General features: G+C 50.5%; 48 protein-coding genes and 1 other RNA gene (2 of these 49 cut by a window edge). 41 read left to right on the top strand and 8 right to left on the bottom strand.

All coding sequences use genetic code 11. The features are described 5' to 3' along the window. The 20 genes from rnr to RSX24_RS25180 form a co-directional block, all read left to right on the top strand. Positions 1–461 carry the end of a ribonuclease R gene (gene rnr, locus RSX24_RS25275; RefSeq protein WP_343262110.1) on the top strand. Its footprint begins 2,266 nt before the window's first position, so only the last 461 of its 2,727 coding nucleotides appear in the window; its start codon lies off the left edge, out of view; it ends in the stop codon at positions 459–461. A gap of 285 nt (positions 462–746) precedes the next feature. After that, positions 747–1,229, top strand: a complete 483-nt coding sequence (gene smpB / locus RSX24_RS25270) for an SsrA-binding protein SmpB (protein WP_236420370.1) — start codon at positions 747–749, stop codon at positions 1,227–1,229. A 292-nt stretch (positions 1,230–1,521) separates the two neighbouring features. After that, positions 1,522–1,886, top strand: a transfer-messenger RNA (tmRNA) gene (gene ssrA / locus RSX24_RS25265). 286 nt (positions 1,887–2,172) lie between these two features. Next, the gene (locus RSX24_RS25260) at positions 2,173–3,078 is read left to right on the top strand and encodes an ABC transporter ATP-binding protein (protein WP_236420369.1); all 906 of its coding nucleotides are present in this window, start codon (positions 2,173–2,175) and stop codon (positions 3,076–3,078) included. Positions 3,079–3,104: 26 nt separating this feature from the next. Then, positions 3,105–3,848 carry an ABC transporter permease gene (locus tag RSX24_RS25255; protein WP_343262109.1) on the top strand — a complete coding sequence of 248 codons (744 nt, stop codon included), beginning with the start codon at positions 3,105–3,107 and terminating at the stop codon, positions 3,846–3,848. Further along, positions 3,849–5,021 carry a sensor histidine kinase gene (locus tag RSX24_RS25250; protein WP_343262108.1) on the top strand — a complete coding sequence of 391 codons (1,173 nt, stop codon included), beginning with the start codon at positions 3,849–3,851 and terminating at the stop codon, positions 5,019–5,021. After that, positions 5,022–5,627 carry a response regulator transcription factor gene (locus RSX24_RS25245; protein WP_343262107.1) on the top strand — a complete coding sequence of 202 codons (606 nt, stop codon included), beginning with the start codon at positions 5,022–5,024 and terminating at the stop codon, positions 5,625–5,627. Positions 5,628–6,026: 399 nt separating this feature from the next. Further along, on the top strand, positions 6,027–6,227 hold the full coding sequence (locus RSX24_RS25240; protein ID WP_236420365.1) for a cold-shock protein: 201 nt from the start codon (positions 6,027–6,029) through the stop codon (positions 6,225–6,227). 79 nt (positions 6,228–6,306) lie between these two features. Beyond that, on the top strand, positions 6,307–6,519 hold the full coding sequence (locus RSX24_RS25235) for a cold-shock protein (RefSeq protein WP_236420364.1): 213 nt from the start codon (positions 6,307–6,309) through the stop codon (positions 6,517–6,519). Positions 6,520–6,547: 28 nt separating this feature from the next. Beyond that, entirely contained in the window at positions 6,548–6,625 is a 78-nt protein-coding gene (locus RSX24_RS25230) for a YjcZ family sporulation protein (protein WP_343262127.1), read from the top strand. 397 nt (positions 6,626–7,022) lie between these two features. After that, positions 7,023–7,751, top strand: coding sequence for a YheC/YheD family protein (locus RSX24_RS25225; RefSeq protein ID WP_343262106.1), 729 nt, complete (start codon positions 7,023–7,025; stop codon positions 7,749–7,751). Between the two features lie 42 nt (positions 7,752–7,793). Beyond that, positions 7,794–8,693: a phosphoenolpyruvate mutase gene (aepX, locus tag RSX24_RS25220; RefSeq protein ID WP_343262105.1), complete on the top strand. Its 900-nt coding sequence runs from the start codon at positions 7,794–7,796 to the stop codon at positions 8,691–8,693. Then, a complete protein-coding gene (gene aepY, locus RSX24_RS25215; RefSeq protein WP_343262104.1) occupies positions 8,690–9,853 on the top strand; it encodes a phosphonopyruvate decarboxylase in 1,164 nt (387 codons plus the stop codon). The genes aepX and aepY overlap by 4 nt, the downstream gene beginning before the upstream one ends. Continuing rightward, entirely contained in the window at positions 9,850–10,950 is a 1,101-nt protein-coding gene (locus tag RSX24_RS25210; protein WP_343262103.1) for a 2-aminoethylphosphonate aminotransferase, read from the top strand. Before aepY ends, RSX24_RS25210 begins: the two co-directional genes overlap by 4 nt. 25 nt (positions 10,951–10,975) lie before the next feature. Continuing rightward, positions 10,976–11,716 carry a YheC/YheD family protein gene (locus tag RSX24_RS25205; RefSeq protein ID WP_236420357.1) on the top strand — a complete coding sequence of 247 codons (741 nt, stop codon included), beginning with the start codon at positions 10,976–10,978 and terminating at the stop codon, positions 11,714–11,716. Positions 11,717–12,651: 935 nt separating this feature from the next. Continuing rightward, a complete protein-coding gene (locus tag RSX24_RS25200) occupies positions 12,652–13,578 on the top strand; it encodes a metal-dependent hydrolase (RefSeq protein ID WP_343262102.1) in 927 nt (308 codons plus the stop codon). A 216-nt stretch (positions 13,579–13,794) separates the two neighbouring features. Beyond that, positions 13,795–14,157 carry a hypothetical protein gene (locus RSX24_RS25195; protein ID WP_343262101.1) on the top strand — a complete coding sequence of 121 codons (363 nt, stop codon included), beginning with the start codon at positions 13,795–13,797 and terminating at the stop codon, positions 14,155–14,157. A gap of 59 nt (positions 14,158–14,216) precedes the next feature. Beyond that, positions 14,217–14,843 carry a polysaccharide deacetylase family protein gene (locus RSX24_RS25190; protein WP_343262100.1) on the top strand — a complete coding sequence of 209 codons (627 nt, stop codon included), beginning with the start codon at positions 14,217–14,219 and terminating at the stop codon, positions 14,841–14,843. Between the two features lie 153 nt (positions 14,844–14,996). Continuing rightward, the gene (locus tag RSX24_RS25185) at positions 14,997–16,253 is read left to right on the top strand and encodes a mechanosensitive ion channel family protein (protein ID WP_343262099.1); all 1,257 of its coding nucleotides are present in this window, start codon (positions 14,997–14,999) and stop codon (positions 16,251–16,253) included. 214 nt (positions 16,254–16,467) lie between these two features. Beyond that, positions 16,468–17,322, top strand: coding sequence for an aldo/keto reductase (locus RSX24_RS25180; RefSeq protein WP_236420352.1), 855 nt, complete (start codon positions 16,468–16,470; stop codon positions 17,320–17,322). A gap of 128 nt (positions 17,323–17,450) precedes the next feature. Here RSX24_RS25180 and pdxA read toward each other — a convergent pair whose 3' ends face one another. The 4 genes from pdxA to RSX24_RS25160 form a co-directional block, all read right to left on the bottom strand. After that, the gene (gene pdxA, locus RSX24_RS25175; RefSeq protein ID WP_339275562.1) at positions 17,451–18,452 is read right to left on the bottom strand and encodes a 4-hydroxythreonine-4-phosphate dehydrogenase PdxA; all 1,002 of its coding nucleotides are present in this window, start codon (positions 18,450–18,452) and stop codon (positions 17,451–17,453) included. Next, positions 18,449–19,744, bottom strand: coding sequence for a four-carbon acid sugar kinase family protein (locus tag RSX24_RS25170; protein ID WP_343262098.1), 1,296 nt, complete (start codon positions 19,742–19,744; stop codon positions 18,449–18,451). The genes pdxA and RSX24_RS25170 overlap by 4 nt, the downstream gene beginning before the upstream one ends. Before the next feature lie 63 nt (positions 19,745–19,807). Beyond that, positions 19,808–20,797 (bottom strand): 2-keto-3-deoxygluconate permease, encoded by a 990-nt coding sequence (locus RSX24_RS25165; RefSeq protein ID WP_236420349.1) that lies wholly within the window; start codon positions 20,795–20,797, stop codon positions 19,808–19,810. Positions 20,798–20,960: 163 nt separating this feature from the next. After that, complete coding sequence (locus RSX24_RS25160; protein ID WP_343262097.1) at positions 20,961–22,643, bottom strand: PrpR N-terminal domain-containing protein; 1,683 nt, start codon at positions 22,641–22,643, stop codon at positions 20,961–20,963. A 516-nt stretch (positions 22,644–23,159) separates the two neighbouring features. Between RSX24_RS25160 and RSX24_RS25155 the strand changes: the two genes are divergently transcribed. Further along, the gene (locus RSX24_RS25155; RefSeq protein ID WP_343262096.1) at positions 23,160–25,268 is read left to right on the top strand and encodes an RICIN domain-containing protein; all 2,109 of its coding nucleotides are present in this window, start codon (positions 23,160–23,162) and stop codon (positions 25,266–25,268) included. 136 nt (positions 25,269–25,404) lie between these two features. Beyond that, positions 25,405–25,623: a hypothetical protein gene (locus RSX24_RS25150; protein ID WP_236420346.1), complete on the top strand. Its 219-nt coding sequence runs from the start codon at positions 25,405–25,407 to the stop codon at positions 25,621–25,623. Positions 25,624–25,775: 152 nt separating this feature from the next. On the opposite strand, the gene RSX24_RS25145 is transcribed toward RSX24_RS25150, so the two are convergent. Continuing rightward, positions 25,776–27,536 carry a methyl-accepting chemotaxis protein gene (locus tag RSX24_RS25145; protein ID WP_343262095.1) on the bottom strand — a complete coding sequence of 587 codons (1,761 nt, stop codon included), beginning with the start codon at positions 27,534–27,536 and terminating at the stop codon, positions 25,776–25,778. A 274-nt stretch (positions 27,537–27,810) separates the two neighbouring features. On the opposite strand from RSX24_RS25145, the gene RSX24_RS25140 reads away from it, so the two are divergent. The 7 genes from RSX24_RS25140 (at position 27,811) to RSX24_RS25110 (ending at position 34,122) form a co-directional block, all read left to right on the top strand. Next, positions 27,811–28,509, top strand: coding sequence for a PspA/IM30 family protein (locus RSX24_RS25140; protein ID WP_236420344.1), 699 nt, complete (start codon positions 27,811–27,813; stop codon positions 28,507–28,509). A 72-nt stretch (positions 28,510–28,581) separates the two neighbouring features. Beyond that, positions 28,582–29,613, top strand: a complete 1,032-nt coding sequence (locus RSX24_RS25135; RefSeq protein WP_343262094.1) for a TFIIB-type zinc ribbon-containing protein — start codon at positions 28,582–28,584, stop codon at positions 29,611–29,613. Between the two features lie 41 nt (positions 29,614–29,654). Further along, positions 29,655–30,413, top strand: coding sequence for a TPM domain-containing protein (locus RSX24_RS25130; RefSeq protein ID WP_343262126.1), 759 nt, complete (start codon positions 29,655–29,657; stop codon positions 30,411–30,413). 42 nt (positions 30,414–30,455) lie between these two features. Then, positions 30,456–31,466, top strand: a complete 1,011-nt coding sequence (locus RSX24_RS25125) for an SPFH domain-containing protein (RefSeq protein WP_343262093.1) — start codon at positions 30,456–30,458, stop codon at positions 31,464–31,466. 235 nt (positions 31,467–31,701) lie between these two features. Further along, complete coding sequence (locus RSX24_RS25120) at positions 31,702–31,938, top strand: DUF896 domain-containing protein (protein WP_438286885.1); 237 nt, start codon at positions 31,702–31,704, stop codon at positions 31,936–31,938. Positions 31,939–32,032: 94 nt separating this feature from the next. Next, positions 32,033–32,998 (top strand): ring-cleaving dioxygenase, encoded by a 966-nt coding sequence (locus RSX24_RS25115; RefSeq protein WP_236420341.1) that lies wholly within the window; start codon positions 32,033–32,035, stop codon positions 32,996–32,998. Between the two features lie 35 nt (positions 32,999–33,033). Then, positions 33,034–34,122 carry a low temperature requirement protein A gene (locus RSX24_RS25110; RefSeq protein WP_339275574.1) on the top strand — a complete coding sequence of 363 codons (1,089 nt, stop codon included), beginning with the start codon at positions 33,034–33,036 and terminating at the stop codon, positions 34,120–34,122. 187 nt (positions 34,123–34,309) lie between these two features. Here RSX24_RS25110 and RSX24_RS25105 read toward each other — a convergent pair whose 3' ends face one another. Continuing rightward, positions 34,310–34,984 (bottom strand): class D sortase, encoded by a 675-nt coding sequence (locus RSX24_RS25105; RefSeq protein ID WP_236420339.1) that lies wholly within the window; start codon positions 34,982–34,984, stop codon positions 34,310–34,312. Between the two features lie 86 nt (positions 34,985–35,070). Next, positions 35,071–36,252: a response regulator gene (locus RSX24_RS25100; protein ID WP_236420338.1), complete on the bottom strand. Its 1,182-nt coding sequence runs from the start codon at positions 36,250–36,252 to the stop codon at positions 35,071–35,073. 529 nt (positions 36,253–36,781) lie between these two features. Between RSX24_RS25100 and RSX24_RS25095 the strand changes: the two genes are divergently transcribed. Together RSX24_RS25095 and RSX24_RS25090 are read left to right on the top strand one after the other, a co-directional pair. Then, the gene (locus RSX24_RS25095) at positions 36,782–39,568 is read left to right on the top strand and encodes a glycoside hydrolase family 3 C-terminal domain-containing protein (protein WP_343262092.1); all 2,787 of its coding nucleotides are present in this window, start codon (positions 36,782–36,784) and stop codon (positions 39,566–39,568) included. A gap of 106 nt (positions 39,569–39,674) precedes the next feature. Further along, on the top strand, positions 39,675–39,866 hold the full coding sequence (locus RSX24_RS25090) for a hypothetical protein (protein ID WP_236420336.1): 192 nt from the start codon (positions 39,675–39,677) through the stop codon (positions 39,864–39,866). Positions 39,867–40,038: 172 nt separating this feature from the next. On the opposite strand, the gene RSX24_RS25085 is transcribed toward RSX24_RS25090, so the two are convergent. Beyond that, a complete protein-coding gene (locus RSX24_RS25085) occupies positions 40,039–40,944 on the bottom strand; it encodes an AraC family transcriptional regulator (RefSeq protein WP_343262091.1) in 906 nt (301 codons plus the stop codon). Between the two features lie 231 nt (positions 40,945–41,175). On the opposite strand from RSX24_RS25085, the gene RSX24_RS25080 reads away from it, so the two are divergent. From RSX24_RS25080 to RSX24_RS25035, 10 genes are all read left to right on the top strand, one after another. Continuing rightward, complete coding sequence (locus RSX24_RS25080; protein WP_343262090.1) at positions 41,176–42,642, top strand: alpha-L-fucosidase; 1,467 nt, start codon at positions 41,176–41,178, stop codon at positions 42,640–42,642. Beyond that, positions 42,639–44,402 carry a glycoside hydrolase family 35 protein gene (locus tag RSX24_RS25075; protein ID WP_343262089.1) on the top strand — a complete coding sequence of 588 codons (1,764 nt, stop codon included), beginning with the start codon at positions 42,639–42,641 and terminating at the stop codon, positions 44,400–44,402. Before RSX24_RS25080 ends, RSX24_RS25075 begins: the two co-directional genes overlap by 4 nt. A 112-nt stretch (positions 44,403–44,514) precedes the next feature. Continuing rightward, on the top strand, positions 44,515–45,381 hold the full coding sequence (locus RSX24_RS25070) for a sugar phosphate isomerase/epimerase family protein (protein WP_343262125.1): 867 nt from the start codon (positions 44,515–44,517) through the stop codon (positions 45,379–45,381). Positions 45,382–45,858: 477 nt separating this feature from the next. Next, complete coding sequence (locus RSX24_RS25065) at positions 45,859–46,917, top strand: Gfo/Idh/MocA family protein (protein ID WP_343262088.1); 1,059 nt, start codon at positions 45,859–45,861, stop codon at positions 46,915–46,917. A 217-nt stretch (positions 46,918–47,134) separates the two neighbouring features. Further along, positions 47,135–48,550: an alpha-L-fucosidase gene (locus RSX24_RS25060; protein ID WP_343262087.1), complete on the top strand. Its 1,416-nt coding sequence runs from the start codon at positions 47,135–47,137 to the stop codon at positions 48,548–48,550. A 359-nt stretch (positions 48,551–48,909) separates the two neighbouring features. Then, on the top strand, positions 48,910–49,890 hold the full coding sequence (locus RSX24_RS25055; RefSeq protein ID WP_339275589.1) for an ABC transporter permease: 981 nt from the start codon (positions 48,910–48,912) through the stop codon (positions 49,888–49,890). A gap of 15 nt (positions 49,891–49,905) precedes the next feature. After that, positions 49,906–50,814, top strand: a complete 909-nt coding sequence (locus RSX24_RS25050; RefSeq protein WP_236420328.1) for a carbohydrate ABC transporter permease — start codon at positions 49,906–49,908, stop codon at positions 50,812–50,814. A gap of 171 nt (positions 50,815–50,985) precedes the next feature. Then, positions 50,986–52,623 (top strand): type 2 periplasmic-binding domain-containing protein, encoded by a 1,638-nt coding sequence (locus RSX24_RS25045; RefSeq protein ID WP_343262086.1) that lies wholly within the window; start codon positions 50,986–50,988, stop codon positions 52,621–52,623. A 196-nt stretch (positions 52,624–52,819) separates the two neighbouring features. Next, positions 52,820–55,039, top strand: coding sequence for a helix-turn-helix domain-containing protein (locus RSX24_RS25040; protein WP_236420326.1), 2,220 nt, complete (start codon positions 52,820–52,822; stop codon positions 55,037–55,039). Between the two features lie 327 nt (positions 55,040–55,366). Beyond that, positions 55,367–57,671: the 5' portion of a glycoside hydrolase family 3 N-terminal domain-containing protein gene (locus RSX24_RS25035; RefSeq protein WP_343262085.1), read on the top strand. The gene runs 17 nt beyond the window's last position; 2,305 of the gene's 2,322 nt are visible here — the first part of the coding sequence; it begins with the start codon at positions 55,367–55,369; its stop codon lies beyond the right edge, outside the window.

The raw sequence follows: 57,671 nt of genomic DNA, 5'->3' as shown, positions 1-57,671 counted from the left end.
ACGGCGGCAAGCGGCGTGGCGGTTCCAAATCGGCAGAGTCCGGCCGGAAGGGTGGCGGCGTAGAGGCTGGCGGTGTTTCCGGCAAAGGCGGCGGTAAGCCGAGAGGAGAGCGTCATTCTACAGCGGAAACGAACGGTGGAGCAGCCCGGAGCGCGAATGCCGGAGCGGTAAGTTTCAGTTTTGGTTCGGGTAAAGGCGGATACAGCTCACCTTCGCTGACGACGGAAGGTGGCAGCGGTTCAAGCGAACGCAGCTTCAAGAAATCCGGCAAAGCCGGCGGCAAGAACGGCAAAGCAAGCGGCGGCCGCAAGAAGAAAACGTCGCCGAGCGGCATCTTCATCGGTGAAGCGGCAACGCCGGGAAGCGTGCAGGAAGGTGACGCGCCGCGTCGCAAGCGCAAGAAAAACAAAGGGGCAGCGAACAACGGAACGGCTGCGTTTGTACGCAAAAAGAAAAAGTAATAAGTGAGCCGGGTTAATTCTGCTTTGAGTGGGTCGGTAATGCTTAAGAATGCTTGGTGAGACTGAGAGATCGATGCGGTTGTTGACAGCTTGTTGTTGGGTAGAGAGAAACGGCTGTCCAATCGTGAAAGTCCAGGTTAAGGGGGGGCAGTTAAAGCCTCCCTTTTCTTGATTTTAACCGTCATACTTGCTAAAATTAAGGTCTGACCCGTGGTTTTTAGGCGTAATTGGACGCATTGATCCTGGTTGGATACCGGGGTATTTTTATGAAGAAGGAGTGAGTACATGGGCAAGAATGACGGACAGAACAAAGTGCTTGCACAGAACAAAAAGGCTTCCCATGACTACTTCATTGAAGATACGTATGAAGCGGGCATGGTACTCACCGGAACGGAGATCAAATCTATTCGCAACGGACGTTCCAACATTAGCGATGCATTTGCCACAATCCGTAACGGCGAAATCCACATTCATAACATGCACATCAGCCCATTTGAACAAGGCAATCGGCATAACCCATCCGATCCGACGCGCACGCGCAAGCTATTGCTGCACAAATCGCAGATTCATAAGCTGCTCGGTTTGTCGAAACAGGAAGGATACAGCATCGTGCCTTTGAAGATCTACATCCGTAACGGCTATGCAAAGCTGCTGCTTGGATTGGGTAAAGGGAAGAAGCAATACGACAAACGCGAATCGGCTGCCAAACGGGATGCTCAACGCGATATTCAACGGGCATTGCGCGAGAAGCAGAAGGTGGCTCGTTAACGGGTTAAGCGCTCTGCCCGCTGGCAAACTTTACTTCTTTTTTCGGAAGCGGTATAATAATGAAACGAGTTTCTTGCACTGGTGAGATTGGATAAGCCTGCACATGGTGCAGCCAGATGGATCGCTTTCCAGCAATCTGCACTAGAGCGGTGCTCACTGCTGTGGTAACATAATAAATGTAGCCAGCAGGAATGCCGAGATTCAAAGAGCATGCTTCTCACCTTGGAGGGAAAAGACATGCAGCACCTTTGCTCCGTATTCACGGATTAATCCAGGAGCCCTTCTTTATTGAGGGGGCGTTTATGGATTCGACGGGGATAGTTCGAGCATGGGTAGCGGGTAGTGGGGACGCGTCCGCTTCATCAACGCTAAAGCCAATTAACTGGCAAACAACAAAACAACTACGCTTTCGCAGCTTAATAACCTGTGAGCGTGCTCTCGCTCTGTATCGCCCATGTACCGGGATGAGGGCTCAACTTTAGTGGGATACGCTGTCACATCTCCGCCTGGGGTGTGCTGAAGAAGACAATCAGGCTGACCTTTGACGAAGCCGGTTACGGGGCGTCGGCTTAGGTGACATCAAAACTGTGACTACACCCGTAGAAGCTTATGTGGCGTTATCTTCGGACAGGGGTTCGACTCCCCTCGCCTCCATACAAAAAAACCACAATCGCATGCGATTGTGGTTTTTTGCTGTGTTCGATTAAAAGTATAAAATCCTTAGCTATAAGTTTGCAAAGCAAGACACCTCACTCAAAGAGTGTCAAATGCACGTTATGCATAAGAAGGGCCTTAGAGGTCCTTCTTTTTTGCTCTCGCTCTTTATTTTCTGACATTTGTCATAACCGGCTTGTGACAACCCACACTAATTGAATCTCGCGCTTTTTCAATATAATGAGGACATCAGGTAACGAAAGAAAAAATTAGCGGAGGTCAGGACAAAATGACAAAAGCCATTGAATGTATAAATCTAGTAAAGAAATTCGGCGATTACTGCGCTGTTGATCATATGAATCTGTCGTTTGAGAAAGGTCAAATAACCGCATTGCTCGGACCGAATGGGGCGGGTAAGACAACAACCATTTCTATGATCCTCGGAATGATCAAGCCAACATCAGGAGAAGTCAGGGTCTTGGGGGTTCCGTCTGGAACAAAGGAATTACGGCAGCGCGTCGGAGCGCTTATGCAGGATGTTAAAGCAGCAGATGGACTTACGGTGAAAGAAGTGCTTCAATTGTTCCGCAGTTATTATCGTAATCCGATGTCGCTCGAGCGATTGTTAGATATTTCGGGTCTCCACGCGGATCAGAAACGACGCGCATCCTCGCTGTCTGGAGGACAACGCCGTAGATTAGCTTTCGCCCAAAGCTTGGCGGGAAATCCAGAGCTTCTCCTGCTTGATGAACCAACCGTCGGAATGGATATCGAGGCTCGTGGCCGCTTTTGGGACACTATCCAAGCGCTGGCAAGTGACGGACGTACGGTGCTCTTAACTACACATCATTTAGATGAAGCGGATGCTGTCGCAGATCACATCGCAGTCATCGCCAGTGGACAGGTTGTTGCGGAAGGGACTCCAGCACGTTTAAAGGCTCAAACAGCACTTAGAACCGTTTCATTTCGAGCGGCGAACGCGCCAGCTGAGCAGGAATGGCTCACATTACCTGGTGTAGAAAAGGCAGAATGCAACGGCGAGCGAATTCGCCTATATGCTCAAGAGACCGATGTATTGTTACTTAAACTGATGCAGTCTGAATGGGGAATTTCCGATATTGATATACAATCGGCCAGCTTAGAAGATACATTCCGAAGTCTTACAGGCTCAAATAAACAAGCGATTATACGATAAAAAAACATTTTTAGGAGGAGACAGCTATGTTACATATGTTTGTTGCCCAGACCAAAGCAGAAAGTTTGCGAATTATCCGCAGTCCATTTTTCTTACTTTTCTCCATTGCGATGCCGCTTGCTTTCTACTTTTTATTTGCGAGTATGAATGGGGTAGATAAATCGATTCAATCCACAACTTGGGGCGTCTTTTCATTAATGTCAATGACTGCATTCAGTTTGATTGGTACAGCCGTATCTCAATTCGGTATCCGTCTATCGTTCGAGCATCAAGACGGGTGGGTACGCCTGTTGAAGCTGACTCCACTATCTCCTGCAGTCTGGATTGGGAGCAAAATTGTATCGCAAATGGCAGTTCACTTGATCGTTATTGTGGTTATATTTTTATCTGCTGGTCTTGTTCATGATATACAATTGACAGCCGGGCAATGGATTTTATGCGGATTATGGTTATGGATTGGAAGCATATCTTTTCTGGCGCTTGGTGCATTGTTAGGAACGCTTAAAAATGCGAATACCTCCGTTGCCATCGGAAATGTATTACAGATGGGACTTGCCATTGTGGGAGGGCTTTGGATGCCGCTTAGTACTTTGCCAAGTTGGATGGGCTCGGTCGGGGAATGGCTTCCATCTCACCGTTACGCCAATGGGGCATGGAATATGATCGCCGGGGAAAATCCAGCAAGTATTGATTTCATAATCTTGACAGGATGCGGTCTCTTCTTTATGCTACTATCAATCTATATATATAATCGACGGGATGCGGTCTAATTGAATAGAGAAAAGTGGCGTCTCTTTCCAAAATCGGAAGGGGTCGCTCCTTATATTTTGTTAACAAATTTAATGATACCCATGTACTTTTTACTTTATGAGCCATCAAGTATACAGTGGCTTGGCTTTGTTCTGTTAGGCATATTCGTTCTATCGTTTCGACAATCCTACTTTTATACAAAGTGGGCCACGCCAATATTGATCGTTCAGGTGGGAATACTTCTAATTTTAGCAGGTGTATTTCACCCTATGTATACGTTTATAGGTTTTATGATAGCTGCTCCGCTGAGCAAACAAAAGCTGCCGATATTACTCCCCATAACGATCGTTTTCACTGTAGCTATGGGATTTATCGCTGTTCCTTACTTGGAACGGATGGGCAGCCTAATATGGATAGGGCTGGTGCCTATGTTTGGCATCTGTATTCTGCCATATATTATTCGAACATCGACTCGCTTTCAACAGAAGTCTGCGCGGCTGCGGGCAGAAACGGCTGAACGAATGGCACAGCAGGAGGAGCGCCAGCGGATCGCGCGTGAATTACATGATACGTTGGGACATACGCTGTCATTAATCGCACTAAAAGGGGAGGTCGTTGAGAAGTTGGTCAATCGTAATCCCGAGAGAGCGATTGAAGAGGCTCGTGAAATACGAGAAACGGCACGCGCAGCCTTGAAACAAATGCGTGAATTGGTTACGGAGATGAAAGTTACTTACTTCGCTGACGAATATAAGCATGCTGTATCGTTATGTTCAGCTGCAGGCATACCGCTTTTATTTCAATATCAATCGATTTCAGATCCCGGACCTTCTAATGTAGGGCCGGAGGACGCTTTAGTAAACAGTCAGCTTCCTTTAACACCCTTGCAGGAGACGATTTTGGCGATGTGTTTTCGCGAGACGATTACAAATGTGGTTCGACATAGCCGAGCAACAAGTTGCAACGTTCTTCTCGACATTCAGGAAGGGGAGGTTCGTGTATCTGTACGTGATGACGGTATTGGGGCAGATACGGAACAATTCTATACTAGCAGTAATGGCCTCGCCGGATTACGGCAACGGTTGGTTATGATCGACGGACGTATGTCGCTGTCTTCGTCCCCAGGCAAGGGGACGGAAGTCACCTTACATATACCTAGGGTAATACGAAATGAAAAGGTAGGTAGAGCTTAGATGATTCGTATTGTTTTGGCAGAAGATCAAAAGTTATTAAGGGGAGCGCTGGCAACGTTACTCTCGTTAGAAGATGATATTGAAGTAGTCGGTCAAGCTGAAAATGGGGAAGAAGTGATGTCCATGATCCAGCAATATGAACCAGATGTAGCTGTTCTGGATATTGAGATGCCACTGAAAACCGGGTTAGATATTGCGGAATTGATTCAAAAAAATAAGTCCGCTTGTCGTGTCATCATCTTGACGACATTCGCGCGTCCCGGATATTTCCAGCGGGCGATGCAGGCAGGAGTTTATGGATATCTACTTAAAGATACGGGCAGCGATGAGCTGGCTGATGCGATTCGTCGGGTCCATGATGGGAAACGTGTCATCAATTCGGAATTATCCCTCGCGGTATGGGATGATCCATGTCCATTATCACCCAGGGAGCGTGAAGTCATGAAGTTGGCTGCCCAAGGCTTAGTTCTTCAAGATATTGGAGCACAGCTGTTTCTATCCTATGGAACGGTACGGAACTACATGTCCGACGCGATTGGGAAGCTCGGGGCAAATACACGGATCGAGGCAATAGATATCGCGCGCAGCAAAGGATGGCTGGATTGAGGAGAACTGCGAGGTATGGAGGTAAGCGGATCGCCCCACTCAAGGGATGATGCGGCCAGCCCATAGAGAGCTTTAGAAGCTCTCCTTTTTTATGACCGCAACTTAGCATACCGTAACCTAATCCATACACTCCGGCGAATTGTGGTTTTACATAGCCAAGGTTTGCCTCCATATGTAGTCAGTGTCGTACTGCAAGATAGGTGAGGAGCAATTAAACGAAAGCAAAGACAAAACAAACTTGTAAATCAGCTCCAGTTGTGTTAGAGTTAGTTCATTGGAATTTCGACCTAAGATCACATATTGTAGAGGGTTAGATTTTGATTATGTAGCCTTGTACAATATGTGATTTTTTTTGAATTCGAAGATCATGTAAAAATAAAAATATGGAGGTAATGGATCATGGCACAAGGAACAGTAAAGTGGTTTAATGCAGACAAAGGCTTTGGTTTTATCGAGGTTGAAGGCGGAGACGACGTATTTGTACACTTCAGTGCAATTGTTAGTGACGGCTTCAAATCTTTGGATGAAGGTCAAAGAGTTGAATTTAGTGTAGTACAAGGCAATCGAGGCCCACAGGCCGAGAATGTTGTTAAACTGTAAAGCTGTAGTAGAAGGTCCCGGCACTTAGTGTTGGGACTTTTTTTTCGCCATTATTCCAGAAGAGAAAGAGGGATGCTGTTTGTACTATTCAAGGAAAAGACTGATGATTGATCTTCCAGAGGAAATGACAACGATATGGTCATGCACCAATGAAAAGTGCAACGGATGGATGAGGGATAACTTTGTCTTTTCGATTCAACCCGTTTGTGGCCAGTGTAATTCCTTCATGGAGAAGAGTGAGAAAATGCTGTCTATTTTAGCTAATACAAGTCCTAATCAGACGAAGCACTAATAGTGAGGACCAGTGACATCACAATGGAATGTTTACCAGTGTTGGTGTCATTCTCGTGCTCTTTATTCTGCTTGTTATTGTAAGCCGTACTTGGGGCGTTTACTGATTTATTTACATTGTATGCGTAGTCAAATTATTGCGAAACAATGTAAGGCTTTATACAAACAAATGCTCTTTTTGTTGGGGGATGAACATGCCCTATTGCCTCCATATGTAGTATTAGAAAAAGCGACCGTCACTGGTTGCTTTTTTTGCATCTTCGGATGATCAAGTAGGTACGCAATGTTCCTTAGTCATTTCGACCAATTCCTCAAATGCGTATTGTGGTTTGCCATCGGATATGATTTCTCCCATGTCTCGTTGTTTGGTTTTTATCGACAACCGTTAGTAAACCTCTGCGAACACCCATTTAATTTTTTCCCCCACTGGTATTCGTCTATACAGCAGTGAAGTTTGATGAATATGCTCTTGTATCTGAAACCCAAGGGAAGAGGTGAATATCAATGGCAATTGGGAAAATGAAGAAGTACAGGGAAATGTTAAGGAATCCTGTCTTGCGTCCACATTTGCCTGAAACTCATCGGATGACGAAATCAAGGACCTTAAGGATGCTGAAAACCCATTCATCCCTCTTTATAAAACCTAATCACGGGAGCGGCGGTAGCGGAATCATCCGAGTCAAGAGACTAAGAAGGGGATTTGAGGTACGGTGCGGCTCAAGTCGGAAAATGGTTCGACGTTCCTCAGTCCTCAAAGCGATTCATTCTTACCGGAAATCAAAGCATCGGTATTTGGTGCAGAAAGGCCTGCGATTAGCGAAGTATCATGGGGTGATCTTTGATATCCGTGTATACCTGCAGAAGCCAAAGAATCATTGGATGATTGCGGGTATGGTCGCCCGTGTTGCCGCACCTCATAAGTTTGTGACCAATTATCATAAAGGGGGGCATGCCAAATCTTTGCGAAGGGTCCTCTTAAGTATTTTCAAGCATAACCATACCAAAGCGAATGCCTATTATCGCAGAATAAAAAAACTATCCATTTCCATCGCCAAAACAGTGAATAAACGGCATTCTACTCATGAATTAGGGGTAGATATTGCCATAGATAGGAAGGGCCGGCTTTGGATCATTGAAGCTAATTCTCATCCGGGCCATATGTTGTTTACTCAACTCTCCGATCGCAGAATGATCAGGACGATTATGGCAAACAAACGATCCATGAGGATATAAGCTCCATATTGATGATTGCAATGGGAAGGGGAAAAGTTTCAAATGAAAAAAACAAAGGAGCTTAGAAACCTGATCAACTCCGATAAGCTGGGGTTTATTATGGAGGCTCATAATGGCCTGTCTGCCAAAATTGTTGAGGAGGCAGGTTTTAAAGGGATTTGGGCCAGCGGTTTATCGATCTCTGCGGCGATGGGAGTAAGGGATAATAACGAAGCCTCCTGGACTCAGGTGCTGGATGTTCTGGAATTCATGAGCGACGCAACGTCCATTCCGATTCTAATGGATGGGGATACAGGATACGGTAACTTCAATAATGCAAGACGCCTGGTCAAAAAGCTGGAGCAGCGGGATATTGCAGGGGTATGTATTGAAGATAAGCAATTTCCGAAAATGAACTCTTTCATAAACGGCCAATTGCAGCCAATGGCCGATATCGATGAATTTTGCGGCAAAATCAAGGCGATGAAAGATACGCAAATGGACGATGATTTTTTGGTTGTAGCCAGAGTAGAGGCATTTATTACGGGCAGAGGGCTTGACGAGGCGCTGCGGCGGGCTGAAGCATACCGGAAGGCAGGTGCCGATGCGGTGCTCATCCACAGCAAACGGCCGGATATTATGGAGATTGAGGCGTTCATGAAGGAATGGGCGGGAAGATTACCCGTAGTCATCGTGCCTACGAAGTATTACTTGACTCCAACCGACAAGTTTCGGGAACTGGGGATTAGCCTTGTCATTTGGGCCAACCATAATTTGAGATCATCCATCAAAGTCATGAAACAAGTATCCCGCAAAATTTATCAGGAAGAGAGCCTTGCCCATATCGAAAAAGATGTTGCAACACTGGAAGAAGTATTCGGGCTTCAAGGGGCAGAGGAACTGCAAGCCGCGGAACAAAAATATCTCCCGGCGCCGAACTCCGGCTCGAATGAGGGAATATGATGGACACGAGAATTTTTGGAGAAGAGCTCCGTAATTTAGGATTTACCTTTTTCAGCGGTGTACCCTGCTCCTACCTGAAAAATTTAATCAATTATGCCATCAACGAAACCGATTACGTTGCAGCGGCCAATGAAGCGGATGCGGTTGCCATCGCATCCGCTGCTTCTCTAGGAGGGCAGAAATCCGTTGTACTTATGCAAAACTCAGGGTTAACCAACGCTGTTTCGCCGCTATCTTCCTTGATCCACCCCTTTCGAATTCCACTGCTTGGGTTTGTCAGCCTTCGCGGAGAGCCGGGTGTTCCCGACGAGCCTCAACATGAACTTATGGGCAGGATCACGACACAGCTGCTGGAATTGATGGAGGTGGAGTGGCAGTATCTCTCCAAAGATTTGGAGGAGGCCCGGAAGCAGCTGATTCACGCCAATGAGCAAATTGCCCGGAATCGACCGTTCTTCTTTGTAGTCAAGAAAGGGACCTTTGACGTAGAGCCTTTGAAAAAGCTACAAAACGCCACTCATTCCAACCAGATCATACGTCATGCCCATAAAGACAATCAGATGCCGGCACGATATGAGGCATTAGCCGTAATCAATGCGGTGAAAGACAGGGACACGGTACAGCTTGCTACCACAGGCAAGACAGGACGGGAATTATATGAAATTGAAGATGCAGGCAACAATCTGTATATGGTGGGCTCTATGGGGTGTATCGGTTCTTTTGGACTTGGGCTCGCCCTGAGTCAGCCTGGCAAAAATATCGTCGTGATTGACGGAGACGGTTCTTTATTGATGCGTATGGGAAGCTTGGCGACAAATGGGTACTACAACCCGAGCAATATGATTCATATTCTTCTCGATAATAACGCTCACGAATCGACAGGCGGACAGAGCACGGTATCCCATAATGTTGATTTCGTAAACATTGCTGCTTCCTGCGGTTATACGAAGTCGATCCATGTCCACAACCTCGAAGAACTGAAAGCTTGTTTGCAACAATGGAAAGAGTCTAAAGGACTTACTTTCCTGTATTTAAAAATATCCAAGCAGTCCAAGGCACAGCTCGCTCGCCCGAGCATAAAGCCTCACGAAGTAAGAGAACGCCTACAGCGATTTATCCAGAACGATTCCGTAAAGATCAAGGAAGTGGATGGCTCATGAGTTCTGCCGTAAAGAGAAACATTTTGCTGACCCCCGGTCCGGCAACGACTACAGAAAGTGTGAAATGGTCACAGGTCGTTCCGGACATATGCCCTCGCGAGGCTGAATTTGGCGAGGTGATGGAGCATATTTCCATCGAGCTCACCCGCTTGGTTGCGGATCCGGACCATTATCAAACCGTATTGTTTGGCGGGTCGGGCACGGCAGCCGTTGAATCCATGATCAGCTCCGTCCCGGATAACGAAGCCATGATCATTGTCAATAATGGCGCTTATGGGAAACGGATGTGCGAGATCGCCAAGGTCTATGGAATCGATTATTTAGAATTCAGGAGTCCCTTTGATGATGCTATTAATATAGATGCATTAGAGGAGTGCATCCGCTCCTCCGACCGCATGATTTCTCATCTCGCTGTAGTCCATCATGAGACCACAACCGGCCTTCTGAACAAGGTGAAGGATATTGGCTTGTTATGCCAAAAGTATCATATCAACATGATGGTGGACGCGATGAGTTCATTTGCTGCGATCCCGATTCAAATGAAAGAAATGAACATTTCGTTTCTCGCATCAAGTTCCAATAAGAATTTGCAGGGAATGCCCGGGGTTTCGTTCGTGATTGCAGAAAAAAGCAAATTGGATCATTTGAAAGGCAGGAAACCACGAAATTATTATTTGAATTTGTACGCCCAATATCAATATTTCGCTGAAAATGCGCAAATGCGGTTTACACCGCCGGTACAGACTTTGTATGCGCTCAGGCAAGCCATTCAGGAATTAAAGCAGGAAGGCGTGGCACAGCGTTACGATCGATACAAGGCATCCTGGAAAACCTTAATCACTGGTCTGAACAGGCTGGGATTAACCTATCTCGTTCCAGAAGAGCATCATTCCAAGATCATAACCTCCATTCATGAACCTTATGCAGGTTATGATTTTCAATCCATGCATGATTATTTCTACAGCAAAGGCATTATGATTTATCCCGGCAAACTAGATGAACTGAAGACGTTCCGGATTGCCAATATCGGGGATATTACGTCCAAGGATATCGAGGTGTTTTTGGAATTGCTTGAAAATTATTTAGGCAGCATTTAAGTGAACATGAGAAAGGCGGAGTCCCATGGGATCGGTGACAAAAAATAAATGGTTGAAATATTTGCTTTTGAAGAAGTATGGCCCCCTTGCTCCTTACGTACCCACAACGAAAAGGATGAGCCGACATTCCTTCTGGGCTCTTCTGCGAAAATACCGGCATGTCATTGTTAAACCGGTATGGGGGAGTCGCGGTCGGGGAGTCATTCAAGTCTCGTATTTGGGTAATGACAAGTTTGCCATACACTACGAGAACGTGAGAAAAGTGATTCGAGGAAAAAAGAATATTTATCGTTATATCCGAAAAAAAATAGGGTCTGCCGATTACATGGTTCAACGGAGAATTACTCGCCCGACCATCAACAAACGTCCCTTTGATATGAGAGTCATCGTTCAACGGAAACACCACTCATCCCGATGGGTAGTTACGGGAAAGGTGATCAAGGTTGCGGGCAAAGGTTATATTGTGTCCAATAATACCCGGAGTAAGGGGAAATTGCTTAGGTTTAGGTCGGGTATTCGGAGGTCATCCATTAGGCGTTTGTCTGTCTCCGGTTTGGAATCCAAAATCGATGGAGTTTCAATTCTTTCCGCTAGGAGATTAGGGGCTTTTTTTCCGGGGCACCGCATTTATGGCCTCGACATTGCAACAGATCAGCGAGGGCATGTATCCATTATTGAAGCCAACCTTTATCCGGCCATGTCTCATTTCCGTAAGCTAAAGGATAGAAGGGTGTATCGGCGAATACTCTCATATAAGAGAGGTTGATATACTGCCAATGCATTAGGATTGGAAGTCGCAGAAGGTACTGGGCTAAGCCGAGAATTTGTATGTTAAAGCAAAGAAAAAGGAGAACTGTCATTGCAGTCCTCCTTTTTTACGATTCATTTCTTTTTGGTAGGCATTTTTATTACAAAGAATAAGATCGATAAGGCAAACAGAGCATGTGAGGTTGTAACCAATAATCTATAACCCTCACCTAGGTCTTTTATACCGAAGAGAATATTAATTAAGGATACCAAACCTGTAATTATAAGTATCACCAGTGCGAGTAGGTACATGTTTAGTCCCCCTTGAAGATTGACAGCTTGGTTTTCCAACCTTGGGTAGTAACATCCGCCTAACATGAGAGCTAGTAAAAGCCGGTAAAGAGAATGAGGACAACAAGAGTGTGGATAGTTGTTACAGGAATATAATAGCATTCAGCGTTTTATTTGTATATATATGTAAAAATAAACGAGTTCGTTGAGTTCTCGCAGCTTGAAAAGGATTCTGGGGATGTGGAAACAATGCATTAGGACTAGCATTCAAAAATCAAGGAGCAGATGAATGCTCACTCTGTATACGGAGCACAAGGTATAAAATTGCATTTGTTGAATCGGAAGAATCCCATGAGTCTATCCCCTGCAAATCATTGATACATTTATGGGAATTTCAACACGACTATACAAGGCTCAGCTTCTTCCTGAACATTTCGACTAGAACATTAGGTACCCATTTTCCGCTTTGTGATATAATATCCGTAAATTACTAATTAGAGGACGAAGATGCTTTTAAATAATGACTGTTTTAAGAAAATCCAAAGAAAGCAAATCTTTAGTATGCTCTCAGGAATTTTAGTACCGTGAGTGAACCCAAGCCATGTGTCCTGTATATCCGGATAGAGAATTGACTCACGAACAGACTAAAAAGGAGTACTTCCATTGGATCCTTATCTATATTTGTTTTTTCATGTCTTATCACATGCAGTTCTTGGGGCAGCAATTGCATGCTGCTTTTTGCCAAAGAATAGTTGGAAGGACCGTATGATCGGCCTATGTTCAGGTGCATTGTGTGGTGTAATTCCTGATATTTTTGGGGACAGAAGTATAGCCCCATGGTCGCATTCTGTATTAATTGCTCCATTTTTAGCTTTAGGTGTAGCATATTTGACAAAACTGTTCTATAAAAAGACATATTTCAAATTAATTTGGGGATCATCTACTTTGTCTGTTTTGTTTGGACACTTGCTTCTTGACTATATGGGGCATGATCTACCAGCATTTTATCCAGTTAACGACAAGTCCTATATTATGGGGGCTATTACATTGGGAGACCCATGGATATGGTTTCCGTTAGTTGTCGGTCTTGGATGGAGCTTTTTCTTAAAAAACAAGCCTAGATTACCTGTAATAACCTCAATAATATTCGTAGTGATATATTTAATTTTCCGAGTAATGGCAAAAGAGATAATCGAACATAAAGTGCAAGTTCAGTATCCTGTTTCCGAAAAGTCATATATAACAGTAGAGCCTGATAGTCATTATGAGTTTCCGTTAAACCCCAGCGAATGGTTAAAGTTCAGGTTTGAAATTATTAGTTCTCATTATTCAAGAGGTGGGGATGCAGGTTTTTTTGGGGAGAAATCGGATGTGCTACTTTGGTACGATTTTTATCCAGTTGCGCGTGATATTACCATAATGAATGGAAAATATAGTTTGATGTATTCGGCCGAGTCTAAAGTTAGTCTTTCCGTTACTGACGAATGGACAGAAGCTGGTCTCAACTTTATTAGGGGAGAGTATGAGGGTAATCAGCTTACCTTCAAACAAACGGAAAACGGTCAGTGGGAGGAAGTCCTATTGAAATAGTTTGACGACTGATCCTGACCTGACGATATTTTAAAACGCAGCGGGTAGCAAAGGGCATCCACCATGACATGAATCTTGGTGATTACTCCGTTGTGCTACGTCTGACGGCTTTCTGCTCATACCTATGTTCGATTATGGCATTTTTCTTGAAGGCCAGATCTTCTCCTCACGCAATTCTAGTGAAGTATATAATTGTAGATTGGCTGGTGAATCTCAATGAGTGAAAAATTCTGGCTAGTGGTGCAATATCCATTGAAAAGTGCAAAAGGCAACCAGCGTGACCAATGGTTAAAAGAGAAGGTAACGGAATGTTTGGAGAGCTCCCTCGCCAATGCTGATCTGGGCTATGTCGATGGTTCAGATATGGGAAAGTGCGTTTCCGCCCCCCAAAAGTATGCACTTAATATATTTTGTGTAGTTACAGAGGAGGAACAGAGCATAGCTTTGGTGAAGAGAGTTTTAAGGAAGAGCAGGCTCGACCATACCCGAATCAAAATAGCCACCATGTCCTATGGAGAAGAAGAAGTCTATACGCTGAAATATGCTTATAAAAAAGGGGTTACCGATTTTTCTCTTTAGCGTAATTTGGAGAAGTGAAAGAGCGTTGGCAGGATGTATAAGAGAGGAGACACTCATAAATGGAGAAATTATCGTTGGTAGAACGAGTTAATGTGCAGGAAAAGGTAGTCGCCTTTACATTTGACGATGGACCGCACCCGGTATATACGCATCAGTTGCTTGAGATCTTCCGCGGTGCGGACGGACGGGCGACCTTTTTTATGATCGGTCAGGAAATGGAAGCGCATCCAGGGGTTGCAGCGGCTGTGCACCGTGAAGGGCACGAGATCGCCAACCACACCTATTCGCATCCCGATCTGACCAAACTGACGCTGGAGACAGCCAGAGAGGAGCTATTGCGGACAGAGGAGCTCATCCGAGAGGTCACGGGGGAAACGGCACGGATCTTCAGGCCGCCTTATTTCGGGGTGAATGATGACATTCTGTCCCTGGCTGCGGAGCGTGGATACCAGACGATCGGAGCGGTCAATGGCGGGGCAAAGGATTGGGAGAATCCTGGCATCGAGTATATTGTCGAGCACACAAGGCCAACCGTCAGGCCGGGCAGCATCTTGATCTTCCATGACGGATACGGGGAGCGCACCCAGACGGTGGAGGCTGTGCGTGTGCTGGTCGAGGAACTGACGGCAGAGGGGTATCGCTTTGTCACGGTCAGTGAACTGCTGGACATGGCAGCTTGTACGTGAAGCGGCGAACAAGCGACGAACAAGCGACGAATGGACACCATCTTAGGTGTCCGTTTTTGTATTTGCGAATATCGTCCATGGCATTTACTCGCAAACTTTGCCCGGCACCGCTCTCAGATGATAAGCTGATACAAACTGCATTAGGAGGAGACAATGGACTTTATCAGAAATCAACTAGACGGATTTGGCATCAACGAACCTGCCATTGGATATCTCTCGAATATGATCATGGTCGTTTTTATCGCCGTGGTCTCGGTACTGGCTAATTTTATCGCAAAGAGAATCGTGCTGCGGACGATCCTTCATATCGTCAATAACCATCGATTCAAATGGGGCCATATCATTGTGGAGAAAAAGCTGTTCCACAAGCTGTCGCATCTCGTACCGGCCATTATTATTTATTATTCTGCTTATGTCTTTCCATCCTATCAGGTCCTGATTGAAAAGGCTGCAATGACGTACATGATTGTGGTGACGATCACTGTATTTAATGCGCTGCTCAATGTGTTTGATGACATATATCGTTCCTATGAAGTATCCAAGATCAGGCCGATCAAAGGATATATCCAGGTTGCCAAGATTATTCTTTTCATCATCGGCGGCATTATCGTCATTTCGAGCCTGATCGGTCAGAATCCGTTGATCATTCTCAGCGGGCTTGGCGCGTTATCGGCCGTATTGATGCTGGTCTTTAAAGACTCCATCCTAGGCCTTGTGGCTGGCGTTCAGCTATCGTCGAATGATATGGTGCGCGTAGGCGATTGGATTGAGATGCCGAAATATAATGCGGACGGCGACGTGATCGATATTACCCTTAACACGGTAAAGGTGATGAATTTCGATAAAACGATTACGATGATTCCGAGCTACGCTTTGATTTCGGATTCGTTCAGGAATTGGAGAGGCATGCAGGTATCCGGCGGACGAAGGATTAAGCGAAGCTTTTATATCGATATCAGCAGCATCCGTTTTTGCACCGAGGAAATGATCAGCGAATTTCAGAAGATCCACTACCTTACGGATTATATAACGACAAAATTAAATGAGATCCAAGCGTACAACCTTGAACATGAAATCAATACGGAAAGCAATGTGAACGGCAGGCAACTTACGAATGTGGGCGTATTCAGAGAGTACATCCATCAGTATCTTCGGAATCATCCCAAAATCAATCAGAACATGACGATGATCGTCAGACAGTTGGCGCCGGGAGACACGGGACTGCCGCTTGAAGTATACGCATTTAGCAATGATACCAACTGGGGAGTATATGAATCGATTCAAGCCGATATCTTTGACCATATTTTCGCCGTTGCGCCGACGTTCGGGCTGCGTGCGTTCCAAAACCCAACGGGGCACGATATTGCGCAGCTTAAGGAAAGCAGGGAATTTTCACGAGGGTACTCATAAATTCATTCAATTCATACCATCGCATATGGCGTGGACTGTTGAACGAAGCGATAAGCCGTTGACCAACTTTTGGTTGATGGCTTTTTTTCGATAAAAGTACTCCGGAATCGCTTCTGTCCCATGCCGAATTGATTCACTCCCGCGTACAGGGGTAGAATAGACAAGTAGGCGAGTAAATTTTTCCATTATCCCCCCAGCAAAGGAGAGATTTCAGATGAACCATCGCATTCCGGAGCATACGTTGAATGATGGCTTAAAGGTGCCTGCTATCGGGCTTGGTACCTACAGCCTGAAAGGGGAAGCCGGCGTCAAATCAATCGCGGGCGCAATAGATGCGGGTTACCGCCTGATCGATACGGCGTATAACTACGAGAATGAGGGAACAGTCGGCAAAGCCATCCGGCAGAGTTCCGCATCCAGGGAAGAGCTCGTCATTTGCTCCAAGCTGCCAGGGCGTTACCATAGCTATGATAAAGCCATCGTGGCTGTAGAGGAATCGCTGTATCGGGCAGGGCTCGATTACTACGATCTGTATTTGATCCACTGGCCGAATCCCAAACAAGATCTGTACGTGGAGGCATGGCAGGCCCTGATTGAGGCCAAAAACCGCGGTTATATCCGCTCGATCGGGGTTAGCAATTTCCTGCCTGAGCATAATGATCGTCTGGTGAAGGAAACCGGCGTAGCACCGAGCTTGAACCAAATCGAGCTCCATCCGTTCTTTAACCAGGGCGATCAGCGGCAAAAGGATGCCGAGTACGGCATCATTGCGGAATCCTGGAGCCCGCTCGGACGCGGCAACGATATCGTGCAGGACATCGTGAATGATGAAAAGATCCTCCAGATTGCAGAAACGTATGGCAAAACGGGGACGCAGGTCATTTTGCGCTGGCATACCCAGCTCGGTGCCATTCCGATTCCGAAAGCAAGCTCTCTCCAGCATCAGAAAGAGAACATCGATATTTTCGATTTTGAGCTGACCGCGGAAGAGATGGGAGTCATCTCTTCGTTCAGCCGTGAGGACGGACGGTTGTGGGGACAAGATCCGAGCGAATACGAAGAGTTTTAAATGAACATATGATGCAATGATGAGTATCACCGAAAACGAGACGGCAAGATATGCGCATGAACCAAAAAGCAGCGATTCTCCATCCCAAAGAGAATCGCTGCTTTATTTATGCTTCTAGCACAAGCTTATTAAGCCTGCGTTTTCGGTGCCAGCTCAATCGCCGAACGGATGGCGGCCAGCATGCTTTTGTCGTCAGCAATATTTTTACCGGCGATGTCGAAAGCCGTGCCGTGGTCAACCGATGTGCGGATGATGCCGCCTTTGAGGCCAACCGTGATGTTCACGCCTTCCTCGATGCCCATGACTTTGATCGGGGCGTGCCCCTGGTCATGGTAGCAGGCAACGACGATGTCGAAATCGCCGCGGCCCGCACGGAAAAAGAGCGTATCGGCAGGCAGAGGTCCAACGACGTTGATGCCTTCTTGCTGCGCGCGCTCGATGCCTGGCTGCAGCTTCTCTTCTTCCTCGCCGTTGCCGAACAGGCCGTTTTCGCCTGCATGCGGATTAATGCCGCATACCGCAACGCGGGGGTTGTCGAAGCCGGCTTTTTTCAATGTATCGTGAGCCAGTTTGACGACAGTGTATGTTCTTTCCGGATTGATGCTTTGGATCGCTTCAATCAGTCCCATGTGGGTGGTCAGGTGAATGACGCGCAGATTAGGCGTCGTCAGCATCATGGAGAAATCTTTGGTATCGGTCAGGTCGGCCAAAATTTCAGTGTGCCCTGGGTAGAGATGGCCGCCTTTGTGCAGAGCGGCTTTGTTTAATGGCGCTGTGCAAATGGAGTTAATCTGCTGTTTTTTGGCCAGGTCAACGGCTTTGGCCAGGAACTGGAAGGCGGCATCTCCGGCAATGCCAGATTCTTTTCCGTACTCGAGATCGGCAGGAACGAGGTCGAGGTCGATAACGTCCACGGTGCCGAATTCGTATTTGGCGTCAGCCGGGTCTTGAATCGCATGGATATTCAGGTTCGAGCCGATAATAGGCAGCACGCGTGCCAAAATTTTGGCGTCACCGATAACAAGCGGTTTGCAGTTGTCGTAAATCTCCTGATGGCCCAGTGCTTTCATAATGATCTCGGGTCCGATGCCGGCGGCATCGCCCATAGTTATTCCAATAATCGGTTTCATGCTGGAACGCCTCCTTTTAATTTTTGAATGGCATGAATGAACACGTCCGGTTTGCCGAATCCACCTGCTTTGGTGATTACATGCAGGTTGTCGATGCCGATGAATTTGGAGATCGGCACGCCGATTTCGAGCTCGTCCAACAATTCGAATCCGCTAATGTTCCATTTGATGCAAATCTGCTTAGCCGTATCTCCGCCGGTCATCGATACCCCTTTGAACCAGCCCTCTTCCAGCAGCTTGGCGCACACTTCGCCAATGGCCCGCACGATTTCGTTGCTGACCTCCGTGTGGTCGAGACCTTTTGCTTCTCCAGTGGCGCGAGCCAATTCGATATCTACCGGCTCTGCGGTAGAGTAGATCACGACGTCTTTGCCTTCCAGCGCTTTCTCTTTGACTTCCTCGTACACGCGGTCAATTTCCACCGTCCGATCCTCGGCTCCCCCCACTGCTTTGAAAGAATGGAACGGGATCGATGTGACGTCCGTTTGTTCCAGCAGCAGCTTGAGTTGTGCGCGTGAGTTTTTGTTCACGCTGCCGACGACGGTAAGAATCGGTCCGCCATTTTCCGGGATGGTCAGCTCGGAGGAGTTGGCCCCCAGATCGTAATGATCGGGAAGGTAATTGGCAATCCCTGCCGATCCTGCCCAAGCAAACGTGTAGTCCAGCTCGCTGGTAATGCTCAGAATTTGTTCCAAATGGCTCTCTTCCGTTGAATCTACGAGCACATAAGGAATGCCCTGCTCCTTGAAGCCTCGCAATTGCTCCTGAATGCGATCTTTTCCTGCCGCAAGGTCGTTGATCGTAATTTCACCGATCTCATACTTCGTTTGCTGTTTCAGCAGATCCGGAAGATAGGAGAGGGTCACCGGCGTTTTCGGATCGTTCGCAATTTCGGTTTCCGCCAGCGGAATACCGTTCAAATAATGTGTGCCGTTCAGGATCGTGCGGTTGTTTTTGGGATAACCCGGAGCGATCATCATGAAATCAGGTTTCACGACGTCGTAGACGGCATCGATCTCGATGCCGATATTTCCGCGCATGGTCGAGTCCATTTTTTTGAAAATGGACTCATATCCGCTTCGCTTCAGCAGCTGGGCTGCGCCAGCGACGCGTTCATAAGCTTTCTCCGCCGCGATGGAACGACTGTCGGTATCAAAGACGACGGCATCGTACTTGGTGATGTGATCCTCGTCCATGTCAAATAATACGCTTGTTTTCAAACCATGACGGGCCAGCTGTACACCGCTGTCATTGGCACCGGTCAAATCGTCAGCAATAATGGCTAATTTCATGCGGCTATCGCCTCCCTGTAAGCTAAATGAATACGAAGTTGCATCAAAATGATGAAGCTCGGTTTATGAAGTCGTTTTCGGTTGATTGTATTTCGCCACGCCGCCTGATTTCTCCAGCCGTTTGGACAGGAAACCGATGAAGATCGGCAGCAGGATGGCCGTGGTCACTACGCTTGCGGCAATCTGTACAGTAGCGATTTCGGCGATTGGAGCAAAGGATGCGTTTGCAGCTACGATCGCGGCAGGCGTACCTACTGCGTTACCGGCAGTGGAACCTTCCGAAGCGCCAACGATCGGGTTCCATCCAATCGCTTTGAAGAGCAGAAATCCAATCCCGCCCGTAAGCAATACGGTCAGCACGCCAAGCAGAATACCGCTCAGTCCGCCTTGAATGATGGCCGAGAAGTTGATGCCCATACCGAGCGAAAAGGCAAAGAACGGAACCAGCTTGTCGCTGCCTTTATGCAGCCATTCCGCCAGATTGCGGTCCAGGTTGCCAAGAATGACACCTACGATCAACGGCAAAAGTACCGCCACGAAAGACATCGGGGAGAACATGCCGTTGGCAAAGCCCATGGCACCGAAGATGGAGAGTGCAACCATCGTCAGGAACGGGCCGTCGCTCAATGCAAGAAAAGGATAAGCGGCTTTGTCATCTTCCTTGCCGTACTGGCCGGCCAAGGCAATGTACAGACCGCCGTTGGAGTTCGTCATTGCAGCAATGATGGCAAGTGGCGCAAGGCCAAGAAACAATCCGTTCGAATCAGCGAAGAAAATGGCGATCAAACCTATTATCGCACCAATCCCCCACTTGAACGCAAGCAGCGTGAGACCTTTACCTACAGAAGAACCTGCCGTCTTGAACGTGATTTGCGTTCCGGCGATCAACAGGAACAATGCGATCAGCGTGCTTGAACTATTCACGAACAGCGCTTCGGTGAATCCGCCGATGCGGAGTGCGTTTGGAGCAAACGTATTGATGCATGCGCCGATGAGCAAGGGAACAACCATCATGCCGCCAGGGATACGATCTAATGTCGCTTTGATTTTCATAAGTGATAGCTCCTTAGTAATCGTTTTATAAAAGCGTTTGCAGGGACTATCTTATCTCATGGTGTTTATTTTGGCAACACATAATTACTGTAAATTTAAATATTTCATCGATAATGTTTAAAAATGCAACACTATAGCGTGAAAAAAGGGCGAAAACTTAAAGTCACTCTTTAAGTTTTCGCCATAAGGTGGCTCGGTTGATACCCAAGCGTTCGGCTGCTTTGGATTGATTGTTGTTTTCCTCGCGCAGCACATATTCGATGATTTCTTTTTCGATTTCTTTCAGCGTGCCATCCAATCGGATCGTATTCGAGACCGGACGTTGACGAAGCAGCCGGGATAATGTTCCGGTCGAAATGACGAAATCCCGTTCGTTCAGCGCCGCCTGTTTGACGAGATGTTTCAATTCGCTCACCGTCATTTGTGCCGATTGTTCCCGAATGAAGCGCAGCGCGTCTTCTTTGATTTTTACGGCATTCGTTCCATATTGCTGATGATAACGGCTCAAGAACTGCTGGATTAAAGCCGGCAAGTCCTCCTGCCTGTCAGCCAGGCTTGGCATGATAATCGTATTCAGTTTCATATGGAGGGGCCAGTGATCGTCCAGCGCTTGCTCGCTCAGAATAAACACTCCGATTTTCATGTCCAGGCAGGTCTCGACAAAAGAGAGCAATTCCTGATCCTGAATTCGGTGTTCCACGTGGTTGATTTCAACGTTGCGCACTTTCGCTAGCGGAATATTGTGCAAATGGCCGGGAGGAAGCTGCGACATGTCTATCTGCAGGAGCAATCCGCCGTCCGAGTACATTTGATGGAGATGTTTGATCAGGAATGACTTGCCGGAATCCGGCTCGCCAAGCAGATGTATCGCTTCATGCTTTTCATGGAGCGCCTTGGTGTTCTTCAGGACGGCCTGCATAGCCGGCGATTCGGCCACGATCGGTTCGATCGAAGCCTCGGTATATGACTTGATACCGAATTGTGCAAATGAATAAGGATTTCCTTTTTCCATGTAATATATCTTATAGTTTTGGTTATCCAGGGTCGTTTCATGCGCCGTGACTGTCAGTTGGTAGTCGTCCACCATAAAAACGTTTTGTACTTTCGATTGGTGGAACTCCAGGTTGGTGTTAATGATATGAATCTGGTTTTCGGTGAGCGGATTGCGCTCAAAGTCGGCAAGACTCTCGAATATCACTTTATTATGATCGTTCAAAATGAGCAGGTTCGGATGTTCCTGTGTTGCCAAATTGTTCAGGATCACGGAAGCCGTTTGATTTTGGCTCAGATAACGGTATACGAGCTGTGCGTCTTCCAACGCCCGCATAATCGATTCTTTGCCGGACTGGATCAGGAAACCTTCCAATCCATAGGTCTTTGCCGTATTGACGGTGATGACGTCGCCGACGATCTGTCGGTAACCGGATGCCTTCAGCTCCAGCAGCAGCGGAGCCACTTCCTCGGAGCTGTTGATCGTATACACTTTCAAAGGCAGGTCCATCAGATCAATGATTGCCTGCGCACCGGACGTGATGTTGGAAAAACCGACAATGGCGGTAAGGCCGTTGAATTGGCTGGCCAGCGTCAAGGAACGAATCATGTCGTATCCCGACAGCTGTACGTCAATGACGGGGATGGACACGGCATGTTTGATCAATTTGGCCGTTCCTCCGCGGCTGATGATGATCTGCGCTCCGTTTTTTTCCGCTTCGACGGCGTGTTCCACGCCTTTGGCCAAGTCGCCCACGTTCAGCTTGACGGCCAATTGGGGGAATTGGGGAATGCAATCTTGTATGATAGGAATCATCGCTTCGTAAGGAGCGACAATGTGAACTCGTGTACGCATAATGATCCTGCCTTTTAATCAATATCGCCATTCATCAAGAGGATCGGTGATCCCAATGAATGAGCGCTTCCCTTATTATAGCCAACTTACAAGAGGAAGGCACCTTTTGTGTATATTGACGATGAGCTGGCCCGTGCGAATGCGACCCGATATGTGCAGGGGGAATGGAAAGGGGATCTCGAATGATTCACATTTTCACTAATCTATTAACGAATATATATATTTTGCAATGTGACAAAAAATGCCTTACTTCGACAAGGAGGACCCTTTAATATGAGGTTTAGTGTAGGGTTTGGAGCACCAAGTCGCTATACTTAATTCTAGAGAAGGAGGGTGTTAATGTATATATTCATAAATTAGTGAAAACGCATTCTTTTTGAAATGAATGGAATTGGGGCATTCGGAATGATTGGCTTTTTTTGTTTTGTAAGCGCTTCATATAAGAGTGACTCGTTAAATTACGGAGATATCGATTCTGCAATATATCATCCAAAATGAAGGGAGATTGGCCCGATCATGCAGCATATTCATAAACGATGGAACAAGCTGGGTTCGATGTTGTTGGTTTTCGTGCTGTTGGCCGTTACTTTGGGAAGCGGGAACGCGTTGGGCGCCGCAAGCTCGTCGACCACTTCGAACACAACCCGGGTTTCCGTGCACGACCCGTCGATCTATTACGATTCGGCTACGAACAAATACTATATTTACGGTTCGCATCTGGCTCAGGCCAGCAGCACGGATCTTAGGAACTGGTCGTATGAAGGAACGCAGGGATACGCCAACAGCACCCTGTACGCACCGTCCACGTTTGAAGGGTATTACTACCTCAAAAATAAAAACAGCGGCTTGTACCTGGACGTGGCCGACGGCTCGGCCGCGGACGGAACAAGCCTTCGTCAATGGTCTTATAACGGTTCCGATGCGCAGAAATTCAGAATCATGCATTACGGGAACGGGGACTACTACCTGCTTACGGCCAATTCGGCCTACAAAAGCGCTATTGACGTCAATGGCGGATCGGCTGCGGATGGTGCTCCGATTGAGCAGTGGGCATATTGGGGCGGTGCGATGCAGCTGTTCCGGATTCAGCAAAATGCGGACGGCACGGTCGCATTCCTGACCAAGGCATCCGGGTATACCGGGGCGTTGGATGTGGCTGGCGGCAGCACGACTGCCGGAGCAAGCATACAGCAATGGAACTACTGGGGAGGAGATATGCAGAAATGGGAGCTGGTCAAAGCAGGCGGCACCGGCAATGCGTCCCGCAGCGCCGGGGCGGCGCTGACGTCCGCTCTGGCGGTATCGTATGCTTGGGCCGGGTATAACGATCAGGACAGCTCCGGCGGCCATGCGGTATGGGCACCGGCTTCGCCGATCTATAATGCTTCCTATACATGGGCAGACGGCTCCAAGGGCGCCTACATGTTGTATTACTCCACGTCTTCGACCTATATTCGCTCAGCCATCGGTTTTGGCGTATCCAAGTCCGTAAAGGGACCATACGAGTACATTGATACCATCATTTACTCGGGCTTCACCAGCGGAAGCAATCCAATAACCACCACGTCATCCCTCGGCTCCAAAACGGTAAACACGTGGTACCAGAATACCAACATTCCCGAGCTGATCGATAAAGGCACGCTTTCCGGCACGCGGAGCGGCTGGTTCCTGGGCAATGGCGGTTACAACAATACGTTATTCCCGAATGCCATCGATCCTACATTGACTTACGATAGTTCCGGAAAACTGTGGATGAGTTATGGATCTTGGTCAGGGGGAATTTACATTCTTCAGATCAATCCGGATACAGGGCAGCCGATCTATCCGGGATCGGATAGCGGCAATACGGACCGTTATTTCGGGAAGCGCATTGCGGGCGGTTACGGCAAAACCGGAGAAGCGCCGTACATCATTTATGACAAGGATGCAGGCTACTACTACCTTTACGTGACGTACGGCGGTTTGGCCAATGAAGGCGGGTATCATATTCGCGTGTATCGTTCCACAACGATCGACGGAACATATACCGATGCTGCCGGCAATCAGGCAGTCTATGCATCCGCTTCCGTCGATCAGTCGACCCGGGGAGTGAAGCTCTTCGGCAACTATGCGTTGGCCGGCATACCGCTCGGGTACAAATCGGGCGGGCATAATTCCGCCTTCGTCGATACGGATGGTGCGAGGTACTTGATTTACCATACCCGCTTCAATAATGGGACCGAGTACCATGAGGTTCGGGCGCATCAGCAATTTTTGAACGCCGACAAATGGCCGGTGACGGCCGTATACGAATTTTTGGGCAGCAGCATCTCTTCCACCGGATATAGCGCGAGCGACATGACGGGAACGTACCAATTCGTCAATATGGGGCTGGATGCTTCCATTAGCGGCGTGGGCATGCTTCCGACCCGAAGCGTGACGCTGAACGCCAACGGGACGATTACCGGCGACGTGACAGGCACATGGTCGAACAGCGCCGGTACGTATTACTGCACCATGGTCATTAACGGGGTGACGTACAAAGGCGTATTCTTCAAACAAAAAAATGAGTTGTCCAGCCATAATGAAGTGATGACATTCTCACTGATCGGTTCCAACAACCAATCCATCTTTGGTTCCAAATAGGATCATCTGCGATCGGCGATGCCAGTTCCCTTTGGATTAGGCGTGTGATATTGATCACGGAAACAGAGCCTGCCGTTTTCCAAAATAACCATAGTGAAGTGATGCTGTGTTTAGGGAAAAGGAGGCACGATCATAGATGGCAGGAAGCCGCGAAATGGTTCAACCTGATTACATTATCGAACAAGTCGTCGACCGGTTCCCGTGCAGGGCACTGTGGAGCGAAGGCCGCCCTTGTCTGGAGTATCAACGGGAAGGCGATCTGGTGCAGATTGCGGAATATGTTCGAGAGCACTTTGGAGTCGAGCTGCTGGACGTCTTTTTCACCGCCGTGGAGAGTCTTCCGCTTGAACCGTGATGAACTGATGACTACATGCAACAGGAGCCCAAATAATCAACACAAACGCAATAGAAAAACTCACGAGACAGATGGCCGCAAGGCCTGGCATCTCGTGAGTTTTTTAATCCTGCCTTCATGCGCAGGTGATGCGGTCGGGAAGACAGGATGTCCTATGCCTGCAATTTGAAGCGGCTGATCAGCTCGCCCATCCGGATGACGCTGGCCTTGACCTGTTCGGACTGGTCGGATACGTCGCCGGATTGTTCTGTTGCCGATACCATCTGTTCGGCAATATGCTGCGTGGACACGGCCGATTGTTCGCTGGCTGCGGCAATTTCCTGAATGGAGCGAACCATCGTTTCAATGGATTCATTCGTCTCCTGGATGATGTGGAACAAACTAGCCGATGCATTTTTGTTCTGGTTTGCATGCTGTGCGTACTGTTCTGCCGTTTCTTGAAGCAGCATTGCATTTTCATTGACTTGTTCGGACACCCAGGCGAGCAGTTCCCGAACATGGGAGGACAAGTTGGTAACGGAATCGACCACCTCAACGGTCACCTGCTGGATTTGATCGGCAGCCTGGCGGGAGCCGTCCGCAAGCTTGCGGATCTCATCGGCCACGACCGCAAAACCTCTGCCGGCGTCTCCGGCTCGTGCGGCTTCAATCGAAGCGTTGAGGGCCAGCAAATTGGTTTGTGCCGAGATGTTCAGGATGGACTGGGAGAGCAGGCTGATTTGATCCACCGCCTGCGCACGCACTAAAGCATTGCTCAACCGGGTCTCGGTTTGTTGATACACTTGTTCCGCGGCCTTGCCGGATTCCTCTGCACGGGCTACCAACTGATGAGCTTGTTCAATGCTTTCTTCGGCTTGGACCACGCTCTCCTGGGCTTTGCTGCCGATGAAATGGGCCGATTCACGGATGTTATCCGCCGATGAGTTCATCGTTTCCGTATACGCGGACGTCTCCTGCATCGTGGCTGACAGCTGCTCTACGGTAGCGGAGACGTCCAGCACGCTTTTGTTCAGCTCCTGCATGCTGGCATTGGTGTTTTCGCTCATCGCATGAATGGAGCGGGATTCTTCCGCTACGCCCGTAATGATATTCACCGTGCTTGCCGTCATTTGGTCAATGGAGCGGGCGATGACGCTGATCTCGTTTTTCCCCTGTAATAGCTCGGGATTCAATGTCGCATACATGCGCCCTGCCGTGATTTCCTGGCAATACTGGGTGATGCCTTTCATTCGGCGGTGAAGGTTGCGAACGGTGATCCAGGTCGCGCCGACCATAAGAACCAGAAGAATGACTTGAAGGAAGCCGAGTATGCTGGCATGGTTTTGTATGTTGGTTTCGGTTTGTTCGAACAGGGCGGCCGATTGTGCTTCATTGTACTCGGCCAGCGCGGTTAACGATTCAACGATCGCGGTGCTGTTCGAGTTGATGCGATTGCGTTCCTCCTGGTCATAGGTGCCGGTATTTTTCTTGGCCTCCATAATCTTTTCGATATCTGCATAGTATGTATCCAGCTTTTGCTTCAAGTCGCCGTACATGCCCTGTTCTTGCTCGTTAAGATGTTGTGAGGAATAGCTGTTCAAGCCTTCGGACACGAGCCCTTTTCCTTTTTGAACCTGTTGATATTGCTTGTCCGTGTATTCCGATTTATCAAGCACCTTGGTATAGTTGGCACGCATGTTGTAGAAGTCGGCTTTGATGCCGAGAATGATGGCTTGATGCTGGAACCGGTCCTTGTATAACGTTTCCTGACCGTCTTGCGCGCCTTTCATGCCGTCCATGCCGACGAGAAATACGACGAACAAGGCGATCACGTTGAAACTGACCATCAAAATGAAGGTTGTCGTCAGCTTCAGGCGGTTTAGCCAAGCGAACCTGCCTGAAGAAGATGGTTCCGAATCGGATTTGCGAAACATATAGAATCCCCCTTGTTGTATCGATCCGTGCCGTGATTGGGCCGGATGTAATGCTATCCTGCTCAAGCATCGTGCACTTGCCACGAATCGTGATATCTATATGGATATATCGGAATATGGGACATTATGGAACAGGTAGAAAGTGGATGATTTTTAAATAAATGATTTAATATTGAAAGTTGTTATATGTTTGAATCGTCATAGAAAAATGAAACCTCTGATGTAAATTCATGTATTATAGTAAAAATGGTTACTTACTGTAGGAGGTACGGACATGGGCGTGTGGACGAGATTCAGGGATGTCATGAAGGCGAATGTAAACCATCTGCTGGAACGGGCGGATGATCCGGAGAAGGTTGTGGATGCATGCATGCGAAGCATGAACAGCGATCTGGGCCAGGTTAAGGCAGAAACTGCAGGCGTATTGGCTGAAGAGAGCCGGGCGAAGCGGGCGGTGGATGAGTGCGCAGCAGAAATCCGGAAACTCCAGCGGTATGCCGAAAAATCGGTTCAGGACGGCGATGAGGACAGGGCAAGAGGATTTCTGGAGAAGAAAGTAAAGCTGGCGGGTAAAATGAGCGAGCTTCAGGCGGCCCATGAACGGGCGTCGGCCAAAGCGAAAATGATGAAACACATGCAGGATAAGCTGGTATCCGATCTGAATCGGCTTGAATCCAGGCATGCGGAGCTCAAGGGAAAAATGGCCGATGCCCGGGCGCAGCAGCAGGCAAATGAACGGAATGCCGCGCTGCGGAGTGCGGATGCTGCCTTTAAAGCGATGGAGGAAAAGGCAAATCAGGCGCTAAATGAAGCAACGGCGCTTGCCGAGTTGCGTGCAGAAGCACAAGGCGACGATTTGGATGAATTGATTGCGCAGCTGGAGCGCGAGATGAATGCTGAGCCACGCGGTGGAAACGAGGCACTCACAACCGAGGAGGAGCTCCGGGCCCTGCAAGAACAGCAAAGGAAGTAATCGTCAGCTCTGCGTAACTTGACTTGTATGGAAGGAGCAAACGACCGATATTACAGACATGGGGGTGGGCAAATGCCTGTCATTGAATATAAATGCCCCAATTGCGGCAGCGGCATGATGTTTGACAGCGTTACAGGAGCATTGTCCTGTCCGAGCTGCGGACGGAAGGACGACATTGAGCAGCTTCCAGACCCTTTGAAGCGGCAGGTCTTCGAGGCAGGAGAGGTGAAGGAGTACCATTGCACCAGCTGTGGAGCCGTTATCGTAACCGAACCTGAGACAAGCGCCACGACATGCAGCTTCTGCGGATCGGCGGTGGTGCTGGCGGACCGATTGAGCGGGGAGTTGGCGCCTGCCAAGGTCATTCCGTTTTCGATTGGAAAGGAAGAGGCGAAGCGAGCGTTTAAAAAATGGTGCAAAAAAGGTTTACTGACACCCAGCTTTTTCATGACAGCGGACCGGATCAAGGGAATCACCGGAATATACGTGCCGTTTTGGTTGTATGAGCTACATAATAAGGTTGTTGTAAGCGGTACGGGGACCAAGATAAGGACCTATACCCAAGGAGATTTCGATTATACGGAAACCAGGTACTTCAACATTTATCGAAGAATACGGCTAAATTTCGTAAATCTTCCTATTGATGCTTCCGCCAAGATGAACGATGCATTGATGGATAAACTGGAGCCGTTTCCTCAGAACAAGATGAAGGAGTTCAAAACCCCTTACTTAGCCGGATACATTGCAGAGAAGTACAGCTATACTGATGAAGAGCTGCTTCCTAGGGCGAAGGACAAGATGATGCCATATATCGACGAGTATGTGTCTTCAACGGTATCACAGTACAACAGCGTCAGCTTCACGGATGAACACATCGATACTGCGATGAAAAAGGCGGATTATGCATTGCTCCCGGTGTGGATGGTGCAGTACGACTATAAGGGGAAGGAATATACCTTCGCTATGAATGGTCATACGGGCAAGATTGTAGGCAAGCCTCCTATAAGCAAAGTTAAGGTTACCGCTTGGTTTACGGGGATCGGAGGAATTTCTTTCGTGGCCCTCAAGACGGTTTCATGGATAATGGGAGGGGGATTCCTTTGAAAAATAGGGCGAGAGGATTTTCATTGATTGCTCTTGTCTTGTTGGCGGCCTGTTGGTTGTTTCCATTATTCGCAGTGGATAAGGTGGCGGCAGCCGGAAACAAAAATTTGATTTACGATAAGGCTGGACTGCTCTCCAAACAGGAGAAGGACGAGTTGAATCGGCTTGCCAACGAGTACGGTGCCGAACGGGAAACGGACTTTATTATCTATACGTCCAACAATGAGGCAAATAAGGATGTACAGCTAATGACAGAGGATTTCTATGATAAAAAGGGTCCTGGTTACGATAAGGCTCACGGCAATGCCGTCATTCTGGCCATGGATATGCACAATCGAGAAATATACTTGGCAGGCTTTTATAAGGCGAAGGAGTATCTCGATGACAGCAGGCTGGATAAGATCAGGGACAAGATCACGCCTGACCTGACTGACGGAAATTATAAGGTAGCCTTTGAAAAATACATTCGATTATCGTACAAATACATGGGATATGAGCCTGGTGTAAACCCAGAAAATATTGTATTTAAGTTGTGGTTTCAGCTTGGTGTTTCCATTGTGATAGCTTGGATCATCGTAGCTGTGATGGTCTCGCGTTCAGGAGGCAAGGTGACAGTCGATCGAACAACATACCAGGATTCGGCAACTTCCAGCGTAGTAGATCGGCGAGACGAGTATACTCACACTACCGTGACCAAACGCAGAATTGAAAGCAGCAGCGACAGTTCAAGCGGCGGCGGAGGCGGCGGGGGTACGACCAGTGGCGGGCACTCGCACAGCGGCAGCCGGGGATCTTTTTAGGATGATGGCGGCTTATTGATTTCAGGAAGGGAAGGGATAAGGATGGGTTTTTTCAGGAACCAATTTGCAAACGTGGTGGAATGGGAAGAATTCAGGGATGACATGATTTTTTGGAAATGGAGCAACCGGGAAATCAAAAAAGGAAGCAAGCTGGTGATCCGTTCGGGGCAGGATGCCATTTTCCTCAACAACGGCAAAATCGAAGGCATATTCGAGGATGAAGGTTCGTTCAGTATCGAATCGGACATCATTCCGTTTCTGTCTACATTAAAAGGATTCAAATTCGGCTTCAACAGCGGCATGCGGGTTGAGGTGCTGTTCGTCAACACCAAAGAGTTCACCGTACGGTGGGGCACGCAGAGCCCGATTCTGATCCCGACGCCGCAGCTTCCCGGTGGCATGCCGATCCGAGCGAACGGCACGTTTAATTTCAAAGTGAGCGACTATGTCACACTGATCGATAAAATTGCGGGCATCAAACAGAGTTATCTCGTCGAGGACGTCAAAATCCGCATGACCGCCGTATTGGATCAATTGCTTATGAAGTGGATCAGCCGGGAAGGCAAGGACATGTTCAACCTGCAGGCCAATGCCGCCGAGATTGCGCGCGGAATCCGCGAGGATCTGGACATGGAAATGATGGACATCGGCATTGGCATTACCGGTTTCCAAGTTATGAGCTTTAATTATCCGCAGGAAATCCAGGACATGATTACGAAAACGGCCTCCCACGAAATGATCGGCAACCTTCAAAAGTACCAGCAGGTCAGCATGACGGACGGCATCGCTTCGGGCAAGGTGAAGGGTGGGGGAGCAGCTTCGGACATGGCAAGCATGATGATGGGCATGAACATGGCGAACGAAATGCTGAAGAACATGAATCAGGGCAATGCAGGTCAACATCAGAACCCGAACCAGCAGCAAGAAGCCAGTCAGTCCAATGCGCAGGGAGGAAGCGCCCCTTCTTCCAATGCACCGAATTTTTGTCCGAATTGCGGAACCAAAAACGAAGGCTCCAAATTTTGTCCGAACTGTGGTCATAAACTGGGGTAACACGAATGTCTCCCGCCGGGGAGGCGGTATAAGCTGGCGGACGGGTGAACTTGCACCCGGTGGCCGGCTTTTTTTTGTCCCCCTGTAGTTGTACGGCAAGGCATTACCCGCCGGGTGGAAAACAATGATTTATTTTTAGTTGAAAAGTGTTGACAAAGTGAACGAGATATATTATCTTTAAATCAAGATATTTAATATAAAACAAAACAAACACCACAATAAAGGAGAGATCAAGATGATTATTCCAATGCTGGACAGAATCAACGAGTTGTCGAGACAGGCGAAAGAGAATGGTTTGACGGAAATGGAGAAAATGGAGCAGGCCCGCCTGCGCCGGGAATATCTTCAGGTCTTCCGCGGCTCGGTCAACGACATTCTGCTGAACGCAACCATCTATGATCCGAATGGCGATGACGTCACTCCTGACAAACTGAAAGCGAGACAGGAAGAAATCGCGAAAGACAAAGAATAAATTTTTTTACTCATATATCTTAAAATAAAGATTATATAATTCAAAATAAATAAACAAAACAAATAAAAATGGTATACACTTAGGAGGAATTACAATGACTATTCAAACGACAGGCATCCACCACATTACCGCATTCGCTGGAGACCCACAGGCTAACGTTGACTTCTATGCCGGGGTTCTCGGACTGAGACTGGTGAAAAGAACCGTTAATTTTGACGCACCAGACGTGTACCATCTGTATTTCGGGGATGAACACGGCAGTCCAGGCACCATCATCACGTTCTTCCCGTCAGCTGGTGCACGTCGCGGCCAGATTGGCGGCGGCCAAGTCGGCGTAACGACGTATGCCATTCCGGTCGGTGCGCTCGATTTCTGGCAAGAGCGTTTGGAGGGTTTCGGTCTTAACGTGACGAGAACAACCCGCTTCTCCGAAACATTCCTACAATTCGAGGACACCGAGGGGCTGCGTTTGGAACTCGTTGAACGTGAGGAAGGAGCAAACAGCACTTGGACGCAAGGAAGCATCCCGGCTGATAAAGCGATCAAAGGATTCGGCGGCGCCGTGTTGTTCAGCGTCAATCCGTTGAGAACGATGGATGCGCTGGTACGCATTCTGGGCTTCGTCAAAGTGGATGAGAACGCAGAGTATGCCCGCTTCCGCTCCATCGGTGACCTGGGCAACGTGATCGATGTGCCTGTAGAGCGTATTCCGCTTGGAACGGGCGGGGCAGGTACGGTGCACCACATTGCATGGCGTGCCAAAGATTTCGAGGAGCATGATCAATGGAGGGATGCCGTGTATCAATACGGATACCAGCCTACACCGATCCGGGATCGTCAATACTTCAATGCCATCTACTTCCGTGAAGCGGGCGGAATCTTGTTCGAAATCGCGACGGATCCTCCGGGCTTTGCAAGAGACGAACCCGCCGAGACCATGGGAGAAAAATTGATGCTGCCGGATTGGTTCGAACCGCACCGCGATCAGATCGAGGCGAATCTGCAGCCGATTGAAGTACGGGTATTGGAACCTGCGGGCACGACTTTGGAGCAAGGCTAATTAACATTTATTTTGCTTAAGAGAAAGGGAAGAGGATGATGGAAAAAAAGGTAACCTGGCTGGAGCTGTTCTATGATCTGCTCTTTGTCGCAGCCGTGTCCAAGGCAGGCCATGTCCTGCTCCACGCCGAGCATGGCATTATCCCCTATGATTATCTGCTGAAATTTGTGTTGATTTTCATTCCTGTCTGGTGGGCCTGGGTCGGCCAGACGATGTTTATCAACCGCTATGGACAGGATATTCTCGCACATCGCGTGTTCCTTATCCTGCAGCTCCTGTCCGTGTTGGTCATGACGGCGAGCCTATCGGTTGATTTTGACCAGTATTATCTTCCCTTTTTCATCGGCTACATCGGTTCAAGAGCCTTCACGGCGATCCAGTATTTCTTGCTCCATGGGTCCAAAAGCGACCATCACCTCAATGCGGCGCGTTTCTTGGGCCTAAGCTTCCTGATCGGCATTGCGATCTCGTCGTTCTCCCTGTTCTTCGATTCTTGGGTTCGATACCTCATCCTGTACGCCGGCATTGCGGTCGATATCATTCTTCCGCTGATCGGCCGCAGACGCTTGGTGAAAGTGCCGATCCATACGCACCATTTGATGGAACGCTTTGCCTTGTTCACCATCATCTTGCTTGGGGAATCCGTCGTTAGCATGATTGCAGTGCTGCAGCTGGACCGCTGGAACCTGGAGTCGATCCTGTTCATTGCCTTTACGGCAGTATTCGTGATCGCGATGTGGTGGCAGTACTTCGATAATGTGGAGAAAAACGTGAGCAAAGAAATTCGCACCTCCGGGCAGGCGATGATTTACGGCCACCTGTTCATCTATATCTCGATGAGCATGATCGCAGCCTCGATCCAGCTGCTGTACTTGAACAAACTGAACTACGGCTTCATGCTTGCCTTTGCATTCGGTTCGTTGCTGCTGTACTTCGCTTCCACCGCGCTGGTGTTCCACCAGTACAAACACGCACATCTGCGCATGCGCCCACTGCAATTGGCGATACTGCTTGCAATCGTGGGAGTCAGCATCGTCGTGGATCTTGTCTACCATGTGCCTAATTATGTCGTGATGGGGGAGAATATGATTTTCTTCCTGGCTTATGCGAAGCTGACGACTTGATTTGAAGTAATCTAGAGTTTTGAGAAAAGCTGCGAACATTGTTCGCGGCTTTTCTTTAATTTTTTCGCAGCATCGTTGGGATTTTCCATTGTAAACGGGTGATTGAATAGCGCCAAAAAACTCCCGCCGGAACGGGAGCCTCTTTTTCAGCAAGAACATATGGAAACCAACGGATAAGAATCGATATCTACGTATGGGAAGCGGAAGATGGAGTTGCAACCGCTCTGACAATCAGACGGTGAGTCGGGTTAATGAGCGGATCACAAGTGATCAATGTAAGCACTTGGCCCAGTTTGGGATCTTCCAACACCGATAAATCGGTAGGCTCAACGACGGTGATTCGGTCAACCTTGTAGTTGATCGTTGTTCCGCCAGCCAGGGTGACCTGAATATCGTCGCCGATCTCAAGCTCTCCGAGCCGATTGAACAGACGGCCTTTTTTGTGCGCGCGATGGGCTGCGATGGCAGCGTTCCCTTCAGACCCAATCGGGGAGGTCTCTACCAGATGAGTCGCCGCGACCTTCATGTTTTGCACGGTGGCATCCTCCAGGATCGGCAGACGGACGTCGATTTTATCGATGGAAATCAGACCGATTGCGTCTTGGGTCGAGTCCAATAGCTGATTCGCTTCCGACCCCGAGAGATTTGCTTCCTCTGCCCCTTCAGTAAAGGAGGAGTTCAATTTGGACAGCCCGCTTTGCAGGTTTTGCGGAGAAGCGGCAGTCTTTTTAGGGGCTGCGAGCTCCTGTTCCAGCCGACTCATGACCCTTGCCTGCTGCCAGTCGTTCCATTTTTCCTGCAAATATGGAAAGCTAATCACCAATGCTCCAACCAATATGAACAGCATGGAGAGTTTTTTCATGGAATTGAAATGCTCCTTTGATTCAAGAATGACGATTCATTCTTTAGTGTAAGGAATGAACATCTACAAAAACTCAACAATGCAATTTATGCCTGCTTTAGAGAGCGCTTCTGGGGTTCGATGCCGGCCTGCTCGACAGACCATTCCTCAAAAGTAGCGGGCAGCGTAATGCCAAGCTCTTCCCAGTACAAGTCTTTCATTTCCTGATAATGAGCCGTCGCTGCATCATGCTCGCCCAGATCCACATAGAGTCCGATGAGTCCCAGATGCGTTTTTTCACTATAAGGGTGAACGCCGAGGATTCGTTTATACTCATTGATCGCCTCGTGAACCTTGCCTGCCTGGATGTAGAACTGGACGAGATTCATGGAGTGATGGAGCCAGAGCAGCCGCAGCCGCTGACGTTCTCCTTCTGCCCAGTGGTAATCATGGTCTGCCAGATAGTCGTTGACATACAGCTGGTTCAGCTGGTAGTGCTCTTCGTAGTTTTCTTCCGTGATTTCGCCCAAATTGCGGATTCCCTGTTCGAATCGATCCACGTCAATGATTACTTGCAGCGTATGAAGCGTATACCCTTCGCCGCCGCTTGCATTTACAATTTCCACAGGCATGCCCGCTTGTTCAAGACATTTGCGGATATGGTATATGGTAGTGTACAGATAAGTCGATGCTTTTTTGAAATCCTGGTCGGGCCAAAACTCCTGAATGAGCAGGTCCTTGCTGACAAACTGGTTGCGATTATGCAGCAAGTAGGCGAACAGCTCCTGAGCTTTGGTTGTGCGCCAGCGAAATTGGGCCTGACCCGCTTCGCGGTTCGGTCCGTTTGGGACGTAGGCTGGACGCAGCGTCTTGAAACAGCAGATCATCTGGCCTGCAGGCTCATTGGGCAGCGATTTCGTCAGCGTCATACGTTCCATCACACGTTTCATCGATTTGGCCAGGCGCTCGGCTTGAACCGGTTTGAGCACGTAATCGAGGGCATTCATTTCAAAAGCATCAATCGCATAACGGTCATAGCCGGTTACGAAAACAATATCGGATTGCGGGCTCGCCGCTTGCATCATCTCCGCTGCTTGCATCCCGTTCACCTCCGGCATGACGATATCCAGGAAAATCACGTCAGGTTTGTGTATTTTCGCCTGTTCGATGGCTTGTAGCGGATTGGTGCAGCTGTCCACGATTTCGACATCGGGCAAAATGTTTAAAAGTTGTTTGGTCAGAACTAAAATAGCAAGTTTCTCGTCGTCCACCAACAATGCTCTGATCATGAGATATACAACCTTCTTCCCCAACATTATAAAAATAAGTATATATACGTTCCAGTGAAGCCGTAAAATTCCCGTAATGAGAGGAAAAGCCCATTTTAACAAGGACCATTTCCCTTGAACGCGCATCGAATGATGCCTTTTTTATGTATGGGCCGCGGCCCCCATAAATAATGACTTGCTTTCGGGCTAGGTGTGATGCTGCACCAAACAAAGAAATCATGCAAATCAAAACAGACTACTAAACCTAACCATCATATCAAACATTGAAACATCTCCATAGTAAATCGGTTTTTTTCTCAAGTTTCTTAATATAATCTCGTGTTTTGAATAGCCATGCAAGTCCTAATTGTCAGCCGGAGAACGTCCGATTTATGAACAATATTAATGAAGTTTCTAAGAAAAACGTTTTCGTATTTATTTTCCGCCATGGAATCTGGTAATATGAGACTAGATACAGGTGAATTACTCGGCTTCAGTCAACGAGATCGAGATTCATGGGTATGGAGATGATAATCAGGAGGGGAAACGGGTGAGCACAAATCAGATTGGTGTTCCTTTGGAAGGGTTTGCAGAATTTAGCCGGACGGTTGCTGCCGAAGGGGCCGTTTTGCTTAGAAATAACGGAGATTCACTTCCTATTCGAAAATCCGAAAACGTTTCAGTTTTTGGCCGAATTCAAGTGAATTATTATCGCAGCGGAACAGGTTCCGGCGGTAGTGTGCATGTCGCCTATACGACCAACTTGTTGGATGGGCTGCGCAGCAAAAAACAGATCAGTGTCAATGAGGAACTCGCGGCCGTTTACGAAAAATGGATTGAGCAGAATCCGTTCGATGATGGTGGCAAAGTTTGGGCGGCAGAGCCGTGGAACCAGAAGGAAATGCCGCTGACGGATGAATTGGTGGCTCAGGCAAGAGCGAAGTCGGATAAAGCAATCATCGTCATCGGCCGTACGGCGGGGGAAGACCAGGATAACGCTGACGCGCCGGGAAGCTATCAATTGACGGAAGACGAGAAATCGATGCTGAAGCTGGTTACCAACCACTTTGAACAAACGATCGTAGTTCTGAACGTATCCAATATCATCGACATGAGCTGGCTGGATGACGAGAGTTACGTCAACCCGATTCAAAGCGTGATTTACTCGTGGCACGGTGGCATGGAAGGCGGAAACGCGATTGCGGACGTTCTGGTCGGCGAAGTGACGCCAAGCGGTAAACTGACGGATACGATTGCTTATTCGATCCATGACTACCCTTCGACCAGCAATTACGGAAATGAATTCAAGAACTTGTACCAGGAAGATATTTATGTAGGGTACCGATATTTCGAAACGTTTCGACCGGAAAAGGTCCAGTTTGAATTCGGGTACGGCCTCTCTTACACCACATTTGCAGTAGAGACCGAAGAAGCCCAAGTCGTAGCCAAGAACGACAAAACTTGCATTGAGATCAAAGCTGCGGTAACCAACACGGGCTCTGTCCATGCTGGCAAAGAAGTTGTGCAGGTGTACTACGAAGCTCCTCAGGGTAAATTGGGGCAGCCTGTCAAAGCGTTGGTTGCCTTTGGCAAAACAAGCTTGCTGCAGCCGGGAGAATCGCAGACGCTGACGATCAGCTTCCCGGTAGATTCCATGGCTTCTTACGATGACGCCGGGGTGACCGGACATGCCTCCGCTTATGTAATGGAAGAAGGAACATACCGTTTGCATGTCGGAACCAGCGTCAAACAAACGGAACATGTGAAGGTCGATGGGCAGGAAGGCTACGTCGTGGAGTCCGTACGGGTTGTCGAGCAGCTTGAAGAAGCGATGGCACCCGTCGAGTCGTTCACACGCATGAAACCGGGAGCGCGCAAGGAAGACGGGTCATATGAGCTGACCTATGTGGAGGCTCCGAAACGCAAGGTCGACATGGCTCAGCGGATCGAACAGCGTCTGCCGGCGACATTGGAGCAGACCGGGGACCAAGGGTACAAGCTTCAGGATGTGAAGGATGGCAAAGTGAGCCTGGAAGCCTTCGTCGCTCAATTGAGCGATCAGGATCTTGCAACCTTGATCCGCGGTGAAGGCATGAGCAGTCCGCTCGTTACGTCGGGAACGGCCTCGGCATTCGGCGGCGTGAGCGATAGCTTGTTCAAGCTTGGGATCCCGGTGGCTTGTACAGCCGACGGCCCGTCCGGCATCCGCATGGACAGCGGCGAGAAGGCCACGCAGGTGTCCATCGGAACACTGCTGGCAGCCACATGGAATACACAGCTGGTGGAAGAATTGTACGTGATGGAAGGTCAAGAGCTGCTCCGAAACCAGATCGACACGCTGCTCGGCCCTGGCCTCAACATTCGCCGCAGCCCGCTGAACGGCCGGAACTTCGAATATTTCTCGGAAGATCCGCTCATTTCGGGACAATTCGCGGCGGCTTGTACGCGTGGCATTATGAAGGGCGGATCGAATGCCACGCTGAAACATTTTGCCTGCAACAACCAGGAGAAACACCGCAGCAAAGTGGATGCCGTCGTATCCGAGCGTGCGCTGCGCGAGATTTACTTGAAAGGCTTCGAAATTGCCGTCAAGGAAGGCGGAGCCAACTCCGTGATGACGTCTTACAATCCGGTTAACGGACACTGGGCAGCTTCGAACTACGATCTGAATACAACCATTTTGCGTGGAGAATGGGGCTTTGAGGGTATTGTCATGACCGACTGGTGGGCGATCATGAATGATGTCGTTCAAGGCGGAGCAGCCGACCGTAAATACACCAACTGGATGATCCGCGCCCAGAACGATCTGTACATGGTTGTGCCGAACTATGGCGCGGAGATCAACGGATGGGACGACAACACGCTGGAGTCGTTAGAGAACGGCACGTTGACGCGCGGTGAGCTTCAGCGCTCGGCCAAAAACATTTTGACGTTTATTCTGAACGCCCCGGTCATCTCCAGAAAACTGGAATTGAACGAGACGGTTGCCGCGTTCAAAGCTGATTCAGCCCTGTCTGCGGAAGGTGCGCAGGCATTGGCGAACGATCCTCAAGTGAAGCCGGCAGTAGGCGAGCCTGTGCGCATGCACGTGAACCAGGCCGGCGAATACCGGATCATCGTGCAAATCATGTCGCCGGAACCGGAGCTGGCCCAAAGCGCCTGCAACGTGCTGCTGGGCGGCCAATTGATGACGACCATCCAGACGAACGGAACGGAAGGCAAATGGATCCGGCAGCGCCTGGTGAAAGTGCAGCTGGAGGAAGGCGTGTACGAATTGACGCTGGACTTCACCAAGCCAGGTTTGCAGATCGATTGGATTGAATTTAAACTGGTTTAAAGCAGCTTGTCGCCTGTGACGCGAAACATGATCATATAAATGCTGCTATGGAGGAATCCGTGAGAGGGCTGAACGCTGAACAAACTGTTCCGGGAGGTCGCGAAACGTGAGAAGGTACAATTTCTGGAGTCCGATCCTGTTGATTGCGGTGGCGCTGATTACGAGAAGCCTGGTGACCAACTTGGCCCTGCTCTTTGGCCTGTCGCATGAGGCAGCCAGCAATCTCGCCATGATTGCCATGATCATCGCTGCACTTATTATGTATACCCGCATGACGAAGGCACGGCGCAAAAAATAATAAAACAGTTCACACAAAGGCCCCTGCATTTTAGCAAAGGCCTGCCATTCAGACACCCTTGAGGTGTCTTTTTTTCGTTATTTCTAGGAGGGGGCATCCCCGTCGACGCCTCCTACGGCGAATGCAGGGAGAGACTTTCATTCCTTTCATTCCTTTCTTCCGTACAATCCCCTCAGGCCCGAGGCCGCGGGCGAAACTGGTTGGGCGATAATCCCGTGCCCCGCCTGAACTGCCTGGAGAAATGACTGACGGAATGATAGCCGAGCTCATCGGCGATGTCCTCGACCGTTTTGCTTGTGCTTACCAGCATTTGCTTGGCTCGGTTGAGTTTGGTTTCAGTGAGGTACTGGCGTGGTGATATGCCGTATATTTCTTTGAACACTTTGGTGAATTGGCTGCGGCTCAGATTCAGTTCGTCCGCTGCCTGGCTTATGGAGCCGTCGCCCGAGATGAGGTGCTGCAGCTTCTCTTCAATGAGATGGGCCGTGTCGGCTTTATGAATGGTCGAATGCAGCGGTTCGGCGGCCATCGACTCCTCTTCTACCTTCATGGCCAGTCGGAGAATTTCCTGAATAATGAGCAGAATGTAGGCCTGGAGCGCGATTTTCTGGACAGGGTTCAGCGTCAGGCGTCGTTCCGTCTCCGCGGCGGGCATCTCGCCTGCAGACGCCAAACTGGGCTGCATCTCCCGTTCGATGTGTGCGACGTATTCCGTCAACCCAGCCATTTCCGCCATGGAGGCGGGAAGAAGATGGTATTCGCGTTGGCTCAGCGTCTTGCGTATGGAGTAATCGTCCATATCGAAGTGTATGTCGAAGAAACGAAAGCAATCCTCGCTTTCGGCCATATTCTCCATTTCGTGCCGGGTACCCGAACGAATGAACAGCCAATCTCCGGGCCGAAGCCGGATCTCGAGATGCTGCAGCTTCAGCCTAGCTGTTCCGGCCTGGCAATACATGATTTCATACAAATGATGGTGATGTCTGGGATATCGCCAACCGGGCGGTTTGGCGCCGAAATGGCAGCCCGTAATGTGCAGCGTGTTGGTCATATTTGGAAAAATCACGTCAGTGTACATTTCGTCGCCCCCAACGGTCATGTTGCCAAGATTATATCACTCGGATGTAGGCTGTAAAAGATGAACTTGACGCTTGGCGCATGTCGCAGAAAAGGTAGTCCGCTGAGGATGAAATGGCACAAAAGGTCAAAAAGCCGGACGTTTTGTGAATGGTGGTTGGCAATCTCGGCTTTTATGATAGATACAAGGGGTTAGCCCACCATTGCGGTACGGAAAAGGAGGAGGGCATGCATGGTACATTCGGGAACACCTGCGAGCGGTTGGATCAAAGCGGCGGCACGGATCGTTCCATCCGAACGGCAGCTGGCTTGGCAGGAGATGGAATTCTACGCGTTCATACATTTTACGGTAAACACGTTCACGGATCGCGAATGGGGAACGGGAGACGAGGATCCGGCGTTATTTGCTCCCACGGAACTGGATGCGCGCCAGTGGGTGCGGGCGTGCAAGTCGGCCGGCATGACCGGGCTGATCCTGACCTGCAAGCACCATGACGGATTCTGCTTATGGCCAAGCAAGCACACGGATCATACCGTGTCCGCGAGCCCGTGGCGCGAAGGGAGAGGCGACCTCGTTCGCGAGGTCGCGGAGGCGTGCCGCGAAGGCGGGCTGCGTTTCGGCATATACCTTTCCCCATGGGATCGGCATGAGCCTTCATACGGCGATTCGGCGCGTTACAACGCGTTTTTCCTGAACCAGCTGCGTGAACTGTTGACCGGTTACGGCGAGCTGTTCTGCGTATGGTTTGACGGTGCTTGCGGGGAAGGACCAAACGGCAAACGGCAGGAATACGACTGGCCAGCGTACTACGCGCTTATTCGCGAGCTTCAACCGGGGGCGGTCATTTCGGTTTGCGGTCCGGACGTGCGCTGGTGCGGCAATGAAGCCGGATATGTGCGTTCTTCGGAATGGAGCGTCGTCCCTGCACATATGCAGGATAATGAGAAGATTCAGGCCGAATCGCAGCAGGTGGATGACGGACAATTCGCCAGCCGCATCGGCACGCAGGATGACGATCTTGGCAGCCGGGAGGTGATCCGGCGCCATTCGCGGTTAATCTGGTATCCGGCCGAAGTGAACACGTCGATCCGTCCCGGCTGGTTCTATCATGCCAGCGAGGATGACCAGGTCAAGTCGCTGGAGGAATTGCTTGCCGTCTATTATGGGGCGGTTGGCGGCAATGCCACCTTTTTGCTGAACCTGCCGCCTGACAAGCGGGGGTTGATCCATGAACGCGATCTGGAGCGGTTGAACGAGCTGGGCAATCATCTGAGGGAGACGTTCAGGGACAATCTGGCGTTACGAGCACGTGCCGAAGCATCGGAAGCCCGGGGTGAGAAGCATACACCCGCCATGGTGCTGGACGGCGACAAGCAGACATACTGGTCCCCTCGCGAGGGCACGGAGCAGGCATGGTTGCAGCTGGAACTGCCGGGAAGGGCGATCTTTGACCGAATCGTGCTGATGGAACATATCCGATCCGGCCAGCGGATCGAACGATTCAGACTGGGCGCGCGTACTTGCGATGGATCATGGCAGGAGATCTACTGCGGAACCGTGGTGGGTTACAAACGAATTTGCTGTTTTGATCCAGTTGAGGCTGACGCTGTTCGTCTGACTATAGAGCAATCCCGGTGGTGCCCGACATTATCCGGGTTTGGCATATATAGAAGCACCGCGAAGGAGGCGAGGGCATGACGGTCCTGCAGATTGAAAACGGGCAATTCCTCTGGGAGGATCGCCCCTTCCGGATCATTTCCGGCGCGATCCATTATTTCCGGGTGGTCCTCGAATATTGGGAGGATCGCCTGCTGAAGCTGAAGGCTTGCGGTTTCAACACGGTCGAAACGTATGTGCCGTGGAACCTGCATGAGCCGGAACCTGGCAAGTTTCGTTTCGATGGGCTGGCCGATGTCGAGCGCTTTGTCCGGTTGGCCGGCAGCATGGGGCTGCACGTCATCGTTCGGCCCAGCCCGTATATTTGTGCGGAATGGGAATTCGGCGGTTTGCCCGCCTGGCTGCTCGCGGAAGAGGGCATGCCGCTGCGGTGCGCGGACAGCCGGTTCCTGGAGAGAGTGGACCGGTATTATGATATGCTTCTGCCCAAGTTGAAGCCGCTGCTCAGCACGCAAGGCGGACCAATCATTGCGCTGCAGATCGAGAACGAATATGGCAGCTACGGGAACGATGCCCGTTATTTGTCCCATTTGCGGGACAGCATGCTGAGGCATGGGATGGACGTGCCGCTGTTCACCTCGGACGGACCGACGGATGCCATGCTGCAGGCAGGTTCGGTACCGGGCCAACTGGCAACGGTTAATTTCGGTTCGGGCAGCGAAGGCGCATTCTCCAAGCTGCGTGTATATCAGCCGGACCAACCGCTGATGTGTATGGAATTTTGGAACGGCTGGTTCGATCATTGGGGTGAGCGGCACCATGTCAGGGATGCGGCGGATGTGGCGCAGGTTCTGGATGACATGCTGTCTGCCGGAGCTTCGGTGAATGTCTACATGTTCCATGGCGGCACGAATTTTGGGTTTTATAATGGAGCCAACTGCCAGGAGAAAGAACGGTACGAACCGACCGTCACCAGCTACGATTACGATTCGCCGCTGAGCGAATCGGGGGAACCGACCGCCAAATTCTATGCGGTAAGAGAGGTCATCGGGCGGCATATCGAGCTCGGAGAGCTGGAGCTTCCCGAACCGGTCGGCACGATGGCGTACGGGAAGGTGGAACTGCCGGAACAGGCGCCGCTGTTTACGCAGCTGGATGCGCTTTCGTCAGCGGTGCGGCGCAATTGCCCGGAGCCGATGGAGAAGCTGGGCCAGGATGTTGGCTTTATTTTGTACCGTACACGGATCACTGGCCCAAGGGAGGAGCAGGAGCTGGTGGTGCAGGAGGTGCGGGACAGGGCGCTCATTTTTGTGAACGGGACATACCGGGGAGTATTGGAACGGGGCAATGCCGAAATGTCGGTTTCCTTTGCCGTGCCGGAGGAAGGTGCCGACATCGCTATTCTGGTGGAAAACATGGGACGCATCAATTACGGGCCGTATCTGAAGGACCCTAAAGGCATCACGGAAGGCGTGCGGCATGGGTTTCAATTTTTGTACGATTGGACGATCCATTGCCTGCCGTTGTCCGAACTGTCCGGATTGCGATTCGAACGGGTTGAGAGCGCCGAGGGACCGTGTTTTTATCGGGGGCAGTTTGACGTGAATGAAGCCAAGGATACGTTTTTGCGGCTGGATGGTTGGACGAAGGGGGCTGCGTTTATCAACGGATTTAATCTGGGGCGTTACTGGAACAAAGGGCCGCAGCAGACGTTGTACGTGCCAGCTCCCTTGCTTCGTCCGGGTGGGAACGAACTGATCGTGTTTGAGCTTCACGCTCCGGCGGAGAGGGCCGTCACCTTTGTGGATCGGGCGGTGCTGGACGTGAAAAATGGAAAATAGAATACCGCGCGATTATCGGCAATTGTGCGATGGAATGAAACACGGTATACGTTGGATATAAGCAAATAAGTGAGTGGTTCAACTACACGAAACGGGAGAGAGGATGGGAAGAATGAAAGTTGGCCTTAGCACCTATAGTTTGCAGCAAGCGTTAAATCGCGGGGACATGACGGTTCTGGATGCCATTCGTTTCATCGCCGAGCAAGGGGGCGAGCATGTGGAGATCGTTCCGATGGGTTACAGTCTCGTGGATCAGCCGGATTTGATTGGCCAGATTGGGGACACGGCCGCGGAAGTCGGGATCGACATTTCCAACTATGCCATCGGGGCGAATTTCGTTGCTTTGGAGAGCGAAGAGGCATTGGAGCAAGAAATTCGGAATGTGATGAATCATGTGGACATTGCCGCCGCGCTCGGCGTGACGCGAATGCGCCATGACGTGGCTTTCCGCCCTGCGCATGAGGGAACGGTGGCCCAATTCGAGACCGATCTGCCGATCATTGTGCAGGCGTGCCGGCGTATTGCGGATTATGCGGCAGAGCGCGGCATTACGACGAGCCTGGAGAACCACGGCTATTACGTGCAATCGAGCGAACGCATTCGCCGGGTGCTGCATGAAACGGCGCGGGACAACTTTAAGACAACGCTCGACGTTGGCAACTTCCTGTGCGTGGATGAAGATCCGATCAGTGCGGTGAAAAACAACATCCCGTATGCTTCGATGGTTCACGCGAAGGATTTTTACTTGAGGCCGGAATCCCGGAATCCGGGGGAAGGCTGGTTCCAAACCGCCCATGGCAATTATTTGCGCGGGGCGATCGTAGGTCATGGCGACATCGATATGTACGGTGTGTTCCGCGTATTGAAACAGTCCGGGTATGACGGATATATCTCGGTCGAGTTTGAAGGCATGGAGGATTGCCGCACTGCCTCGCGCATTGCCATGGATAACGTGCGCAGGCTGTGGGAGGAAGCTTAGGGGCCTGATGGAGGTTAGACGGCCGGAAGAGCTTTAGTGTAACTCGGTAGGGAAAGCAGCCACAGATGCATGGGCAAAGCTTAGTGTCTGGGCAAATGCCCAGATAATGACCGGAAGGAATAGTTCAAGAATGATGCTCTGTGTAAGGTGCTCCGAGGAAAAGTAGTTGAAGAGGCCGACACCTGAAGAGTTCTAACGAACATTAAACACCTTATACTGTCTGATTAGCTTCCTTTTAAATTCTAACGAACCTCAGCAGCGCTATTTGGGTCGAAACACAAGTAATATGCCCGAATCTGGTGGAATAACGTGCCTGAGGTTCGTTACAGCACCGACAACCTGGATTTCCGATAAATAAGGTGTCTGAGGTTCGTCAGCGGATAGCCGTGCGTTGCCATTATGCATTTCATCCCAAATGAAAAATCGAAAGCGATAACAACACCAGCACCAATACCACAATCATGGAGGGGAAAACCCATGTCCAAACTGAAAGTTGCCGTCATCGGCGCAGGTTCAATCTCCGACTGCCATTTGCAGGCATATGCCGGCAATCCTGACGTTGAAATCTATGCCATATGCGATCTTAACGAAGAGCGTGCCCGAGACATGGCGAAGAAATACGGCGCTTCCCGCGTGTTTACCGATTATCGCGACCTGCTCGCTATGCCGGAAATCGATTCCGTGAGCATCTGTACCTGGAACAACTCGCATGCCGAGATCAGCATCGCCGCGCTGGATGCGGGCAAAAACGTGCTGTGCGAAAAGCCGCTCTGCCAGACCGTGGAAGAGGCGCTCGCGGTCGAGCAGGCCGTCAAACGCAGCGGCAAGCTGCTGCAGGTCGGCTTTGTCCGCCGCTATAGCGACAACGCCCAGATTTTGAAGCAGTTCATCGAAGCGGGCGAGCTTGGCGACATTTATTATGCCAAGGCTTCCTGCCTGCGGCGGCTGGGCAATCCGGGCGGATGGTTTTCCGACCGGGAACGCTCGGGCGGGGGTCCGCTGATCGATATCGGGGTACATATCATCGACATCTGTTGGTACCTGATGGGCAAGCCGAAGGTGAAGTCCGTTTCTGCCAACGTTTCGAACATTTTGGGCAATCGGGCGCATATTCGCAACCTGTCGTTCTACAAGGCGGCTGATTACGATGCCTCCAAAAATAACGTGGAGGACATGGCCAATGCGATGATTCGCTTTGAGAACGGGGCAAGCCTGCTGATTGACGTCAGCTTCACCCTGCATGCCAAATCGGACGAAATGTCGATCAAGCTTTACGGCGACAAAGGAGGAGCCGAGCTGGAGCCGGAGATTATGGTCATTGGCGAGAAGTTCAACACCATTTTGAACATGACGCCCCAGGTCGATTCCAAGTCCTTTGATTTCATGGGTTCCTTCCGCAATGAAATCAATCATTTCATCGATAGCACGCGAGGCCGCAAGGAAACGCTCAGTCCAGTAGAGGACGGCGTCGAGATCATGAAGATTTTGTGCGGCATTTATGAGTCGGCGCGCCAGGGGCGCGAGATCGAATTGTAAAAGAAGGCCGAGTCACGCGCATATAGCCATGCTATCGAGTAAGGTAACACGGTAAAACAAGATTACGCGAGCTTGATTGAACCATCGTTGACCGACATACCGCCGCTCCATCATCGAGCGACGAATATAATACGGGGATCCAACCGAACTATCGCACGCCACCATTGCTGCGCTATAGTTGGACCCTCGGATCATGCCGAACGAGGAGATGAACGCCATGAGCGAAACGCAGGATACCGTATTGGAGCAGGAAGAACAGGTGGTCGAGGCGGGAGTGCACAATTTCAGCAAGGAGGATGAGTGGGTCAAGCCTGAAGACCCGCTGCTCTTGGAGCGCTTGGAGTGGTTCAAAGACCAGAAGCTGGGATTCATGATGCACTGGGGCCCTTACTCGCAGCTTGGATTGGTCGAATCGTGGGCGCTGAGCGATGAGGATGGCGACTGGTCGCGCAACGACGTGGACTGGACGGACGACATGGAGCAGTTCAAGCGGGAGTATTTCGATCTGAACAAAACGTTCAACCCCATTCGTTTTCAGCCCGATGAATGGGCGCAATTGGCGGCAGACAACGGCTTCAAATACCTGCTGTTCACCACCAAGCACCATGACGGCTTCTGCATGTGGGACACGCATACGACCGATTACCGCATTACCGGCCCGGATACGCCGTTCCATCGTCATAAATACGCGGACATCTGCCGCGTGCTGTTTGATGCGTTTCGTGCCCGCGGGCTCGGCATTTCGGCGTACTTTTCCAAGGCGGACTGGCATACCCCTTATTACTGGGCACCGGGAATGGAGCGGGGGCGCCATATGTGGCGCGGCCCTTCCTACGATCCGAAGCAGTACCCGTGGCTATGGGAAAAGTTCGTGGAATTCACGCATGAGCAGATCATGGAGCTGCTGACCAAGTATGGACGCATCGAATGCTTGTGGCTGGATGCCGGTTGGGTCCGTCCTGGACGGCACGGCCAGGACATACGCCTGGGCGAAGTAGTCGAGCGGGCCAGACGGAGCACGCAGCCATGGCTGCTGGCAGCGGATCGTACCGTGGGGGGCCCTTACGAAAACATCGTGACGCCGGAGCAGACGATCCCCGACCGGCCCATGAACATTCCGTGGGAAAGCTGCATTACGGTGGGGCATTCGTTCGCCTTTGGCTTCGATGACCAGTACAAGTCGCCAAGGCAATTGGTTCACCTTTTGCTTGAAGTGGTGTCCAAAGGAGGCAATCTGGCGCTCAACATCGGTCCGCAGCCGGATGGGCGACTGCCCAAAGGCGCTGTGAGAAGCATTCAGGGCCTTGGCGAATGGCTTGGCGTTCACGGCGAAGGCGTATACGGCACCCGAATCTGCGAGCCTTTTTATACGGGAGAGTGGGCGTTTACCCGCAAGGAGAACGTGGCGTATGCTTTCCGTTTATACCAAAAAGACGAAGTCCCGGAGCAACCAGGCGGTCGGCTAATCATCCCTTACCAAGGCGAGGTCAAGCAGATCGAAATGATTGGCATCGACGGAGCACTGGCGTATCAGCGTACGGATGATGGATTTGCCGTGGAGCTTCCACGAACGGAAAGCACAGATGGAGGAGTGCCGATTACCCATACCTTCCGTTTGATCGGAGCGGAGTAATTTTAACGAGTTGCCCGATGACTAACCTTTACTATTTCACCCGAAAAATCCCTGAAGACCACGACGGTTTTTGGGGATTTTTTGGTGCATGCTTTTTTTCGCAGATTCACGGAACGTGGAGGATAAAGTGCCGTTTTTCCTTGATGGGACAAGGGTTTTTCGAATTTGGAGAGGTGGGAGAAAAGTGTGAATTGATCGTTGAGGGTGCAACAGAGTACGATCAAATTCAAGAAAGCGCTACCTGACATGATTGTTCACATCATTAATGTCAAGACAAGAGATGTCGCAAAATTAGAGGCTGTTTGAGGGATGTAAATGTAATGTATCATTACAATTGAAGTATAGAAGGAGTGACGCGAATGAGTCGAGCTACGGAAACCCTACCCACCAAGCTGGAACTACAGCAACGCAGAAACGACGCTGAGCCGAAACGGCAGCATCCGTTTATCAAAAGCCTCAAAAAGCATTGGGAGCTCTACCTGCTGGTGCTGCCTCCGGTACTGTACCTGCTGATCTTCAAATACATTCCCATGGTGGGTGTGCAGATCGCTTTCAAGGATTTTAGCGTGGTCAAGGGCATTTGGGACAGTCCATGGGTTGGGCTGAAACACTTTGAGGCGTTCTTCGAGTCCCCCAACTTCTGGCTGCTTATTAAAAATACGATCGGCATCAGCTTCTACTCTCTCCTTGCCGGTTTCCCGATTCCGATCTTGCTGGCGCTGGCGCTAAACGAAATCCGGACGGGCTTCTTCAAAAAGTCGGTACAAATGGTAACCTATGCTCCGCATTTCATCTCGACCGTTGTCATGGTATCGATCATCATTCTGATGCTCTCGCCGCATGTGGGCGTGGTGGACCGGCTATTCTCCTTCCTCGGTTTTCCGATGACCAACTTCATGGGCATCCCTGAATATTTCAAATCAATCTATGTCTGGTCCGGCGTGTGGCAGGGCATGGGGTACTCCTCCATCATCTACATCGCGGCGCTGGCGTCAGTCGATCCTTCGCTGTATGAAGCGGCCCGAATGGACGGGGCGTCGAGACTGCGAAAAATATGGCATATCGACATTCCCGCATTGGTGCCGGTCACGGTCATCATGCTGATTCTGAGCCTGGGCAGCATTATGGGCGTAGGCTTCGAAAAAATATTTCTGATGCAGAATCCGCTCAATACGAGCGCTTCGGAGGTCATTTCGACTTACGTGTACAAGGTGGGGCTCATCGGAGCCAACTTCAGCTTTTCCTCGGCAGTGGGATTGTTCAACTCGATCATCAACCTGATCCTGCTGGTCGTCGTCAACGCGATCTCGCGCAAAGTATCCCAAAACAGCCTGTGGTAAAGGAGGACGATGCATATGCTCAACCTGTTTAATCGCAACCGGATCAAGGACCCGCTCGGAGACCGTGTGTTCATGTTTTTCAACTACCTGTTCCTGACGCTGGTGCTGCTCATCGTGTTCTACCCGCTGCTTTACATTATCAGCTCCTCCTTCAGTTCCTCCCGGGCCGTGACGTCAGGCCAGGTGTGGCTGTTCCCGGTCGATTTCAACATCAAAGCATACATTTCGATCTTCAAAAGCCAGCAGCTGATGCTCGGCTTCTGGAACACGATCATTTATACCGTGGTCGGTACGCTGATCAACGTCACTCTTACCGTCATGCTGGCCTACCCGCTATCGCGCAAATCGTTCTATGGCCGCGGCATTCTCATCATTTTCATGATGATCACGATGTTTTTTGATGGCGGACTCATTCCGACGTATCTGTTGATGAAAGATCTCCATCTGCTGGATACGCGCTGGGCGATGTGGCTGCCGGGAGCGCTCGCGGTGTTCCAGGTCATCGTGGCACGGACGTTCTTCCAGTCCTCGATTCCGGAGGAATTGGCCGAAGCGGCAGAAATGGACGGCTGCCGGGACATCCGCTATCTCATCAGCGTGGTGCTTCCTTTATCAAAGCCGATTCTGGCCGTCATGACCCTGATGTACGCGGTCGGGCACTGGAACGCTTACTTCGATGCATTGATCTACCTGCGCTCGGAAAATCTGTTTCCGCTGCAATACGTGCTGCGCAATTTGCTGATTCTGAACGCCGCCGATCCCGCCATGCTTGCCGGAACAAGCCAGCAATTGCGCGATCAGGGCTTTGAGCAGGTGCTGAAATACGCGCTGATCGTTGTCGCGAGCGTGCCGATCCTCATCATGTACCCGTTCGTGCAGAAGCATTTCGTCAAAGGGGTCATGATCGGGTCCCTGAAAGGGTAACGGACGAAGCGATTCTTTCGTTCGCGCATCTTGAAGGGAGGTGAGGGAGCGCTCCGGCATCCGGATTCGCGTTTAGAGAAGCGAGCAGCCGAATGGAACCCGGAAACCCAAATGAACATGGAAGACGTGAAGGGGCATAACTATCGTTCTCATTCAAAAGGAGGAGTCAGGTTGAAAAAATCATGGTTATCGATGTTGTTTCTGATCATAGCTTCGGTGATGCTGCTGTCGGCGTGCGGTTCATCGGACGGGACGGACACGGGGAGCGGGGATAGCGGCGAGAGCGGCGGGCCCGTGACGATGACGTTCTTCGCTCCGCAGGGCAAAGCGCCGATGGAGGAGAACGAGTTCACACAGTTTATCGAAAACAAGTTCAACGTGAAGCTGAAGTGGGACCTGGCTCCGACGGACGCGCTTCAGGACCGCAGGCAGCTGCTTCTGGCGAGCGGAGACTACCCTGAAGTTTTCCTGCATGGCAAGTTCACGACGTCGGACCTTCAGAATTACGGCAAGCAAGGGGTATTCATTCCGCTGAACGACCTTATTCAGCAATACGGTCCGAACCTGACCAAAATCATGGAAGAGAAGCCGTATTTCAAGGAAGCCATCACGGCACCGGACGGCAATATCTATGCACTGCCCATTTTCAATGAATGCTACCACTGTACGTATGCGCAAAAGTATTGGATCAATACCGAATGGCTGGATAACCTCGGACTGGATATGCCAACCACGACGGATGAATTGTACACCGTGCTGAAGGCGTTCAAGGAGAAGGACCCGAACGGCAACGGCAAAGCGGATGAGATTCCGCTGACAGGTGCCCCAAACAAATATGTGTGGAACGGCAATATCGATGCCTACTTGATGAACAGTTTCATATATAACGACAATGATAAGTATTTGATTCTGGAAAATGGAAAAGTCGACTTTGCCGCCAACAAAGAAGGCTGGAAAAAGGGACTGGAGTACATGAACAAGCTGTATTCCGAAGGTTTGATCGATCCGGCGGCGTTCACGCAGAACGATCAGGCAATCGGACAGCTCGGCAATAAGGAAGGCGATGAAACGGTCGGCTCGGTCACGACGGCGCTGCTCAGTTACCTGGTGAATACGTACGACAAAACGATTACGCGCCATCAGCACTGGGATATCGTGCCTCCGCTGAAAGGGCCGGATGGCGTGCAGACGACTGGCGCAACGCAGAGCGTAGGCGAATTCGAATTCGCCATCACGAACAAAGCGACGGAAGCCCAACAGATTGCGGCCATTCAGATCGTCGATTACATGTTCAGCGAAGAGGGCGCTCTCTATGCAGAGTACGGTCCAACGGAAGGAAAGGGATGGAAGAAGGCCGAGGCGGACGAAAAAAACATCAATGGCGAACCTGCCAAGTATAGTTACTACAACCTGCCTGAACGCGATCCGAATGTCGTCGTGAACGAGAGCTGGTCGCAAATCGGTGCTCACGATTTGTCCAATACGTTCCGCAACCTGTTCGCTGAAGGGCAGAACCCGCTTGAAGCCGAAGGTTACGGCACGCGCCTTGCCCAGGCTACCAATGTGTATGCGCCGTACGCCCCGAAAGAGGTCTATCCTGCCAACGTCTTCATCCGTCCCGAGGATACGGAAACGGCCGCTCAGCTGACCACGGCCATCAAGGATTACGTGCAAACCAACATGGCCCAGTTCATTATCGGCAGCAAGAGCATCGACAAGGAGTGGGACGCGTACGTGAAAGGATTTGACGGGCTGGGTCTGAGTCAGTACCTGGAGATCTACCAGCGCGCGATCGAGAAAAACCAATAATCCAGACGGATCTATAAAAGAGGCTGTCCCGGTCCGATGAATCGCGACCGGGACGGTCTTCTCCTATACTCCTTGCATCGGGGCTCATGTGAGTTGAATTTGAATGAAGGTTTCATAAGCGGAGGGGATATTTGCCGCTCCAGGCAAGGGCGGGTGATGTATTTCATTCATATATCAGTGGCGGGGGGTTCCGGAGATGAGGAGCAATTGGTTCAGACGTTTGCTGTTGTCGTATTTGCCCGTGTTTTTTATCGTGACCACCATTTTGTTTTTTATCTTTTTCCAGGTGTTCAATGAACAGAATCGGAGGGAAGCCCTCAAAGCCAATGAATTTCTGGCCTCGCAGGTGACCCAATACCTGGACAATTCGCTGCGGTCGATCGATTTCAAGGTATTGCGCGAAATGTTGACCAACAGCACCCTCAAAAATTATTACGCCGGCTACGGCGGCGGGGATGTCTATGCGGACATTCAGGCGATGGAGGCCATTGACGAGCTGAAAATCGAATACCCGCTAATCGATTCCATCTATCTCGTTCGAAATACGGACGATACGGTGTTTAGCAATGGAAAGCGGGTTGCGGTCGCCGATTTTCCCGATGCCGGTTTTATCCGGGACAGCCGCGAAGCGGACATTCAAAAATGGGTCGGTGCCAGAGCGTTCAAGGCGTTTCCGTCCCAGGCGGCCAAACAGGTCGTCACCTTGATCCGGGGAGCCAGCAATGGTGCCGGACTCATCGTGGTCAATGTGGACTTGGCCACCCTGCGCAAATCGATCATGCAGATGTATGATCCGGAGTTCACGTTCGTTCATATCTATAACAACCAGGGAGGCAATCTGTGGGATGGAGCAATGGGTGAGCGATCTGCCGCCAAAGCAGCATCCGGCGAAGTATTCTCGGAGTTTACGTCCAGCTACAGCGGATGGAAGGTCCAAACCGGGCTGAATAACGGCAAAATCGTCAAATTTGCCCTGAAGTTTTACGATATCTGGTTTGTGTTTGCGCTGGCCGTGGTGTTGACCGGCGTGATCTGGGTGATTTACGTCACCCGTAGAAATTACAAGCCGCTTCAGCAGATCGTTACGCTGATCGAGACGGTGGCCTCGCAGAAGCAGCCTGCGCCGGGGGTCAACCAGGCGAAGGAAAACGAATTCCGTTTCATCCATGCCACGCTGGAGCGCATGATCGAGCAATCCAGGCATTATCAGGAGGAACATGAGGAGAACCTCATTTTGCATAAAAAGTACCTGTTCCAGGAGCTGCTCGAAGGCACTTCCGAATTTTCCGCAGAGGAATTGGCCGCAGGCATGCGCAGGTTCAACCTGCCCGAGCCGGGAACGCGGTGGTCCGTCATGGCGGTGGAGATTGACCGCTATGCCCGCTTTACCGCCGAGTACCATCTTCAGGATCAGTCGCTCTTGAAGTTCGTCCTGTCGAGCATGCTGCAGGAGAACGCCCGCAAGGAAGGCATGGAAGTATGGGCAGAGTGGATTGCGGGACATAGGCTGTACGCCATTGCATGGCTGCCGGAAGGGGTGCTGTTGGAGGATGCGGAACAGCGGCTTCTCTCAGGGTACATGGAGCAGGTGGGCCAATATCTGAACTTTACGGTCACGATCGGCGTCGGGCGGGTGGCTGTTGATCTGCGCGGCTTGCGCGCCTCCTTCAAGGAGGCGGTCCGTACACTCGATTACAAAGCCGTGCTTGGTCTTAACCGGATTATCCCTTGTTCGGACGTTCCGGACTCGACCAACGACGTCTACGAGTTCCTGAAAACCATCTCTTCGCTGGTGCAGGCCATGCGGCTGTCCGATGGCGATTGGGAGAAGCATTTCGATCGGTTGTTCGAGCAGATCCGCGCTTCGGTTCTGTCCAGGCAGGAGATCATGAACACGGTCCAGCTGCTGTTCCAGCACTACAACCGGGAATTCGCAGAGCTTCCCCGCGAGTACCACGAGCTTTGGGCTGAAGTGTTCGGAGGTCTGCTGCCGCGGCTGGAGGAATGGGAGACGGAGGAGGATTTGCGCCTGCTGTGCCTGGAAGGATTCCGGGAGCTTGCACGGCGGATGAACGAGCTGCGCTGTTCCAAGAAACACGGGACGAACATTTTGGAGATTCGAAAGTATATCGAGGAGAATTATAGCAATCCGGACCTTTCTCTGAATTATTTGAGCGATCTGTTCGATATCAATCCGAAGTACCTGAGCAAGCTTTTCAAAGACGAAATCGGGGAGAAGTTCGTCGACCTGCTGATCAGCCAGCGGATCGAGAAGGCCAAACAGCTGATGCAGGAAACCGACAAAGCTATTCAGGAAATCAGCGAGGAAGTAGGGTATACCAACTACAACTCCTTTAACCGGGCATTCAAAAACGTGGTCGGCATGGCGCCGAGCGATTACCGTAAAGCTATTTGAGGAAATGGTGCATCCCGCGAACTTAGTTTAACGAATCTCAGACACCTTATATCGCCGAAATCGGCCGATCTGTCGCTCTAACGAACATGAGACACGTTAATTTCGCCTTAAATGGTGCATCAACCCTCGATTTTCAGCAAATAACGCTGCTGAGATTCGTTAGAGCTGAGAAGGCTGCTGTTTATTAGAAGTAACGTGTGTACGATTCGTTAGAAACTGAGGAACCCTTTTGAATTGTTCATTTGACGTTTGGCAGGGAATGAAAAGTTGGCGCCGATGCGCTCGTACTTCTCGCATACTATTTTGATGTACAAAAGGAGAACGCACATGGACTACAGAGATGCTTCACGTCCGGTACCCGAGCGGGTGCAGGATCTGCTCGGGCGCATGACGACCGAGGAGAAGATTGGGCAGTTGATCCAGCCGATGGGCTGGAAAGCGTACGCCAAAGAGGCGGACGGCACCGTGCAGGTGACGGAAGCATTCAAGCAGGACGTGGCGGATGGAGGAGTCGGGTCGCTCTATGGCGCGCTTCGTGCCGATCCGTGGACCGAGGTGACGCTGGAGACCGGACTTTCGCCGCGCCAGGGTGCGGAGGCGATGAACGAGATTCAGCGATACGCGATCGAGCATTCCCGGCTCGGCATTCCCGTTCTCTTCGGCGAAGAATGCTCGCATGGTCACATGGCGATCGGCGCAACCGTGTTTCCCGTACCCTTGCTGGTCGGGAGCACATGGAATCCTGCGCTGTATCGGCAAATGAGCGAAGCCATCGCGCTGGAGACGCGCAGCCAGGGAGGGACGGTGACCTATTCGCCGGTGCTTGACGTGGTGCGTGATCCACGCTGGGGCCGTACCGAGGAGTGCTTTGCCGAGGATCCTTACCTTATTGGGGAGCTGGCTGTGGCTGCCGTCGAAGGTTTGCAGGGCGAGCGTTTGGATTCTCCGCATACCATTGCGGCGACGCTGAAGCATTTCGCGGCCTACGGCAGTTCGGAAGGCGGGCGCAACGCGGCACCCGTACATATGGGCATGCGGGAGCTGCATGAGATCGACCTGCTTCCGTTCAAAAAGGCGGTGGAAGCAGGTGCCTGCTCCGTCATGACGGCATACAACGAAATCGACGGCGTGCCTTGCACATCAAGCACATATCTGCTGAATGACGTTTTGCGCGAGCAATGGGGATTCGAGGGTGTGGTTATCACGGACTTTGGCGCGATCCAGATGCTGGTGCACGGCCACAACACGGCGGAGAATGGCGAACAGGCCGCAGCTCAGGCGCTGACGGCGGGTGTGGACATGGAAATGTCGGGATATATGTTCCGCAAGCATCTGAAACAAGCGTTGGAGCAGGGATTTATGGCTGAGCACGATCTGGATCAGGCGGTGAGCCGCGTGCTGGAGCTGAAGTTCAGATTGGGACTGTTCGAGCAGCCGTTCGTCGATCCCGCCTTTGCGGAACGGGTCATCGGCTGCGAAGCGCACAAGGAGCTGGCTCGGCAGGTGGCCCGGGAAGGCATAGTATTGCTGAAAAACGAAAACGGCACGCTTCCCCTCGCTAAAAAAGGGTATACACTTGCCGTCATCGGTCCGAATGCCAACCACGTTTATAATCAACTCGGCGATTACACCTCGCCTCAGCCGAAGGGACAGGTCGTTACCGTACTGGAGGGCATTCGCGCCAACCTGGCGTCGCTCGGGGAAGAGGCGGCCGAGGTGCTTTACGCGCCGGGCTGCCGCATCAAGGGCGAATCGCGCGAAGGGTTCGCTCAAGCGCTTGGCGCTGCGGAGCAGGCCGATGCCATCGTGATGGTCATGGGCGGCTCCAGCGCCCGGGACTTCGGCGAAGGCACGATTGATTTGCGAACGGGGGCCTCTGTCGTCACAGACAACCCTTGGAACGACATGGAGTGCGGCGAGGGCATCGACCGCTCTTCGCTCAGTCTGACGGGCGTTCAGCTGGAGCTGGTGCAAGAGGTACATAAGCTCGGCAAACCCGTCATTGTGGTGTACATCAACGGTCGGCCGATCGCAGAGCCGTGGATCGACGAGCACGCGCATGCGATTCTGGAAGCATGGTATCCCGGACAGGAGGGCGGAAATGCCATCGCGGACATTTTATTCGGGGATGCCAACCCCTCCGGCAGGCTCAGCGTGTCCGTTCCGAAGCATGTCGGCCAGCTTCCGGTGGTGTACCATGCCAGACGAACCCGTGGCAAACGGTACTTGGAGATGGAGCTTGCACCGCAATATCCGTTCGGTTTCGGGCTCAGCTACACCACGTTTGACTACGCTAATATCCGGGTGACGCCCGAAGTGATCGGACCGGACGAGGAAGCAGAGCTTCATGTAGACGTGACGAACAGCGGCACCGTTGCCGGAATGGAGGTCGTTCAGCTCTATGTCACGGACGTTGCCGCCTCCGTTACGCGACCTGAACTGGCGCTGGGGGGATTCACCAAGATTGAGCTTGAACCTGGACAGACACGGACTGTTACACTCAAGGTCGGCTTTGAGCAGCTCTCGCTCGTGGACTCGCAGCTGCGCCGCATCGTGGAACCGGGTGAGTTCAGGTTGAAGGCAGGCCGTCATTCGCAGGATGGAATCGAGTGCACGCTGCGTGTACGGAACA

Origin of the sequence: Paenibacillus hubeiensis, assembly GCF_032334105.1 — a bacterium.
In the GTDB taxonomy this organism is placed as follows: domain Bacteria; phylum Bacillota; class Bacilli; order Paenibacillales; family Paenibacillaceae; genus Paenibacillus; species Paenibacillus hubeiensis.
The sequence above is the reverse complement of the archived record's forward strand: the minus strand, read 5'-3'. Positions and strand labels throughout refer to the sequence as shown.

Bases quoted from the DNA above. Each gene is read 5' to 3' on its own strand.
- RSX24_RS25195 (WP_343262101.1), top strand. From the start codon at position 13,795: ATGAGTGAAAAATTCTGGCTAGTGGTGCAATATCCATTGAAAAGTGCA.
- RSX24_RS25085 (WP_343262091.1), bottom strand. From the start codon at position 40,944: ATGTACACTGACGTGATTTTTCCAAATATGACCAACACGCTGCACATT.
- RSX24_RS25080 (WP_343262090.1), top strand. From the start codon at position 41,176: ATGGTACATTCGGGAACACCTGCGAGCGGTTGGATCAAAGCGGCGGCA.
- RSX24_RS25230 (WP_343262127.1), top strand. From the start codon at position 6,548: ATGTTTACCAGTGTTGGTGTCATTCTCGTGCTCTTTATTCTGCTTGTT.
- RSX24_RS25210 (WP_343262103.1), top strand. From the start codon at position 9,850: ATGAGTTCTGCCGTAAAGAGAAACATTTTGCTGACCCCCGGTCCGGCA.
- RSX24_RS25105 (WP_236420339.1), bottom strand. From the start codon at position 34,984: ATGAAAAAACTCTCCATGCTGTTCATATTGGTTGGAGCATTGGTGATT.
- RSX24_RS25145 (WP_343262095.1), bottom strand. From the start codon at position 27,536: ATGTTTCGCAAATCCGATTCGGAACCATCTTCTTCAGGCAGGTTCGCT.
- RSX24_RS25260 (WP_236420369.1), top strand. From the start codon at position 2,173: ATGACAAAAGCCATTGAATGTATAAATCTAGTAAAGAAATTCGGCGAT.
- aepX (WP_343262105.1), top strand. From the start codon at position 7,794: ATGAAAAAAACAAAGGAGCTTAGAAACCTGATCAACTCCGATAAGCTG.
- RSX24_RS25100 (WP_236420338.1), bottom strand. From the start codon at position 36,252: ATGATCAGAGCATTGTTGGTGGACGACGAGAAACTTGCTATTTTAGTT.
- RSX24_RS25170 (WP_343262098.1), bottom strand. From the start codon at position 19,744: ATGAAATTAGCCATTATTGCTGACGATTTGACCGGTGCCAATGACAGC.
- RSX24_RS25050 (WP_236420328.1), top strand. From the start codon at position 49,906: ATGCTCAACCTGTTTAATCGCAACCGGATCAAGGACCCGCTCGGAGAC.
- RSX24_RS25075 (WP_343262089.1), top strand. From the start codon at position 42,639: ATGACGGTCCTGCAGATTGAAAACGGGCAATTCCTCTGGGAGGATCGC.
- RSX24_RS25140 (WP_236420344.1), top strand. From the start codon at position 27,811: ATGGGCGTGTGGACGAGATTCAGGGATGTCATGAAGGCGAATGTAAAC.
- RSX24_RS25245 (WP_343262107.1), top strand. From the start codon at position 5,022: ATGATTCGTATTGTTTTGGCAGAAGATCAAAAGTTATTAAGGGGAGCG.
- RSX24_RS25110 (WP_339275574.1), top strand. From the start codon at position 33,034: ATGATGGAAAAAAAGGTAACCTGGCTGGAGCTGTTCTATGATCTGCTC.
- RSX24_RS25135 (WP_343262094.1), top strand. From the start codon at position 28,582: ATGCCTGTCATTGAATATAAATGCCCCAATTGCGGCAGCGGCATGATG.
- RSX24_RS25180 (WP_236420352.1), top strand. From the start codon at position 16,468: ATGAACCATCGCATTCCGGAGCATACGTTGAATGATGGCTTAAAGGTG.
- RSX24_RS25205 (WP_236420357.1), top strand. From the start codon at position 10,976: ATGGGATCGGTGACAAAAAATAAATGGTTGAAATATTTGCTTTTGAAG.
- RSX24_RS25115 (WP_236420341.1), top strand. From the start codon at position 32,033: ATGACTATTCAAACGACAGGCATCCACCACATTACCGCATTCGCTGGA.
- RSX24_RS25165 (WP_236420349.1), bottom strand. From the start codon at position 20,797: ATGAAAATCAAAGCGACATTAGATCGTATCCCTGGCGGCATGATGGTT.
- RSX24_RS25065 (WP_343262088.1), top strand. From the start codon at position 45,859: ATGTCCAAACTGAAAGTTGCCGTCATCGGCGCAGGTTCAATCTCCGAC.
- RSX24_RS25155 (WP_343262096.1), top strand. From the start codon at position 23,160: ATGCAGCATATTCATAAACGATGGAACAAGCTGGGTTCGATGTTGTTG.
- RSX24_RS25120 (WP_438286885.1), top strand. From the start codon at position 31,702: ATGATTATTCCAATGCTGGACAGAATCAACGAGTTGTCGAGACAGGCG.
- RSX24_RS25040 (WP_236420326.1), top strand. From the start codon at position 52,820: ATGAGGAGCAATTGGTTCAGACGTTTGCTGTTGTCGTATTTGCCCGTG.
- RSX24_RS25190 (WP_343262100.1), top strand. From the start codon at position 14,217: ATGGAGAAATTATCGTTGGTAGAACGAGTTAATGTGCAGGAAAAGGTA.
- RSX24_RS25225 (WP_343262106.1), top strand. From the start codon at position 7,023: ATGGCAATTGGGAAAATGAAGAAGTACAGGGAAATGTTAAGGAATCCT.
- pdxA (WP_339275562.1), bottom strand. From the start codon at position 18,452: ATGAAACCGATTATTGGAATAACTATGGGCGATGCCGCCGGCATCGGA.
- RSX24_RS25185 (WP_343262099.1), top strand. From the start codon at position 14,997: ATGGACTTTATCAGAAATCAACTAGACGGATTTGGCATCAACGAACCT.
- aepY (WP_343262104.1), top strand. From the start codon at position 8,690: ATGATGGACACGAGAATTTTTGGAGAAGAGCTCCGTAATTTAGGATTT.
- RSX24_RS25160 (WP_343262097.1), bottom strand. From the start codon at position 22,643: ATGCGTACACGAGTTCACATTGTCGCTCCTTACGAAGCGATGATTCCT.
- RSX24_RS25060 (WP_343262087.1), top strand. From the start codon at position 47,135: ATGAGCGAAACGCAGGATACCGTATTGGAGCAGGAAGAACAGGTGGTC.
- RSX24_RS25240 (WP_236420365.1), top strand. From the start codon at position 6,027: ATGGCACAAGGAACAGTAAAGTGGTTTAATGCAGACAAAGGCTTTGGT.
- RSX24_RS25255 (WP_343262109.1), top strand. From the start codon at position 3,105: ATGTTACATATGTTTGTTGCCCAGACCAAAGCAGAAAGTTTGCGAATT.
- RSX24_RS25055 (WP_339275589.1), top strand. From the start codon at position 48,910: ATGAGTCGAGCTACGGAAACCCTACCCACCAAGCTGGAACTACAGCAA.
- RSX24_RS25070 (WP_343262125.1), top strand. From the start codon at position 44,515: ATGAAAGTTGGCCTTAGCACCTATAGTTTGCAGCAAGCGTTAAATCGC.
- RSX24_RS25125 (WP_343262093.1), top strand. From the start codon at position 30,456: ATGGGTTTTTTCAGGAACCAATTTGCAAACGTGGTGGAATGGGAAGAA.
- RSX24_RS25150 (WP_236420346.1), top strand. From the start codon at position 25,405: ATGGCAGGAAGCCGCGAAATGGTTCAACCTGATTACATTATCGAACAA.
- smpB (WP_236420370.1), top strand. From the start codon at position 747: ATGGGCAAGAATGACGGACAGAACAAAGTGCTTGCACAGAACAAAAAG.